We start from the raw sequence: 55,343 nt of genomic DNA on the forward strand, positions 1-55,343 counted from the left end.
CTGGCGTTGATTTTTGGCACGCTGTTGAGTTCTCAAGGAACGGTCGCTTCCTTTGTACTCACCCTCTCGGGCTTTCCTCCGGGCTTCCCTTCGGTATTTCCGACTCTATCAGACTGTTTCCGGTCCGATTTCCTCGGTGCTTTCCAGGTTCTCGCTCTCGCGTTTCCCTTTCCGGCGGTTCCGACTCTATCAGATCCTTTCGGCGTCTGATTCCCCGTCAGAGGGGGTTGTCTTCCCGGTCCTTTCGGCCGTTCCGACGAGTGAGACTTTAGCGGATTCCTCGCTCCCGAGCTAATCGGGGGCTGCGTCCTATCGAACGCGGATTCCTCATTTCGCAAATGCGCGCGCCGAAACAACACGACGAAGGATCGCCGAGTGATGGCTGGTACCTGCGGAATGGCTGTCCGGGGACCGACCGGAGTCGGCTCTCACGTCGGACAACTCGAAGAACCTTACGGATGGGGTCGGGGTGTGTCAACTCTCGGGCGGACGGCACCCTGGAGGCGTATTCTGGCTCTGTGACTACGACACGTACGTGCGACCAGTACTGGTGGGCCGCCTGACGGCGGCCGTTCGTACGTGTGCACTCAACGGCCGCCGCCTCGGCGGCCGTTCTCGTTTCCCCCTCCAGGGCTCCTGAGGGTCGGCCGCCGGGACGGCGGCCCCGACCAGGAGGTGGAGTGGGGATGACGCGGGTCTTCAGTGGGATCAAGCCGACCGGGCATCTGACGCTGGGGAACTATCTGGGAGCCATGCGCCGGTGGGCCGACGTGGACCAGCACCGGTCGGACGCGGTGTTCTGCATCGTCGATCTGCACGCGCTGACCGTGGACCACGATCCGGCGCGGGTGCGCAGGCTCAGTCGGCAAGGGGCGACGCTGCTGCTGGCGGCGGGACTGGATCCGGAGCTGTGCACCGTGTTCGTACAGAGTCATGTGGATGAGCACGCGCGGCTGTCGTACGTGCTCGAGTGCGTGGCGACCGACGGTGAGATGCGGCGGATGATCCAGTACAAGGAGAAGGCCGCACGGGAGCGGGCGCGGGGCGGGAGTGTGCGGCTGTCGCTGCTGACGTATCCGGTGCTGATGGCGGCGGACATCCTGGCGTACGGGACGGACGAGGTGCCGGTGGGTGATGACCAGGTGCAGCACGTGGAGCTGACCCGGGATCTGGCGGTGCGGTTCAACCAGCGGTACGGGCACACGTTCGTGGTGCCGAGGGCGACGCGTCCGCAGGTGGCGGCGCGGGTGATGAACCTTCAGGAGCCGACGTCGAAGATGGGGAAGTCGGACGACTCGGGGCCGGGGATCGTGTACCTGCTCGACGAGCCGGATGCGGTGCGCAAGAAGGTGATGCGGGCCGTGACCGACAGCGGGCGGGAGGTCGTGTACGACCGGGAGGAGCAGCCGGGGGTCGCGAACCTGCTGGAGATCCTCGCGGCGTGTACGGGTGGGAACCCGGAGGAACTGGGCGGCGTTTACGAGTCGTACGGCGCTTTGAAGAAGGACACGGCGGAGGCCGTGGTCGAGGTTCTCCGGCCTGTTCAGGCCAGGCACAAGGAGTTGTGCGCGGATCCGGCGTATGTGGAGGGGGTGCTGCGTGATGGTGCGGAGCGGGCACGGGCCATGGCGCGGCCGGTCGTCGACGCGGCTTACCGGGCGATCGGGCTGCTGCCGGCGGCTTCTGATACGGGTGCTGTGGTGAACGCGGCCCGGTAGGCGCGTGGGCTGGTGGCGAGGCGCGAGGCGAAGTGCTGGCGCATCGTGACCTCGCTGCCGAAGCCGGCGCGGCGGGCGACCTCCGGGATGGGGAGGTCGGTGCGTTCGAGGAGTTTCTGGGCCGCGGCGATGCGCTGGTCGAGGAGCCAGCGGAGCGGGGTGGCGCCGGTGGCTGCCGTGAAGTGGCGGGCGAAGCTGCGGGGGGACATGCCCGCCAGAGCCGCCAGGTCGGCGACCGTGAGCGGTTCGTGGAGGTGGCGCAGGGCGTGTTCGCGTACGGCGGCGAGGGTGTCGGCGTCGCGGTCCGCGCGGGGGGTGGGGTGCTCGATGAACTGTGCCTGGGTGCCGGTGCGGAAGGGCGCGGTGACCATGGAGCGGGCGATGGTCGCGGCTGTCTCGGCGCCGTGGGCGAGCCGGACGAGGTGGAGGCAGAGGTCGATGCCGGCGGCCGTGCCGGCGGCGGTCCAGATGTTGTGGTCCTCGATGAAGAGGGCGTCGGGGACGACGGTGACCTGGGGGTGCTGGGCGCGCAGGAGGTCGACGAGGTTCCAGTGGGTGATGGCGCGGCGGCCGTCGAGGAGGCCTGCCTGGGCGAGGGTGAAGGCGCCGCCGCAGAGGGCGGCGAGGGTGGTGCCGCGGGTGTGGGCGCGGCGGAGCGCGTCGAGGACGGGGGTGGGTGCGGGGGTCAGATGGTCGTCCAGGCCGGGGATCACGATCAGGTCGGCGCGGTCCAGCCAGGTGAGGGCGCGGTCGGGGAGGAGGGAGAGGCCGCCGCGCATGGAGATGGGGGTGGTGTCGGTGGCCACGCGGCGCAGGTCGAAGGCGGGGGTGCCGCGGTCGGTGCGGTCGGTGCCCCAGACCTCGGTGATGACGGAGACGTCGAAGGCGCGGATGCCGGGGAAGGCGACCAGGGCGACACGGTAAGCGTTGGCCATGGGTGGCAGTAAACCATCGATCGCTGACTTTTGTAGGTCTGGGACGGGGGTGTCCCCGGCGGCAGGATCGTGGGCATGGAGATCAGGGAGAACGCAGCGCTGGTGGTCGTGGACGTGCAGAAGGGCTTCGAGGAGCTCGACTTCTGGGGCCCGCGGAACAACCCGGAGGCGGATGACAACATCGCTTCGCTCATCGACGCGTGGCAGGCGACGGGTCGGCCCGTCGTCTTCGTACGGCACGACTCGCCGAAGCCGCACTCGCCGTTGCGGCTCGGGTACGAGGGCAACTCCTTCAAGGAGTACGTGGAGCGGCGGCGCGGAAAGGGGTCCGGGCCCGAGCTTCTCGTCACCAAGACCGTGAACTCGGCCTTCCTCGGGACCCCGGATCTGGGCGCCTGGCTGACGGAGGCGGGGATCTCGCAGGTGGTGGTGGCCGGGATCCAGACCAACATGTGCGCGGAGACGACGGCCCGTATGGGCGGGAACCTCGGGTACGACGTGCTGTTCGCGTACGACGCGACGTACACCTTCGACCTGGAGGGGCCGTTCGGCTGGCGGCGCAGTGCGGAGGAGATCGCGCAGGCGTCGGCCGTCTCCCTGCACGGGGGCGGGTTCGCGCGCGTGGTGACCACGAAGGAGATCGTGGACGCGGCGGGGTGACCGCCCCCCAGGGCGTCAGTCCTTCTTGCCGGAGGCCAGTTCGCGGCTGCGGTCGCGGGCGGCTTCGAGGGCGGCGATGAGCGCGGCTCGTACGCCGTGGTTCTCGAGTTCGCGGATGGCGTTGATCGTCGTGCCTGCGGGGGACGTGACGTTCTCGCGGAGCTTGACCGGGTGTTCGCCGCTGTCGCGGAGCATGGTGGCGGCGCCGATCGCGGACTGGACGATCAGGTCGTGGGCCTTGTCGCGGGGCAGGCCGAGCAGGATGCCGGCGTCGGTCATGGCTTCGACCAGGTAGAAGAAGTACGCCGGGCCGGAGCCGGAGAGGGCGGTGCAGGCGTCCTGCTGGGACTCGGGGACGCGGAGGGTCTTGCCGACGGCGCCGAAGATCTCCTCCGTGTGGGCGAGGTGGTCGGCGGTGGCGTGGGTGCCGGCGGAGATGACGGACATGGCCTCGTCGACGAGGGCGGGGGTGTTCGTCATGACGCGGACGACCGGGGTGCCGGTGGCCAGGCGGTCCTCGATGGAGGCGGTGGTGATGCCGGCGGCTCCGCTGATGACCAGGCGGTCGGCGGGGACGTGGGGGGCGAGTTCGTCGAGCAGGGTGCCCATGTCCTGCGGCTTGACCGTGAGGATCAGGGTGTCGGCGGTCTTGGCGGCCTCGGCGTTGGTGACCGGGACGACTCCGTAGCGGGTGCGGAGTTCTTCGGCGCGTTCGGGGCGGCGGGCGGTGACCAGGAGGTCGGCGGGGGCCCAGCCGCCGCGGATCATTCCGCTGAGCAGGGCTTCGCCGATCTTGCCGGTGCCGAGGACTGCGACTTTCTGGGTCATGTTGCGGTGCCCTCCGGGGGGTTTGTCGTCCGGGGTCATCCTCGCATCGGGGGTGGGTGTGCGGGGTCGGTTGTCCGGTGGGCGGACGGGGGTTTGGCTGCCGCGGTGCCTGGGGGCCGGGTTGCCGGGGTGCCGGGGTGCGGTTCGGCGTCTAGGGTTTCGCCCCCGCCGCCCCTACCCGTTCCCATCCCCAGGGGCTCTGCCCCTTCGACCCCGCCAGGGGGCTCCGCCCCCTGGACGCCCGTTCGGCCTGGACGGCCTCGTCCTCAAGCGCCGGACGGGCTGGAGATGCGGACCGGCATCGGCCGGTCACGGTGTCCGGCGGCGGAGGGTGGCCGCTCCCAGGCCCAGTACCAGCAGCGCGCAGCCGGCCACGATCAGTACGTCCCTCACGAAGGTCGCTGTCATGTCGGTGTGGTGGAGGACCTCGTTCATGCCGTCGACGGCGTAGGACATGGGGAGGGCGTCGGAGATGGTCTCCAGGGCGGGGTGCATGGCGGGGCGGGGGGTGAAGAGGCCGCAGAGGAGGAGCTGGGGGAAGATCACCGCGGGCATGAACTGGACCGCCTGGAATTCGGAGGCCGCGAAGGCCGAGACGAAGAGGCCCAGGGCGGTGCCGAGCAGGGCGTCGAGCAGGGCCACCAGGAGCAGGAGCCAGGGGGAGCCGGTGACGTCCAGGCCGAGGAACCAGACCGCGAGCGCTGTTGCCAGGGCCGACTGGATGATCGCCAGGACACCGAAGGCGAGGGCGTAGCCGGCGATGAGGTCGCCCTTGCCGAGGGGCATGGCGAGGAGGCGTTCGAGGGTGCCGGAGGTGCGTTCGCGCAGGGTGGCGATGGAGGTCACCAGGAACATGGTGATCAGGGGGAAGATGCCGAGGAGTGAGGCGCCGATGTCGTCGAAGGTGCGCGGGCTGCCGTCGAAGACGTAGCGCAGCAGGAGCAGCATCAGGCAGGGGATCAGGATCATCAGCGCGATGGTGCGCGGGTCGTGGCGGAGCTGGCGCAGGACGCGGGTGGCGGTGGCGGTGGTGCGGGAGACGTTGAGCGCGCCCGTGGGGGTCGTAGTGGTCATCGGATCGTCTCCTTGGTGCGGTCGGCGGCGACCGCTTCGTCCACCAGGTGCAGGAAGGCCGCTTCGACGGTGTCGGCGCCGGTGCGGGTGCGCAGGGCGTCCGGGGTGTCCTCGGCGAGGATCTCGCCCTCGCGCATGAGGAGGAGGCGGTGGCAGCGCTCGGCCTCGTCCATGACGTGGGAGGAGACGAGGAGGGTGACGCCGCGGGTGGCGGCGATGTCGTGGAAGAGGTTCCACAGGTCGCGGCGGAGGACCGGGTCGAGGCCGACGGTGGGTTCGTCGAGGACCAGGAGTTCGGGGGTGCCGAGGAGGGCCACGGCCAGGGAGACGCGGTTGCGTTGGCCGCCGGAGAGGTTGCCCGCGAGGGCGTCGGCGTGGGTGGTGAGGTCGACGTCGGCGATGGCCCGGGTGACGGCGTCGTGGCGGCGGTCGGCTGCCGCGCGGCCGGGGTCGAGGATCGCGGCGAAGTAGTCGAGGTTCTGGCGGACGGTCAGGTCGTCGTAGACGGAGGGGGCCTGGGTGACGTAGCCGATGCGGGTGCGGAGGGTGGGGTGGCCGGCGGGGTGGCCGAGGACCTGGAGGGTGCCGGTGACCTTGGCCTGGGTGCCGACGATGGCCCGCATGAGGGTCGACTTGCCGCAGCCGGAGGGGCCGAGCAGGCCGGTGATCCGGCCGCGCGGGACGGTGAAGTCGAGGCCGCGCAGGACGGTGCGGGGGCCTCGGACGGCGGTGAGGGCGGTGGCCTGTACGGCGGGGGGCGGGGGCTGCTCGGCGGGGGCCCCGGGAGGGCCGGCGGCACAATTCATCATGCGATGAATAATCCTCCCGGGGCACGGCGCCGTCAAGCGATGGCCACCAGCAGCTCCACGTCGTAGACCTCCTCCACCACACCGTCGGGGAAGGCGGCCAGCAGATGGGTGCGCTCCTCGGCGAGGAAGGCCCGGGTGCTGGTTTCGTCGTGGACCAGGAAGATCGAGTGGCTGCCGATGTTGGCGAGATGGGTGTCGACGGGGACGCGGCGGCTCCAGCGGACGGTGCGGTGGGCGAAGTGGAGGCGGCCACTGGGGTCGGCCTGTGCGAAGCGGTCGATGTCGCCCTTCGTGGCATCGGCGCGCACGCCGAGGTGGCGCTGGACGCGGTCCGTCTGGGCGGCGACCCACGGGACGTCGAGCGGGCGGATGTTCCACCACAGCGCGAGGGCTCCGCCGGGGCGCAGGACGCGCAGCGCCTCCGGGACCGAGTGGGCCGGGTCGGTCCAGTGCCAGGCCTGGGCGTAGGTGAGGAAGTCGGCGCAGGCGTCGGCCAGGGGCAGGGCGTTGCCGTTGCCGCGGACGAGCGGGACGTCGGGGAGGGCGCGGTGGAACTGGGCCGCCATGCCGTCACCGGGCTCCACCGCGAGCACGTCGGCGCCGCGGGCGTGGAGCAGCACGGTGGCGATGCCGGTGCCGGCGCCGACGTCGACGACCCGGGCGCCGGTGAGGGGGCGGGCGGCGAGTTCTTCGAGGGTGTCGAAGAGGGCGGGCGGGTAGGAGGGGCGGTTCGCGGCGTACTGGGCCGCGGCGGTGTTGAAGGAGTGGGCACGGGAGGGGGAGGGCGAGGGAGTCGTGGTCATACGCTCATGCTGGCCGCTGCGGCCCCGGGCCTGCCGTCAATTACGGTGAACGCCTTTCCTTGATCCTTGCTTTGAGGGTGGGCAGGCATGGCTGAGCAGAGCACGGAACCGGTGGTCGTCCGTCCGGTGGGCCGCGTGGTCGGCGGGCGGGCGGAGGTCCGGGACGACGACTGGGGTGCGGTGCGGGCGGTCATCCGGGTCGACGGGGAGCGGTACGCCCCGGAGGCGCTGGCCGGGCTGGACGGCTTCTCCCATCTGGAGGTCGTCTACCACTTCGACCGGGTGCCCGAGGAGCGGATCGAGACCGGCGCCCGGCATCCGCGCGGCAACACCGACTGGCCGAAGGTGGGCATCTTCGCCCAGCGCGGCAAGAACCGGCCCAACCGGATCGGGGTCTCGCGGTGCCGCGTGCTGCGGGTGGAGGGGCTGGACGTGCACGTCGAGGGGCTGGACGCGGTGGACGGGACGCCCGTGCTGGACATCAAGCCGTACATGGCGGAGTTCGGCCCGCAGGGTGTGGTGAGCCAGCCGGAGTGGGCGACCGCGATCATGCGCCGGTACTACTGACGGCGGCGCTTCTTCGAGGGGTTCCCGGTGCGGCGGGTGGAGCGGCGGACGTGCTGCTCGCGGGCCTGTTCGTATTCGGCGCGGTGCAGTTTCTCGCCGGGGGCCTCGGTGAGGGAGCGGAGGAAGTACGCGGCGAGGGAGCCGACGAAGCCGATGGCCAGCAGTCCGCGCAGGGAGGCCTGGCGTTCGGGGTCGGGGCGCTTGCCGAAGCCCTCCCAGGTGTTGCGGAAGGCGAGCGCGCTGCAGACCGCGAACATCGCGACGACCAGTACGGTCACGAAGCCTCCGCTGCCCGCGATCTGCACGCCCTGGTAGGCGAAGCGCAGGACGAGACAGGAGGCGACGGCCGCCGCCAGTGAGCCGACGGCGACGGCCGCGCGGCGGGCCGCGTAGCCGTTGTCGTGGTTCACCCAGGTCGTTCCGAAGAAACGCAGGGGTTCGGGGCGGGGGCCGTCACCGGGGGTGGCGCCCGTGGAGCCCGCCGGGGTGGCCGCGGTGCCGGTTTCGTCGCTCACGGGACGATTATGGCTGGCGGGCGGGGCGGGCTCCGTACGGGGTCAGCCGCAGCGGGAGGCCACGTAGCCGTCGGTGCCCGTGTGGATGTACGCGTCGGACACGTACTGGCCGTCGTCGATGTTGTCCCAGAGCTTGCTGGTGCCGTACGGCCCCGTGACCGTCTGGCCCGGCGTCTGGCAGAAGATCGGCACCTTGGCGCCCTCGGCCAGGGTGCGGACGAGGCTGTAGGTGGTGCCAGGGCCGCTGCGGACGTTGAGCCGGACGCCCGGGGCGACCGAGTAGTAGCGCACGGCCGCATCCACGGCGGTGACGACCGCCTGCCCCTCTCCGCTCTCGACGCCCTCGACGCCGTCGACCGCTCCGGTGTCGGTAACAGACATGTGAACTCCCCCCGTTCGACCCCATGACTGCCATGGGGTCCCGTTGATTCCCCTGAACCGCGCCTCGAAACACGCGAGTGCGACTCGCTCACGAACGCTAGCAAGCCGCCTCTGTCTCGTACGAGTCATCGACTAGGCTCCGTGCGTCGCGCGCGCGGTCGAACAGCACGGGGGTGTGTCCCATGGCGCCACAGCGAGACGCCGGAGCGGGCGCGGAAGCGGAACTTCCCGAGTACGCCGGTCACTACCGCCTTCAGTCGCGCCTGGGCTCCGGCGGCATGGGCGTCGTGCACCTGGCCCGCAGCACCTCCGGGATGAAGGTCGCGGTGAAGGTGGTGCACGCCGAGTTCGCCCGGGATCCCGAGTTCCGGGGCCGGTTCCGGCAGGAGGTGGCCGCCGCCCGGCGGGTGAGCGGCGCTTTCACCGCGCCCGTCGTGGACGCCGATCCGGAGGCCGAACGGCCCTGGATGGCGACGCTGTTCATCCCGGGACCGACGCTGGCCGAGCAAGTGAAGGAGCACGGGGCCATGGCCCCGGACCGGTTGCGCCGGCTGATGGCCGGGCTGGCCGAGGCACTGCGCGACATCCACCGGGTGGGGGTCGTGCACCGCGACCTCAAGCCGAGCAACGTGCTGCTCGCGGAGGACGGGCCCAAGGTCATCGACTTCGGGATCTCCCGCCCCAAGGACAGCGAACTGCGCACCGAGACCGGGAAGTTGATCGGAACGCCGCCGTTCATGGCGCCCGAGCAGTTCCGGCGCCCCCGCGAGGTGGGCCCGGCCGCCGACATCTTCGCCCTCGGGTCGGTCATGGTGCACGCGGCGACGGGGCGCGGGCCGTTCGACTCCGACAGCCCCTATGTCGTCGCCTACCAGGTCGTGCACGACGAGCCCGACCTGACCGACGTACCGGAGAACCTCGCACCGCTGGTGCTGCGCTGCCTCGCCAAGGAGCCGGAGCAGCGGCCCACGCCCGACGAACTGATGCGGGAACTGCGGTCGGTGGCGGCCTCGTACGACACGCAGGCGTTCATACCGGCGCAGCGGACGGGCGGGACACGGACCGGCCCGGACGAAGGGGTGCAAGAGAAAGAGGGAGCGGTAGCGGAACCGGTCGCGGAGCCTTCGGTCGCTGAGGCCGCAGGGCGGTCCGGGAGGCGCCGAGTCGTCCGGTGGGCGGCCGTGGCGGCCGGGGTGCTCGCTCTCGTGGTCGGCGGTGCGGTCGCCACGGTGCGGTTGCTGGACGACCCCTCCCCCGCGCCGACGGCGGGCGGCTCGCACTCGGAAGCCGTGTCGGCCGGGGCGTTCACGCCGTGGACGGCCAGGCCCGGGTCCGCTGCCGCCGGTGCGCCTCAGTGCTCGTCCACCGCCGATGCGCTGGTCTGCTCACAGCCGGGACGGCTCTACGCCCTCTCCCCCGCCGACGGCACTCTGCTCTGGCGGCACTCCGCCGACACGGCGGTCGGCAGCGGACCGCCCGTGCTGTCGGGTGGGCTGGTGCAGGTCGTGACGGACCAGGGGCAGCGGGTGGAGGCGCTCGATCCGGCGTCCGGCAAGCCCGGTCGACGGCAGGACATCGCCACGCACGGCGGGCTGCGGTTCGCCGGCGGCACCCTCCTGCTCACCGGGACCGACGGGACGGTCACGGGTGTGGACAGCGCCTCGGGCAAAACGAGGTGGCACCGGCGGATCCCGGGGCAGACGACGCCGTCGTTCGCGTGGTTCACCGGGGACCGGCCGGCGTACGCGACGAGTACGTCCGCCGACGGGTCGAGCACGCGGGTCACGGCGGTGGACCCGGACACCGGTGACGTGCTGTGGGAGGCCCGGCTCGACGGATCCCTGCAGCCCGTCGGGACCAGCGGCGGATCCGTCTACTTCCTCTCGGTCGACCGGGTCTACGGGGCCACGCGGGCGGTGGTCCGCTACACCCCGAAGTCCAAGGCGGTACGACGGGTGGCGCTGCCCGCGCCCCGGGAGGGCGTCCATGCCGCGGTGCGTGGAGGCGTGGTCTACCTGCTGGCCACCGGGGGCTCGCTGGAGGCCGTGGACACGAACGCGCGCCGGCAGCTGTGGGGGCTGGAGACCGCCGTGATCCGCGGCTCGACGCCGGTCGTGGACGGCGGGCATGTGTACGTCACGGCTCCCGACGGGCGGCTGCTCGCCGTCGACGCGCGGCACGGCAGGCTCCTGGGGCAGACCCGGGCACGGCTCGGCACGCACGCCGACCGGGTCGCGGCCACCCTGCCCGAGCCGGTGGTCATCGGCGGCCGTGTCTACGCCGGCGCCCCCGACGGCACCGTCTTCGCCGTCGACGGACGCACCCCCGCCGCCTGGTGACACACGAAGGGGCCGCCCCCGGTGGAGGCGGCCCCGAGGCGAGGCAGGGGACTCAGCCCAGCTTGGTCACGTCCCGCACGGCGCCCTTGTCCGCGCTGGTCGCCATCGCGGCGTAGGCGCGCAGGGCCGCCGAGACCTTGCGCTCGCGGTTCTTCGGGGCGTAGGCACCGCCCAGGGCCTGCTCGCGGCGGGACAGTTCCGCCTCGTCGACCAGGAGGTCGATGGTGCGGCCCGGGATGTCGATGCGGATGCGGTCGCCGTCCTCGACGAGGGCGATGGTGCCGCCGGAGGCCGCCTCCGGGGAGGCGTGGCCGATGGAGAGGCCCGAGGTGCCGCCGGAGAAGCGGCCGTCGGTGATCAGGGCGCAGGTCTTGCCCAGGCCCCGGCCCTTGAGGAAGGAGGTCGGGTAGAGCATCTCCTGCATACCGGGGCCGCCCTTGGGGCCCTCGTAGCGGATGACGACCACGTCGCCGTCGGTGACCTGCTTGTTGAGGATCTTCTCGACGGCCTCCTCCTGGGACTCGCAGACCACCGCCGGGCCCTCGAACGTCCAGATCGACTCGTCGACGCCGGCCGTCTTCACCACGCAGCCGTCGACGGCGAGGTTGCCCCTGAGGACCGCCAGGCCGCCGTCCTTCGAGTAGGCGTGCTCGACGGAGCGGATGCAGCCGCCCTCGGCATCGTCGTCCAGGGCCTCCCAGCGCTCGGACTGGGAGAAGGCCTCGGCCGAGCGGACGCAGCCGGGCGCCGCGTGCCACATTTCCACGGCCTCGGCGGAGGGCGAGCCGCCCCGCACGTCCCAGGTCTTCAGCCAGTCCGCCAGGGACGGGCTGTGGACCGCGTGCACGTCCTCGTTGAGCAGGCCCCCGCGGTGCAGTTCGCCGAGCAGGGCGGGGATGCCGCCGGCGCGGTGCACGTCCTCCATGTAGTACGTGCGGCTCTTCGCGACGTTCGGGGCCACCTTCGCCAGGCAGGGCACACGGCGCGAGACCGCGTCGATCTGCTCCAGGCCGAAGGGGACGCCCGCCTCCTGGGCGGCGGCCAGCAGGTGCAGGATCGTGTTGGTCGAGCCGCCCATCGCGATGTCCAGGGCCATGGCGTTCTCGAAGGCCGCGAAGGTGGCGATGTTGAGCGGCAGGACCGTGTCGTCGTCCTGCTCGTAGTAGCGGCGGGTGATGTCCATGACCGTGCGGGCCGCGTCCTCGTAGAGCCGGCGGCGGGCCGTGTGGGTGGCCAGGACCGAGCCGTTGCCGGGGAGGGAAAGGCCGATCGCCTCGGTCAGGCAGTTCATCGAGTTGGCGGTGAACATGCCGGAACAGGAGCCGCAGGTCGGACAGGCGTTCTCCTCGATACGGAGGATGTCCTCGTCCGAGATCTTGTCGTTCACGGCGTCGGAGATCGCGTCGACCAGGTCGAGGGTGCGGACCGTGCCGTCGACCAGGGTGGCGCGGCCGGCCTCCATCGGGCCGCCGGAGACGAAGACCGTCGGGATGTTCAGGCGCAGCGCGGCCATCAGCATGCCGGGGGTGATCTTGTCGCAGTTGGAGATGCAGACCAGGGCGTCGGCGCAGTGCGCCTCGACCATGTACTCCACGCTGTCCGCGATCAGGTCGCGGGAGGGCAGGGAGTAGAGCATGCCGCCGTGGCCCATCGCGATGCCGTCGTCGACGGCGATCGTGTTGAACTCGCGGGGGATGCCGCCCGCCTCCCGGATCGCCTCGCTGACGATCCGGCCGACCGGCTGGAGGTGGGTGTGGCCGGGCACGAACTCGGTGAAGCTGTTGGCGACCGCGATGATCGGCTTCCGGCCGATGTCCGCACCGGGTACACCGGAGGCGCGCATAAGGGCGCGGGCGCCCGCCATGTTGCGGCCGTGGGTGACTGTGCGGGACCTCAGCTCGGGCATCGTCACTCGCTCCTTCGAAGACCAACTGCGAGAGGGTTCTGACTCCCTACGAGCGTACGCCGCCGCTCCAAGGGATGGACACGCATGTCCGGAATGCGGGACGCGTGTTCCACGAACGCGGGGTGTCAGGGATTCGTCAGGTGCCCCTGGACCACCGGCGCCACCCGCGCCACGATCTGCTCCAGGTCCGCCGACGCCAGCGGCTCCACCTTGATCACGTACCGCAGCATCGCGCACCCCACCAGCTGCGCGGCCGCGAGCTCGGCGCGCAGCTCGGCGTCGGGGAGGTCGAGCTGGACGGCGATGCGGCGCAGCAGCTGGCTGGCGACCAGGCGGCGGAAGACGGCCGCCGCGGTCTCGTTGTTGACGGCCGAGCGCAGGATCGCCAGCAGGGGCGTACGGGTGGTGGGGTTCTCCCAGATGCCGAAGATGAAGCGGGTCAGCCGCTCCCCCACCCCGTCCAGGGGGCCGGCGGCCACCGCGTCGGGGGCGTTCAGGGCGGGCGCGAAGGCGACCTCGATGGCCGCCTCGAAGACCTGCTCCTTGGTGCCGAAGTAGTGGTGGACGAGCGCGGAGTCCACACCGGCTGCCTTGGCGATGCCGCGTACGGAGGTCTTCTCGTAGCCGCGCTCGGAGAACTCCTCGCGGGCGGCGGCCAGGATCCGGTCGCGGGTGTCGGCCGACTCCGTACGCGGGGGCCGGCCGCGGCGGCGCGCGCCGGCCTCGCCGGTGGCCCCGGTCACCGCCGGGGCACCTTCACGGCGGACGCCAGGTGCAGGCGTGTGAAGGCCAGGGCCTCGGCGAGGTCGGCCTCGCGCTCGGCGCTGGACATCGCGCGCCGGGTGTTGACCTCGATGACGACATGGCCGTCGAAGCCGGTCAGCGCGAGCCGCTCCAGCACCTCGGCGCAGGGCTGGGTGCCGCGGCCGGGGACCAGGTGCTCGTCCTTCGCCGACCCCCGGCCGTCGGCGAGGTGGACGTGGCCGAGGCGGTCGCCCATCCGGTCGAGCATGTCGAGGGCGTCCGTGCGGGCCGTCGCCGCGTGGCTGAGGTCGATCGTGAAGTGCCGGTAGTCGTCCTGGGTGACGTCCCAGTCGGGGGCGTACGCGAGCATCTCGCGGTCGCGGTAGCGCCAGGGGTACATGTTCTCCACCGCGAACCGGACGTCCGTCTCGTTCGCCATCCGCCAGATCCCGGTGACGAAGTCACGGGCGTACTGCCGCTGCCAGCGGAACGGCGGGTGCACGACGACCGTGCCGGCGCCGAGCTTCTCGGCGGCGGCCCGGGCGCGCTGCAGCTTGACCCAGGGGTCGGTGGACCACACGCGCTGGGTGATCAGCAGGCAGGGGGCGTGCACGGCCAGGATCGGGACCCCGTGGTAGTCGGACAGGCGCCGCAGCGCCTCGATGTCCTGGCTGACCGGGTCGGTCCACACCATGACCTCGACGCCGTCGTAGCCGAGGCGCGCGGCGATCTCGAAGGCCGTCGCCGTGGACTCCGGGTACACCGAGGCCGTGGAGAGGGCGACCTTCGCATCTGGGATGCGGACGGGATCTGCCATGGGGGACAGGTTACGGGGTGCGGTTCCTGGATTGCGGGGTTCCTGTTCGCCGTTGTGGTGTTTGCCACGGGGCGGACGCGGGATGGGCGCGGCCTCCTCCGTGGCTTGTCGCGTCCCTCGCGGGCGGCTACGCCGACCCCATGTGGTCCAGTCGCCGCAGGATCACGCCCTCCCTCAGCGCCCACGGGCAGATCTCCACGTTCTCCACGCCGAAGAGGTCCATCGTGGCCTCGGCCACCAGGGCGCCGGCGAGGAGCTGGCCGGCGCGGCCGTCGGAGACGCCGGGGAGTTCGCAGCGCTGGGCGGCGGTCATGCCGGCCAGGCGGGGCACCCAGGCCTCCAGGGACTCGCGCTTGAGCTCGCGCTGGACGTACGGGCCGTCGGCGGAGCGGGCCGCGCCGGCGATGCGGGCCAGCTGCCGGAAGGTCTTGGAGGTGGCGACCACGTGGTCGGGGGCGCCGAGGCGGGTGAATTCGCCGACCGTGCGGGCGATCTCGGTGCGCACATGGCGGCGCAGCGCCCTTATCGCCTCGGGGTCGGGCGGGTCACCGGGCAGCCATCCGGCGGTGAGCCGGCCCGCGCCGAGCGGCAGGGAGACGGCCGCGTCGGGCTCCTCGTCGATGCCGTAGGCGATCTCCAGGGAGCCGCCGCCGATGTCCAGGACCAGCAGTTTCCCGGCCGACCAGCCGAACCAGCGGCGGGCGGCGAGGAAGGTGAGGCGGGCCTCCTCCTCACCGGTGAGGACCTGGAGCTCGACGCCGGTGGTGTCCTTGACGCGGGCCAGCACCTCGTCGGCGTTGCTCGCCTCGCGCACCGCGGACGTGGCGAAGGGCAGCAGGTCCTCGACGCCCTTGTCCTCGGCGGCGCGGAGCGCGTCCTGGACGACGCCGAGCAGTTTGTCGACGCCCTCGGTGCCGATGGCACCACTGTCGTCGAGCAGTTGGGCGAGCCGCAGTTCGGCCTTGTGCGAATGCGCGGGCAGGGGGCACGCGCCGGGGTGTGCGTCCACCACCAGCAGGTGCACCGTGTTCGAACCCACGTCCAGGACACCGAGTCTCATGTACGGAACGCTACTGCCAGCGCGGCCGTCCGCAGGCCCCGGTGCGGTCTCCGGCCACTTACCCTGGATGCGTGCCAAAGACGAAAAAGGCGAAGCCCGACAAATCCTCCACGGGATCGAAGGATTCTTCGCAGGCGAAGGCGTCCAAGTCCAAGAAGGCCCCCAAGGTGAACGCGAAGGCGAGCGACGAGAAGGGGCTCGACTTCGCGCGCGCGTGGGTGGAGTTCCCCGATCCGGCGGACGACGAGCAGGTCTTCCGGTGTGATCTGACATGGCTGACCTCCCGGTGGAACTGCATCTTCGGCAGTGGCTGCCAGGGCATCCAGGCGGGCCGCGCGGACGACGGGTGCTGCTCGCTGGGCGCCCACTTCTCCGACGAGGACGACGAGAAGCGGGTCGCCGAGCATGTGGCGAGGCTCACGCCGGACATCTGGCAGAACCACGACGAGGGGCTGGCGCACGGCTGGGTCTCGGAGGACGAGGACGGCTCCCGCCAGACCCGTCCCTTCCAGGGCTCGTGCGTCTTCCAGAACCGGCCGGGCTTCGCGGGCGGCGCGGGCTGCTCGCTGCACATCCTGGCGCTGCGCGAGGGCCGCGAGCCGCTGGAGACCAAGCCGGACGTGTGCTGGCAGCTGCCGATCCGGCGGACGTACGACTGGATCGACCGGCCCGACGACACGCGCGTCCTGCAAGTGTCGATCGGTGAGTACGACCGCCGGGGCTGGGGTCCGGGCGGCCACGACCTGCACTGGTGGTGCACGTCGGCGACCTCCGCCCATGGCGCGGGCGATCCGGTCTACGTCTCCTACCGGGCCGAGCTGACCGAGCTGATGGGCAAGGCCGGTTACGACCGCCTGGTCGAGCTGTGCGAGCAGCGGCTGGCGTCCCGGCTGCCGCTGGTGGCTCCGCATCCGGCGGATCCGGCGACGGTGGAACCGGTTACGGCGGTGGATCCGGCGGACACGGTGACCGGCTGAGGACCGGTGACGCTGTGGGCCCGGGGACCGCTGCGGGCCCTGGGACCACTGCGAGCCTGGGGACCACTGTGTACCTGGTGACCGCTGTGGACCTGGTGACCGCTGTGGACCGAGGCGGCCCGGCACCGCTCTAGCCGCCCGATGGGCCCGGGGCGCCGTCGTCGGCCGGTGGGGGCGTGGGGTTTCCGGGGTCGCCGGTCGGGGTCGGCGGGTCGGTCGGTGTGGGGGTCGGGTCGCTCGACGGAGGCGTGGCGGTGGGCGTGGGCTCGGCGGGGGACGAGGGCGTGGGGGTCGGGTCCGGGGTGGCGGTCGGGGGCGGGTCGGCCGGTGCCGTGGGGCCGGTGGGGGCGGTGCCGTACCCGTCGATCGAGACGACGGCGCCGGCCGGGGAGATCGACAGCCGTGCGGCCCAGTGGCCGGAGGGCTCGCGCAGCTGGTCGACGTACACCTTGATCGTGAACGACTCGCCGGGCCGGAGGGTTCCCGAGGACCGGCTGAGGTAGAGCCAGTCGGCCGCGGTGACCGCCGACCAGCGGACCGGGGAGGGCCCGGAGGCCGTGAGCGTGACGAGCGTGGTGTCGCCGCGGGTGTGGGCCGTCACGGCGAGGCGTCCCGCCCCCTTCCGCCCGGCGCCGGGGACGCTGACGACCTCCACGGAGACGTCGGACAGGCCGTCCTGCGTGAGCCGGCCGCCGGGGGTGCTGGCGTTCCCGGCGTTCTGGTAGCCGCCGGCCGGGTCGCCGTCGAGGCTGTGCGCCCCGTGCGCGGTGGCGGCGCGGCCGTCCTGCTCGCCGATCGGGGTGCCCCGGTAGGCCGCCCACAGGGCCAGCACGGGGGCGGCGACGACGGTGGCGACGACGGTCGTGGTGACGGCACGCGCGCGGATGCGGTCCCGGCGGGCGGCGCGGTCCTTGGGGTCCATGGGAAAGCCGCGCCGGTCGAAGCGGGGCGCGGCACTGCCCCGCGCGCGCGGGTGGTACGTCAGGGCGACGTGCAGAGCCGCGCGGGGTGCCTCCAGGACGGGCAGTTCGGCGGGGGTGACCGTGGCGCCGGGCCAGTGGCCGGGGACCGCGCGCTCGGCCGTACGGCGGCAGCACGGGCAGTCGTCGACGTGCCGCACCAGCTCGCGCCGCAGCGCGCTGCTGAGCATCAGCTGGTGGTCGCCGGTGAGCCGGGCCACGCCGGGACAGCCGCTGGTCTCGACGACGGCGAGGGCCGCGCGGGTGCGTTCGACCTCGCAGGCGGCGGAGGCCAGCAGCTCGCGGGCGGCGGCGGGGGCCAGGCCGAGGACGGCGGCGACCTCCTGGGTGGAGAGGTGGTGGCGCACGGCGAGTTCGAGCGCCTCACGCTGCTCGGGGCTGGTCCCGGCGGCCTCCGGCCAGGCCAGCAGGGCGAGTTCGCTCCGCCGCTGCTCCTGGACCTCCTCGGAGACCGGCGGAGCGGCGGTCTGCTGCTGGTCGGCGCCGGGGCGGCCGGCCGCGTGTGTGGCCTGACGTTTCTGCTTGGCCTCGGCCAGCTTGCGCAGGCACGCCCAGCGGGCCAGCGCGTACAGCCAGGCCCTGCGGTCGTCCGCCGCCTGCGGCCCCCGCTGCCCGCGCCGCTCGGCGAGCGCGAGGACGTCGCCCAGCGCGGCGGTCGCGGCGTCGTGGTCGCACAGCACGGACAGGCAGTAGGTGAACAGGCCGTCCAGATAGGGCTCGTAGCGCGCGGGCGTGCGCTGCGCCAGCGTGCGCGCCGCGGCGCGGTCACGCGCCTCCCGGTGCGCTCGGTGTGCGCCGGTGGTGCGGGTCGAGGTCTCCGGAATGCTGCTCGTCACCTGTGCGACCGTAGGCGGCCGCGGATGGCACCTTCTAACGCCTTGAGCACATTTAATCCATACGGGTGAAACGATCCCTCATAAGGGGACAGGAACCCCGGATTCCGCGACTCGGCGGTGGCCGGGACGGCGGGACGGACCCGCGTCGGGCCGGTCCGGTGGTGCTCAGGGGCCCGCGTTGTCAGTGGCGGCGGTTACGGTTCGTCCATGGCTGCCCGTACCAAGACCACCAAGGACCGCCCGTCCTACCGCTGCACCGAATGCGGCTGGCAGACGGCCAAGTGGCTCGGCCGTTGCCCCGAGTGCCAGGCGTGGGGGACGGTCGAGGAGTACGGCGCGCCCGCGGTGCGTACGACGGCGCCCGGGCGGGTCACCAGCTCCGCGCTGCCCATCGGGCAGATCGACGGGCGGCAGGCGACCGCCCGTCCGACCGGTGTGCCGGAGCTGGACCGGGTGCTCGGGGGCGGGCTGGTGCCGGGCGCGGTGGTGCTGCTCGCGGGTGAGCCGGGGGTCGGCAAGTCCACGCTGCTGCTGGACGTGGCGGCCAAGTCGGCGAGCGAGGAGCACCGCACCCTGTATGTGACGGGTGAGGAGTCGGCGAGCCAGGTGCGGCTGCGCGCCGACCGGATCAACGCCATCGACGACCATCTGTATCTGGCCGCCGAGACCGATCTGGCCGCCGTGCTCGGGCACTTGGACGCGGTGAAGCCGTCCCTGCTGATCCTCGACTCCGTGCAGACGGTCGCCTCCCCCGAGATCGACGGCGCGCCGGGCGGCATGGCCCAGGTCCGGGAGGTGGCCGGCGCCCTCATCCGCGCCTCCAAGGAACGCGGCATGTCCACGCTGCTGGTGGGCCATGTCACCAAGGACGGGGCCATCGCCGGACCCCGGCTGCTGGAGCACCTCGTGGACGTGGTGCTCCACTTCGAGGGCGACCGGCATGCCCGGCTCCGCCTGGTACGGGGAGTCAAGAACCGGTACGGGGCCACGGACGAGGTCGGCTGCTTCGAGCTGCACGACGAGGGCATCACCGGACTTGCCGACCCAAGTGGACTTTTCCTTACCCGTCGTGCCGAACCGGTCCCGGGGACCTGCCTGACGGTGACCCTGGAGGGCCGCCGTCCGCTGGTGGCGGAGGTCCAGGCGCTGACCGTCGACTCGCAGATCCCCTCCCCCCGGCGGACCACCTCCGGCCTGGAGACCTCCCGCGTCTCGATGATGCTCGCGGTGCTGGAGCAGCGGGGCCGGATCAGCGCCCTCGGCAAGCGGGACATCTACTCCGCGACGGTCGGCGGTGTGAAGCTGTCCGAGCCGGCCGCCGACCTCGCCGTGGCCCTGGCCCTGGCGTCCGCGGCCAGTGACACCCCGCTGCCGAAGAACCTCGTCGCCATCGGCGAGGTCGGCCTCGCGGGCGAGGTCAGACGGGTCACGGGGGTGCAGCGCAGGCTGGCCGAGGCGCACCGGCTGGGCTTCACCCACGCGCTCGTACCGGGTGATCCCGGCAAGGTCCCGCCGGGGATGAAGGTGCTGGAAGTCGCCGACATAGGGGACGCGCTGCGGGTCCTTCCCCGGTCCCGTCGTCGAGAGGCCCCACGGGACGCGGAGGAGCGCCGGTAGACTTTGCCCTGGTCTCGCCCGTCCGTACGAACCGAGTGCGCGAAACGGGAGCGCCCCAGAACCTGCGACCGGAGGAGTGCAGTGGCAGCCAACGACCGGGCGGCAGCTCCCGGAAAGTCCGGTGGGAGCTCCGGTGCCGATGGCCTGATGCGCGCCTCGCTGAGCGCCGTGGCGCCCGGCACGGCCCTGCGCGACGGCCTCGAGCGGGTCCTGCGCGGCAACACCGGCGGACTCATCGTGCTCGGCTCCGACAAGACGGTCGAGGCCATGTGCACGGGCGGTTTCGTCCTGAACGTCGAGTTCGCCGCCACCCGCCTGCGCGAGCTGTGCAAGCTCGACGGCGGCATCGTGCTCTCCTCCGACCTGTCCAAGATCCTGCGCGCGGGCGTGCAGCTGGTGCCGGACCCGACGATCCCCACGGAGGAGACGGGCACCCGGCACCGTACGGCGGACCGGGTCAGCAAGCAGGTCGGCTTCCCCGTGGTCTCCGTCTCCCAGTCGATGCGGCTGATCGCCCTGTACGTCGACGGTCACCGCCGTGTCCTGGAGGACTCCGCGGCGATCCTGTCCCGCGCCAACCAGGCCCTGGCCACGCTGGAGCGGTACAAGCTCCGTCTGGACGAGGTCGCGGGGACGCTGTCGGCGCTGGAGATCGAGGACCTGGTGACGGTCCGGGACGTCTCGGCCGTCGCGCAGCGCCTGGAGATGGTGCGCCGCATCGCCACCGAAATCGCCGAATACGTGGTCGAACTGGGCACCGACGGGCGTCTCCTCGCCCTCCAGCTCGACGAGTTGATCGCGGGCGTGGAGCCGGAGCGCGAGCTGGTCGTCCGGGACTACGTGCCGGAACCCACCGCCAAGCGCTCCCGCACGGTCGACGAGGCGCTCTCCGAACTCGACGCCCTCAGTCACGCCGAGCTCCTCGAAATGCCCACGGTCGCCCGCGCCCTCGGCTACACCGGTTCCCCCGAGAACCTGGACACCGCGGTGTCCCCGCGCGGCTTCCGTCTGCTGGCCAAGGTGCCCCGTCTGCCCGGGGCGATCATCGACCGTCTGGTGGAGCACTTCGGCGGTCTGCAGAAGCTCCTCGCCGCCAGCGTCGACGACCTCCAGACGGTGGACGGTGTGGGCGAGGCACGGGCGCGGAGCGTGCGGGAGGGCCTGTCGCGGCTGGCCGAGTCGTCGATCCTGGAGCGCTACGTCTGAGGCGTGCGGGTACCGGCGGGCCCGCCGTGTCTAGGGCCTGTCCGGCGGATCATGCCGCAGACGCGGGGCTTGGCACGCCCACCTGCGGCGTTGTCGTCAGTCGCCGACTCCCCCACGCTCGAATGCGCTCGCGCGGGGGGACCCCCATCGCCCCGCTCACCAGCGCCGATGAGGCGCCGCCCGTTTCCTGCGACCTGATCCGCCGGACAGGCCCTAGTCCGCCGACAGCACGAACGACGTCTTCGCCGTGGCGAAGCCCTTCGTCTTGGCCTCCACCAGATAGGTCCCGGCCTTGGCCGACCCCGCCGGAGGCGTCGCGCACTCCGGTGCGCTCGGCTTGCGGTCCCACTTCACGGTGTAGGTGATGGCGCTCCCGGCCGGCACCCGGAAGATCAGGCTCGCCGCGCCCTTGGGGCAGTCGGCCGAGGACCAGTAGTCGTCGTCGCCGTCGGCCCGCGTGATCGTCAACACCGCGTTCTTCGGCCCGAGATCGATCTTGCAGTCGCCCCCGGACGAGTTCTTCGCGGTGAGTTCGAAGGCCGGCGTCTGGTCCGGCGAGTACGAGTTGTGCACACTGCGCAGGCCCAAGGTGAGCGCGCCGGAGGTGCAGTTGGGCAGCGTGGAGGATGCCGGAAGCGCGTCGCCCGAACCGACGCTGCCGCCGCCGGAGCCGGATCCCGAGCCCGCGGAACCGCCGCCGCCCGCCCCGTCGGATCCCCCGGACCCCGCACCGTCCCCCGAGCCGGACGACCCGGACGACCCGCCCGATCCGGACGATCCGCTGCCGGAGTCCCCGCTCCCCGACTCGTCCCGGCCGCCCGGGTGTTGGCTTATCGCGGGCCCGGAGTCGGACGGGCCGGGTGTGATGGAGGGCGCGGGATTCTTGCCGTCGGATCCGTCGGCACCGTTCTTGCCGCCCCCGCCCCCCGAGGTGGCTATCCAGGCGATCAGCAGCGCCAACACGGCGACCACCGACAGCAGTACGACCCTCCGTCGCCAGTAGATGGAGGAGGGAAGCGGCCCGACCGGATTGCGCAGAGATCCCACGGCGCAAACTGTACGAGAGATCGCGGCGCTTGCTCGCGTCACCCGCCGCCCGGAACAGAACTTTTCCGGATCATCATTCCGGTAACCGCCTCCACTCGGGCCGCCGTTACGCCCGCGGCGGGCCACGCCGCAAACCGGACCCGCCCCACCCGTGGCAGGATCGGAGGTGCCATGACTGAGAAGCTTCACGCCCCCGTGATCGCCTGGTTCGACACCCACGCCCGCGACCTCCCCTGGCGCCGCCCGGAGGCGGGCCCCTGGGGCGTGATGGTCAGCGAGTTCATGCTCCAGCAGACACCGGTCAGCCGTGTGCTGCCGGTGTACGAGGAGTGGCTGTCCCGCTGGCCCCGCCCCGCCGACCTCGCCGAGGAGGCCCCGGGTGAGGCCGTGCGCGCCTGGGGCCGGCTCGGCTACCCGCGCCGCGCCCTGCGCCTGCACGGCGCCGCGGTCGCCATAACGGAACGGCACGGCGGGGACGTACCGACGGACCACGCGCAGCTGCTCGCACTGCCCGGCATCGGCGAGTACACGGCGGCGGCGGTGGCCTCCTTCGCGTACGGGCAGCGGCACGCGGTGCTGGACACCAATGTCCGCCGGGTGTTCGCCCGGGCGGTCACGGGTGTGCGGTACCCGCCGAACGCCACGACGGCGGCCGAGCGCAAGCTCGCCCGCTCCCTGCTGCCCGAGGACGAGGGGACCGCCGCCCGCTGGGCCGCGGCTTCCATGGAGCTGGGCGCGCTGGTGTGCACGGCGAAGAACGAGGGCTGCCACCGCTGCCCGATCACCGACCGGTGCGCCTGGCGGCTGGCGGGCAAGCCGGAGCACGAGGGGCCGCCGCGCCGCGGCCAGACCTACGCCGGCACCGACCGCCAGGTGCGCGGCAAGCTGCTGGCCGTACTGCGCGAGGCGCACGCCGCCGTGCCGCAGGCGGCCCTGGACCGGGTGTGGCACGAGCCGGTGCAGCGGGCCCGCGCCCTGGACGGGCTCGTCGCGGACGGTCTGGTGGAGCCGCTGCCGGGCGGGCTCTACCGACTGCCGTTGGGCTGACACACAGACACATCACAGCGGTGGAGGGCCGGTAACGGCCCCCTCCACTCGCCAAATCGCCTCATACGCGGGTGATTTACCGCACCCCTTTACCCCGGTCCTACGTCCGTTACACAACCGACGGACAGCCGAGTGCTACCCGCAGGCTGCTTCGGACAGCGCCGTGACAACAGCTCCGTAGCTTCATTGCTGTGCCCGAGACGACCGACGGGCGCACGGAACGACAGGCACGAGCCGGAGAAAAAACGGGGAACGGGAGGCGGTTGATCATGGCGCAGGGCGAGGTGCTCGAGTTCGAGGAGTACGTCCGCACCCGGCAGGACGCGCTGCTGCGCAGCGCCCGCCGGCTGGTGCCGGACCCGGTCGACGCCCAGGACCTGCTCCAGACGGCGCTGGTGCGGACGTACGGCCGCTGGGAGGGCATCGCGGACAAGCGGCTCGCGGACGCCTATCTGCGCCGGGTGATGATCAACACGCGGACCGAGTGGTGGCGGGCCCGCAAGCTGGAGGAGGTCCCCACCGAGCAGCTGCCGGACGCCTGCGTCGACGACTCCACCGAGCAGCACGCGGACCGGGCGCTGCTGATGGACATCATGAAGGTGCTCGCTCCGAAACAGCGCAGCGTCGTCGTGCTGCGACACTGGGAGCAGATGTCCACGGAGGAGACGGCCGCGGCCCTGGGCATGTCGGCCGGAACGGTCAAGAGCACGCTGCACCGGGCGCTCGCCCGGCTCCGCGAGGAGCTGGAGGCCCGCGATCTGGACGCACGCGCGCTGGAGCGTGAGGAGCGGGAGCGTTGCGCGGCCTGACCGGGGCCGGGCCCAGCCGGGCCCGACTGAGCTTGCAGGCGGTGATCACGGCGTCGGCCGTGCTCGCCGCCCTCGGCCTTTTCGCCGCCGCCTGCGCCACGGGCGGCACCGGCGCCCGGGACGAGGGCCCGGCGCACACCGACTCGGTGGCGGGTGTCGGGGCCTCCCCCGCGCCGAGCCCCTCGGACACCTTCCGTCGGGTGGACGCGGTCAATCTCGTCAAGGACGACCCGAAGGTCTCCACCGCGGTCAAGCGGGACCTCAAGCCGTGCTCCGGTGACAAGTACCCGATCGACGTGACCTACGGCGACCTGACCGGCGACAACGTCGACGACATCGTCGTGAACGTGCTGACGTGCGAGGACGCGGTGGGTGTGGGGTCGTATGTGTACCGCGCGCAGAGCGGCAGGTACCAGAATGTGTTCAAGGCCGAGGAGTCCCCGGTCTACGCGGAGATCGACCGGGGCGACCTGATGGTGACCCAGCAGGTGTACGAAAAGGGCGACCCGGTGTCGAACCCGTCCGGCGAGAGCGTGATCACGTACAGCTGGAGCGCGGGACGCTTCGTCCAGGAGGACTACCACCACACCGACTTCGGCAATGCGGTCGGGGGCGACGCGGCTCCGGTTCCGGGCACCTGAGTGAACCGGTCCGCCCTGCCATGCGTCACCTGTTCGAGAGCACGACACGCACACGAGGACTGAGAGCACCCGGATGGCAGACCACACCCACGTCCTGTTCGTCGAGGACGACGACGTCATCCGCGAGGCCACGCAGCTCGCCCTGGAGCGGGACGGCTTCGCGGTGACCGCCATGCCCGACGGGCTGTCGGGCCTGGAGGCGTTCCGGGCGAACCGGCCCGACATCGCGCTGCTGGACGTCATGGTGCCGGGCCTGGACGGGGTCAGCCTGTGCCGCCGTATCCGCGACGAGTCGACCGTGCCGGTGATCATGCTGTCGGCGCGCGCCGACTCCATCGACGTCGTCCTGGGCCTGGAGGCGGGCGCCGACGACTATGTGACCAAGCCGTTCGACGGCGCCGTGCTGGTCGCCCGGATCCGCGCGGTGCTGCGCCGCTTCGGGCATGCGAGCGGCGGGGACCGGGCGGAGGACTCCGGCTCCTCGGTGGACGGCGGCCTGCTGACCTTCGGTGAGCTGGAGGTCGACACCGGGGGCATGGAGGTGCGCCGGGCCGGGCAGCCGGTGGCGCTCACCCCGACCGAGATGCGGCTGCTCCTCGAGTTCTCCTCCGCGCCGGGCACCGTGCTCTCGCGCGACAAGCTGCTCGAACGCGTCTGGGACTACGGCTGGGGCGGGGACACCCGGGTCGTCGACGTCCATGTGCAGCGGCTGCGCACGAAGATCGGCCAGGACCGGATCGAGACGGTCCGCGGCTTCGGCTACAAGCTGAAGGCCTGAGCGGAGCAGGGGCATGCGGGGGTTCATTCAGCGCCGGATCAGGGGGCGCGTAGGACGTGCGGGTCTGCGTACGGGGCTCAGATGGAAGCTCAGTGCGGCGATCGCGCTGGTCGGCGCGCTGGTGGCGATCGCGCTCAGCCTGGTCGTGCACAACGCGGCGCGGGTGTCGATGCTGGACAACGCGCGTGATCTCGCCCTCGAGCGCCTGCAGATCCCCGAGCGGAACTACGTCCTGAACCGGCACACCAACTTCCCCGGCTCCGAGATCGACGACCCGAAGCTGCCGTCGGCGCTGCGGGAGAAGGTCGAGGACGGCCGCCGGGCCACCTTCGTGACGGACCACGGCCGCGACGCGCCGGACATCTGGGCGGCCGTGCCGATGAAGGACGGGCACGTGCTCTCCCTGCACACCCGCTTCACCGGCCGCAGCACCGACGTGATGAAGGACCTCGACCAGGCCCTGGTCATCGGCTCCATCGCGGTCGTCCTCGGCGGCAGCGCGCTCGGCGTGCTGATCGGCGGGCAGCTGTCGGGCCGGCTGCGCAAGGCGGCGGCCGCGGCGAACCGGGTCGCGCAGGGCGAGCCGGACGTACGGGTGCGGGACGCCATCGGCGGGGTCGTACGCGACGAGACCGACGACCTGGCGCGCGCGGTGGACGCCATGGCGGACGCCCTCCAGCAGCGGCTGGACGCCGAGCGCCGGGTCACCGCCGACATCGCGCACGAGCTGCGCACCCCGGTGACCGGGCTGCTGACGGCGGCCGAGCTGCTGCCGCCGGGCCGGCCGACCGAGCTGGTACTGGACCGGGCCAAGGCCATGCGGACCCTGGTCGAGGACGTCCTGGAGGTCGCCCGGCTGGACGGCGCCTCCGAGCGGGCCGAGCTGCAGGACATCATGCTGGGCGAGTTCGTCGCCCGGCGGGTGGCCGCCAAGGACCCGAGCGTCACCGTGCACGTGGTGCACGAGTCGGAGGTGACGACCGACCCGCGGCGCCTGGAGCGGGTGCTGTTCAACCTGCTCGCCAACGCCGCACGGCACGGCAGACCGCCGATCGAGGTCAGCGTCGAGGGCCGGGTCATCCGGGTCCGCGACCACGGGCCGGGCTTCCCCGAGGAGCTGCTCGCCGAAGGCCCCAGCCGCTTCCGCACCGGCAGCAAGGACCGCGCCGGTCAGGGCCACGGACTGGGCCTGACCATCGCGGCCGGGCAGGCCCGGGTCCTCGGCGCCCGGCTGACCTTCCGCAACGTCCGCCCCGCGGGCGCCGCGGAACACGTCCCGGCGGAGGGGGCGGTGGCGGTGCTGTGGCTCCCGGAGCACGCACCGACCGCCACCGGAAGCTACCCGATGCTGCCGTAACCCTCCGGCACGTGTCAGGGGCCCGCACTGCGACCACGCCGGTGTTGTTCCGGCGGTCCCGCCCGGCGTCGTCGACACGCCCTGGGGGACGCCGTACCGGCCGAGCAGCGCCAGGCGCTCTTCGACGGGTTCGCCGCCGTGACCCCCGTGGGCCGGGGCGGCCGCCCCGAGGACGTCGCCCGGGGCATCCACATGCCGGCCGCGAACACCTTCGTGACCGGTGTGGTCCTGGACGTCACGGGGGGCGAACCTGGCGAGGGGGCGCCGAGCCCCCGGACCGGGCTCAGCCCGCCCATTCCTTGGACAGGTCGAGGTCGCCCTCGTGGGGCTGGGTGAACGAGAACCAGTTCCCGGAGTCGTCGCGCAGCAGCGCCTCCGTGCCGTACGGACGCTCCTGCGGCTCCTGAAGGAACTCCACACCGCGCTCCTTGAGCGTCTTGTAGTCGCCGTGGATGTCGTCGGTGGTCAGCACACCGGCGCCGAGCACCCCCTTGGCCACCAGCTTCTTCACCATCTCGGCGGACTCCGGGTCCATCGCGGGCGGCCCCGGCACCATCAGGGTGAGCTCGACTTCGGGCTGGCTCCGCGCGCCCACGGTCAGCCAGCGCATGCCGCCCCCGCCCATCGTCATGTCGGTGCGGACCTCCAGGCCCAGCTTCTCGGTGTAGAACTCCTTGGCCCGGTCCTGGTCCAGTACCCAGACGGTCGAGATCTTGAGTCCCTTGATCATGGCGCGCTCCTGTCACGGCGATCGGCTCCTGCCCGGCCACCGTAGGCAGCCGCGGGCTCAGTCCGCTTCTCCGGAATTGCGCTCCGCGCCGCCGGGGCCCTTCGGAACCCTCCCGCCCACAGCATGGCGTAGCAGCCGGGTATGAGAGCGGCTCCGCGCCCCACGTGCTTCAGCCGGTACTCGCTGGGTGTCAGCCCGGTCCACGCCTTGAACCGGGCCGAGAAGGTGCCCAGGCTGCTGAAGCCCACCAGGTGGCAGATCTCGGTCACCGACAGGTCGGCGGTGCGCAGCAGGTCCTCCGCCCGCTCGATGCGGCGGTGCGTGAGGTACTGGCCGGGCGTCTCGCCGTACGCCTCCTTGAAGGCCCGTATGAAGTGGTAGCGCGAGTACCCGGCGTGCGCGGCCACCGCGTCCAGGGCGAGCCCGGGGTCGGCCCAGTCGCGGTCCATGGCGTCCTTGGCCAGGCGCAACTGGCGCAGCTTGTCCATACGGCGATGGTGGCACGGGGCACTGACAACGGCCCCGAGACCGCCGGGCGGCAAGGCGCAGGCCCCCGGGGCGGACACTCCGGGGGCCTGCGTCTTGCTTGCGCTTTACGGCTTACGGCTGGGTCAGACGGCCTCGATGACCTGGGCCGGCGCCGCGTCGGTGCTGTCCGCCGAGCCGTCCTCCGGCTTCTGCGGACCGCCCTTGAGCGGAACCTCCTTGACGAACACGGACGCCACCAGCACGACCAGCGCGACGACCGCGCCGAGCAGGAACGCCGAGTGCGTACCGGCGGACACCGCGTGCTGGTACGCCTCCCGGGCCGCCACCGGCAGCCGCTTCAGGCTGGCCGCGTCCAGCTGGGCGGACTGCTCGGTGACCTTGGAGCCCAGCGTGCCGGCCCGCTCGGACATGACGTCCTGGACCCGGTTGTTGAACAGCGCGCCCATGATGGCGACACCGAAGGAAGAGCCGAGCGTACGGAAGAGGGTGGTGGACGAGGACGCCACGCCCATGTCCTTCATCTGCACGCTGTTCTGCGCCACCAGCATGGTGATCTGCATCAGGCAGCCCATGCCGAGGCCTACGACGGCCATGTAGACGCCGGAGGTGAGCCGGGTGGTTTCCGTGTCCATCGTCGACAGCAGGTACAGGCCGACGACCATCAGGACGCCGCCGACGACGGGGAAGACCTTGTAGCGCCCGCTGTTGGTGGTGACCCGTCCGGCGACCATCGAGGTCACCAGCATCGCGCCGAGCATCGGCAGGAGCAGCAGCCCGGAGTTGGTGGCGGACGCGCCCTGCACGGACTGCTGGTACAGCGGCAGGAAGAGGGTGGCGCCGAACATCACGAAGCCGGTGATGAAGCCGATGATGGACATCAGCGTGAAGTTGCGGCTGCGGAAGATGTGCAGCGGCACGACCGGTTCGGCGGCCCGGGTCTGCCAGAACACGAACCCGACCAGCGCGACGACACCGATGGCGATCAGTTCCATGATCCGCGCGGACGTCCAGGCGTACTCCGTGCCGCCCCAGGTGGTGACCAGCACGATCGAGGTGATGCCGATGGTCAGCAGCGCGGCGCCCAGGTAGTCGATCCGGGCCTTGGAGCGCTTCTTCGGCAGGTGCAGCACGGCGGTGACGAGGGCGAGCGCGACGGCGCCGAGCGGCAGGTTGATGTAGAAGGCCCAGCGCCAGCCCCAGTTGTCGGTGATGGTGCCGCCGACCAGCGGGCCGCCGATCATCGCGAGCGCCATGACGCCGGCCATCATGCCCTGGTACTTGCCGCGCTCGCGCGGCGGAATGAGGTCACCGATGATCGCCATCACACCGACCATCAGACCGCCGGCACCGAGACCCTGCACGGCCCGGAAGCCGATCAGCTGGCCCATGTTCTGGGCCATGCCGCTCAGCGCGGACCCGACCAGGAAGATCACGATCGAGGTGAGGAAGGCGCCCTTGCGCCCGTACATGTCGCCGAGCTTGCCCCAGATCGGGGTGGAGGCGGCGGTCGCGAGGGTGTAGCCGGTGACCACCCAGGACAGGTGCTTCAGGCCGCCCAGCTCGCCCACGATCGTCGGCATCGCCGTACCCACGATCATGTTGTCGAGCATCGCGAGCATCATCGCGATCATCAGAGCGAGCAGGACGACCCGCACACTTCTGGGCGGTTTGCCCTCTACGTCGTTATTCACTGTCTTGTTTTCGCTCTGCGTGTCCGCCATCGTTCCCACTCCCCCAGGCCCACTACTTACTTGCCGCCCGGCTAGTTCACTACACTGGGAAGGTAGCGATGTCACTAGCCGGGCGTCAAGTAAGTTTCCGTGGGAGCGCGAGGAGTACGAGGATGGGCGACACCATGGACGGCACCAAGCAACAGCGCCGCGGCAAAACCCGCCAGCGCATCCAGGACGTGGCCCTCGAACTCTTCGCCGAGCAGGGCTACGAGAAGACGTCACTGCGCGAGATCGCCGAGCGCCTCGACGTCACGAAGGCGGCGCTCTACTACCACTTCAAGACGAAGGAAGAGATCCTCGTCAGCCTCTTCGAGGACCTGACGCGGCCGATCCGGGACCTGATCGACTGGGGCGCGCTGCAACCGCACACGCTGGAGACCAAGCAGGAGATCGTGCGGCGCTACAGCCAGGCCCTGGCCGACGCCGAGCCGCTCTTCCGCTTCATGCAGGAGAACCAGGCGACGGTACGGGATCTGCGCATCGGCGACACCTTCAAGGACCGCATGCGCAACCTGCGCGACATCATCATCGACCCCGACGCCGCCCTCGTCGACCAGGTCCGCTGCGTCAGCGCCCTGTTCACGCTGCACGCCGGCATGTTCGTCATGCAGGACGTCCAGGGCGACCCCGAGAAGAAGCGCGAGGCCGTTCTCGAGGTCGCCGTGGATCTGGTCACGCAGGCCCACCGGGCCGCCCGCGAGTCCTGAGGGGACTCAGACGGTGACGCCCTTGGCGCGCAGGAAGGCGACGGGGTCGATCGCCGAGCCGTAGTTCGGGGTCGTGCGGATCTCGAAGTGCAGGTGCGGGCCGGTGGAGTTACCGGTGTTGCCGGACTTGGCTATGTGCTGACCGGTGGCGACGATCTGGCCGACCCTGACGTCGACCCGCGAGAGGTGGGCGTACTGCGAGTACTGCCCGCCCGCGTGCTTGATGACGATGGCGTTGCCGTAGGCGGGCCCGTCACCGGCGCCGTTGCCGCCGGCCTTGACCACGGTGCCGCCGTGCGCGGCGACCACGTCGGTGCCGATCGGCACGGCGAAGTCCTGCCCGCTGTGCTTGGCCTTCCAGTGGGACCCGGCCTGGTTGAAGCCCGCGGACAGCGTGTACTTCTTCACCGGGTCGACCCAGGCGGCGGACTTGGCGGTGACGGTCGTCGAGGCGGTGGTGGCGGCGGCCTGCGGAGCGGCGGCGCTCGCGACCCCGGCCCCCAGTACGGCCGTCGCGCCCACACCGGCGGCCAGGGCGGCGACGCGGGTGCGGAGAAGGGACGTACGGCGGGGCATGCGGGACGTGACGCGCTGGGACATCGAAACCTCGGGGGGTCGGGGACAGATGAGCCACCCGACGCGATCGACGTCCGCCGGATGGGCCACACCTTGGTACCCCTTGGGTGCATTCGCGCCAAAACCGGACATCTACGGCCTTTGCTCGTACTCGGCCGACAAATGTCCGACCCCTTGACAGGGCATTTACCGGAAGGGTGCGTCGCTTTCCGCAAAGAACAGGTCCGACTATCTCCGCTAGTAACGGACATTTCGCCTGTGCGGCATATCACCGAATTGCAAGATCGACGATGCCGGAATGTGACCGGCGCTACGTCGATGGGCGCTCCCCAAGCCCCCTCGAAAGTCGCCCTGTTGATGTGACGCACACCTCTGTACGCCTACCCATCGGTAACCCTACGGTTCCCCTCGCGCCACCCTCACCGACGATCATGCCCCTGACACAGGCACCGTACGGCCGCGTACGGACGTGAGAGGACCCCACCGATGACCAGACGCCCCTGGGCGCGCCGCATATCCGTCACCGCCGTCTCCGTCGCCGCCCTCGCGGCGATGGCCACGCCGGCCGACGCCGCGACCACGAGCGGCACCGCCGCCAAGGTCGACTACGCCACCTGGCAGAAGGACTGCCAGACGGTCATGGACCAGGCCCTGCCCTATCTGAAGCAGCGCATCGCCGCCGCCAAGCCGGGCGAGAAGCAGGCCATCGTCTTCGACATCGACAACACCACGTTGGAGACCGACTTCGGCTTCAGCTACCCGCAGCCGGCCAACCAGCCCGTCCTGGACGTCGCCGAGTACGCCCAGGGGCACGGCGTCTCCCTCTTCTTCGTCACCGCCCGCCCGGGCATCATCGCCGCGCCCACCGAGTGGAACCTCGAACACGACGGCTACGAAGTCTCCGGCCTCTACGTCCGCGGCCTGCTCGACCTGTTCAAGGACGTCGCCACCTACAAGACCGCCCAGCGCGTCGGCATCGAGAACAACGGCTACACGATCATCGCGAACATCGGCAACAGCGCCACCGACCTGTCGGGCGGCCACGCCGAGAAGACGTTCAAGCTGCCGGACTACGACGGGCAGCTCTCCTGACCCCTCGCTCCGGTCAACTACGGGTAGTCTCACCTCCGTTCGCACGCGTTCGGGGGTGAGGCGGATGGATCCGGCGGTCATCGGCGGCAAACTGGCAGGGGCCTTGGTCGGTCCGCTGGCGAAGAAAGTGGTCCCGTCCCAGCAGCCGGGCGCCGGGCTGGTCGACAAACCCGTACGGCTCGCGGAGCTCGTCTCCCTCCGGGGCGAGAAGCGCGTCCTGCGGGAGAAGGAGATGCGCCGGCTCGCCGAGCACCTGGTCGGGGAGGCGGTGGAACGGCTCGGAGGGCCGCCCTTCCCCCCCGACGAACAGACCGCCGTCGCCGACGCCCTGGCCCGTCGCCTCCTCGCCCTCGGGGACCTGGACATGGACGCCGTCCACGCCGTCCGCCTGGGCGAGCGCGAGCTGGCCGTACGGCTGCGGCGCGCAGCCCCCGCGGCCGACGGGCTGTCCACGGACTCCCGCTTCTTCCTCGACTCCGCGACGGAGTCGGCGTGCCTGCACATCCTGGAGTTCTTCACCCGGCGCTCCACCTTCGTACCCCGCGCCCTCGTCGAACAGAGCCGGGGCCAGGCCGAAGTGCACCGCAAGGTCGACGAACTCATCGCCCGGACCCCGCGCCCCTCCGACCGGGACACCGCCTTCGAGCACCGCTACCTGCCGTATGTAGCCGAACACCACAACCACATCACCATCTACGGCATCGACCTGCGCGACTCCCCCGACCGCTGGCCGCTCCAGGTCGCCTACCTCAGCCTGGAGGCGACCACCGCGGAGGAGGTCCCGCGCGACACGGCCCCGGACGAGCGGCCACCCACCGCCGCGGGCCGGCTGCCCGCCGAGGAGGCGCTGCTCACCGACTCCCGGGTCCTGCTGCGCGGTGACGCCGGCTCCGGCAAGACGACCCTCGTGCAGTGGCTGGCGGTCACCGCGGCCCGGACCGGCGACCGCATCCCCTACGTCCTCCCCCTGCGCACCCTGATCCGCACGGGCCCGCTCCCGTCCCCGGCCGACTTCCTCAAGGTGGTGAGCTGCCCGCTCACCCCGCCGGAGGGCTGGGCGGAACGCGTCCTGACGGCGGGCCGCGCCCTGGTCCTGGTGGACGGCCTGGACGAGATCCCGGCCGCCGACCGCCACCGCACCCGCGACTGGCTCCGCTCCCTGCTCCAGGCCTACCCCGGCAACCACTGGCTCCTGACCTCCCGCCCGTCGGCCGTACGCCCCGACTGGCTGGCCCAGGAGGGCTTCCGGGAGCTGGCACTGGCCCCGATGCGCCGCTTGGAGGTCACCACGTTCGTCCGCCGCTGGCACGAGGCGGCCCAGGCGCCGGAGTACGAGGGGCCGCTCCTGGACGCCCTGCGCACGAAGCGGGACTTGGCCCGGCTGGCCACCAACCCGCTGATGTGCGGCCTGATCTGCGCGCTGCACCGGGAACGGCGGGGCTATCTCCCCACCGGCCGCAAGGAGTTGTACGACGCCGCCCTCGCGATGCTCCTCGCCCGCCGCGACCGGGAGCGGGGCATGGGCGCGGTGGACGGCGTGGAACTGGGCGAGGAGGCCCAGCTGGAGCTGTTGCAGCGCCTGGCCTACGCGCTGGTGCTGAGCGGCCGCCCGGAGATGGACCTCGACACGGCCGAGGGGATCGTGGAACGCTGCCTGCCGACGGTGGCCTCCGCGGCGGGCCAGGGCGACGCGGCGACGGTACTGCGCACCCTCCTGCTGCGCAGCGGGCTGCTGCGCCAGCCTGCCGAGGGGGTCGTGGACTTCGTCCACCGCACCTTCCAGGACTACCTGGGAGCGCGTTACGCCGTGGAGGAGGGCCACCTCGACGTCCTCACCAGCCACGCCGACGACACCCAGTGGGAGGACGTCATCCGCATGGCGGTGGCCCACGCCCGCCCCCGCGAACGCGCCTCGGTCCTACGCCGGCTGCTGGCCCGGGACACTCCCCGGCTCACCTTGCTGGCACTGGCCTGCCTGGAGCATGCGGCGGCCCTGGATCCGGGGGTGCGGGCGGAGGTGGAGACGCGGGCGGCCGCGCTGATTCCGCCCTGGACGCCGGAGGGCGCGAAGGCACTGGCGGAGGCCGGGCCCTTGGTGCTGGAACTGCTGCCGGGGCCGGAGAAGCTGACGCGGGAGGAGGCACGCGGTGTGACGGTCGCCGCCTCGCTCCTCGGAGCGGAGGAACCGGAGGGAGCGCTGGCCGTGCTGCGGCGGTTCCGGGAACACCGGGATCTCGATGTGCGGCGCCAGCTGGTGGGGACCTGGGGCCGGTTCGACGCCGATGTCTACGCGGCCGAGGTCCTGGACCACCTGCACCGGACGGACCTCCTCCTGACCTGCGAGTCGGACGAACAGCGTGCAGCCGTGGCCCGGATGCGCCCCTGGCACCGCCTCTCCTTCGAGGGCCCGCACAGGGTCGAAGACATCCTGGCCGCAGTACAGGCACCCGAAGTGGTGACAACGCTCGACCTGTGGGACAACCCGCTCGTGGGCGATCTGGCGATCCTCCTGCCGTTCACCTCGCTCGAGGAGCTCTGGCTCGATGTCTGTCTGGCAGCCACGGGACTCGAATGCCTGTCCAGCTTGCCACTCCTCGATCTCAACCTCGCCCGCATCGCCGACGTGAGGGGGCTGCGGTCCTTGTGCTCCCTTACCCGCCTCACCTTGAGTCAGGAACTGCCGGGCTCCGACCTCACCCACACCCTGCCGGTCGACGCACCGCTGGATTACCTCTCTCTGGGTGAGAACAGCACGGACAGCACGGGGCTGCGTGGCCTGCAGCACTGGACCGGCCTGCGGTCGCTCAGCCTCGGGCGGCTGAGCACGGAACTCACGGCCGCCGACTGGCAGGCGGTCACCGCACTGCCCGAACTGTCTCAGCTGTCCATACACGCGACGATCATTCGAGACTTTCCGGACTCCATCGGCCTCATGCCGGAACTTCCGGGCGTCGAGGAACTGCGGGTCGGTGCGCTGGACGGCTCCGAGGATCTCTCCGCTCTGGTGCCGCGATTGCCAGGACTCCGCAGGGTGGTCCTGCGGAACCAGCCCAGCCGCCCCCTCCCTGCCTCTCGTTTCGCCCACCTCTTCTCAGAAGTGGACCTCGTGCTCAACGAGCACTGAAAACGCCGAAAGGGACCGGTGCTAAAAGCACCGGCCCCTTTCACTTGGCCACCAGCCGTGAGGCTCAGGCGTCCTTGCTCAGGTTAGGCCCAGCCCCACCAGCCGCCTGCTCGATCGGCGGGACGTCCGGCAGTGCCGACTTCTCCTCACCCCGGAAGGTGAAGGTCTTGGCCTCGCCCTCGCCCTCGGTGTCCACGACCACGATGTGACCGGGGCGCAGCTCGCCGAAGAGGATCTTCTCCGACAGCGAGTCCTCGATCTCGCGCTGGATCGTGCGGCGCAGCGGCCGGGCGCCCAGCACGGGGTCGTAGCCCTTCTTGGACAGCAGCTCCTTGGCGGACTGGGAGAGCTCGATGCCCATGTCCCGGTCCTTGAGGCGCTCGTCCACCTTGCCGATCATCAGGTCGACGATCCGGAGGATGTCGGCCTGGGTCAGCTGCGGGAAGACGACCACGTCGTCGACGCGGTTGAGGAACTCGGGGCGGAAGTGCTGCTTGAGCTCGTCCGACACCTTGTTCTTCATGCGCTCGTAGTTGGTCTTCGTGTCACCCGAGGCCGCGAAGCCCAGGTTGAAGCCCTTGGAGATGTCCCGGGTGCCGAGGTTGGTCGTCATGATGATGACCGTGTTCTTGAAGTCCACGACCCGGCCCTGGGAGTCGGTCAGGCGACCGTCCTCCAGGATCTGCAGCAGCGAGTTGAAGATGTCCGGGTGGGCCTTCTCGACCTCGTCGAAGAGGACGACGGAGAACGGCTTGCGGCGAACCTTCTCGGTCAGCTGGCCGCCCTCTTCGTAGCCCACGTAGCCGGGGGGCGAACCGAAGAGACGCGACACCGTGTGCTTCTCGCTGAACTCCGACATGTCGAGGGAGATCAGCGCGTCCTCGTCGCCGAAGAGGAACTCGGCGAGCGCCTTGGACAGCTCGGTCTTACCGACACCGGAGGGGCCGGCGAAGATGAACGAGCCACCCGGACGCTTCGGGTCCTTCAGACCGGCACGGGTACGGCGGATCGCCTTGGACAGCGCCTTGACGGCGTCGTCCTGGCCGATGACCCGCTTGTGGAGCTCGTCCTCCATGCGCAGCAGGCGGGAGGACTCCTCCTCCGTGAGCTTGAAGACCGGGATGCCGGTGGCCGTGGCGAGGACCTCGGCGATCAGCTCGCCGTCGACCTCGGCGACGACGTCCATGTCGCCGGCCTTCCACTCCTTCTCCCGCTTGGCCTTGGCGGCCAGGAGCTGCTTCTCCTTGTCGCGGAGGGAGGCGGCCTTCTCGAAGTCCTGCGAGTCGATCGCGGACTCCTTGTCGCGACGCACGCCCGCGATCTTCTCGTCGAACTCGCGCAGGTCCGGCGGCGCCGTCATACGACGGATGCGCATCCGGGAGCCCGCCTCGTCGATCAGGTCGATCGCCTTGTCGGGGAGGAAGCGGTCCGAGATGTAGCGGTCGGCCAGGGTGGCGGCCTGGACCAGCGCCTCGTCCGTGATGGAGACGCGGTGGTGCGCCTCGTACCGGTCGCGCAGGCCCTTGAGGATCTCGATCGTGTGCGGCAGGGACGGCTCCGCGACCTGGATGGGCTGGAAGCGGCGCTCCAGGGCCGCGTCCTTCTCCAGGTGCTTGCGGTACTCGTCCAGGGTGGTCGCACCGATGGTCTGCAGCTCACCGCGGGCCAGCATCGGCTTCAGGATCGAAGCGGCGTCGATGGCGCCCTCGGCGGCACCCGCACCGACCAGCGTGTGGAGCTCGTCGATGAACAGGATGATGTCGCCGCGGGTGCGGATCTCCTTGAGCACCTTCTTCAGGCGCTCCTCGAAGTCACCGCGGTAGCGGGAGCCGGCGACCAGCGCGCCGAGGTCCAGGGTGTAGAGGTGCTTGTCCTTGAGGGTCTCGGGCACCTCGCCCTTGACGATGGCCTGGGCGAGGCCCTCGACGACGGCGGTCTTGCCGACGCCGGGCTCACCGATCAGGACCGGGTTGTTCTTGGTACGGCGGGACAGCACCTGCATGACCCGCTCGATCTCCTTCTCGCGCCCGATGACCGGGTCGAGCTTGGACTCACGAGCGGCCTGGGTGAGGTTCCGGCCGAACTGGTCGAGGACCAGGGACGTCGAGGGGGTGCCCTCGGCAGGCCCGCCGGCGGTGGCGGTCTCCTTGCCCTGGTAGCCGGAGAGCAGCTGGATGACCTGCTGCCGCACCCGGTTGAGATCTGCGCCCAGCTTGACCAGGACCTGGGCGGCGACGCCCTCGCCCTCGCGGATCAGGCCGAGCAGGATGTGCTCCGTGCCGATGTAGTTGTGGCCCAGCTGAAGGGCCTCGCGGAGCGACAGCTCCAGGACCTTCTTGGCACGGGGGGTGAAGGGGATGTGCCCGGACGGGGCCTGCTGCCCCTGCCCGATGATCTCCTCCACCTGCTGGCGGACCGCCTCGAGCGAAATCCCGAGGCTCTCAAGGGCCTTGGCGGCGACACCCTCACCCTCGTGGATCAGGCCCAGGAGGATGTGCTCGGTGCCGATGTAGTTGTGGTTGAGCATCCGGGCTTCTTCCTGAGCCAGGACGACAACCCGCCGCGCGCGGTCGGTGAACCTCTCGAACATCGTTAATCGCTCCTCAGAGCGGTCAGGCAGTGGGGGGAACTTCCCCTCCCTGTCCTTCCGCAGCTTAGTCCCGCAAGCGGGGACCGCTCATTCCAACTGCCGACACCGTCGATGGCCTCCTGACCCCGAACGCCGACATCTGCTCCAACCCGATGGTGCGAGACGATGTTCCCGCAGGCCAGGCAGTTACCCCTCTTGCCAGTACGCCGATGGCGAACGTGAGACGGCCCGTCCTGCGTGTCGCCCCCTCCCACTAGGGATGTCTTACCCGCGCGCACGGACAGTCCATGCCGCGCGCACCCTTTCCCTCCGCTATGGGCGAACAACCTTGCGCCTCCCCGCACCCCCGAGCGCCCCCTTGACGGGGCACCCGGCGCGGCCATCCGGCCACCCAGCGTAACTTGAGGGCCGTTTCGACGGTTGCGCTGTGCATGGTTGGCACAGTCCCCATGGTCCCCCTCCCTCGTCGCCCGCTCGACCCGGACGATCGAATCGCCCGGAAGACGCGGGATGCTCGGAATTCCGGAAATTCCCCGAGCTCTCGGGGTTCGCAGAGTTCTCGGAGATCCCGGAATGCCGAGACAACTCCGGTCCGGGACTGGTACGAGAACGAACTGGGCTGGGAAACAGTGCCCGGGGAGCCGGTACGGCTCGTCACCGGCCTGCGCTTCGACGTCCTGGACGTCCCGGCCGAGGCGGGGGCGGCGGCGCTCAGGCGGCTGGGGCCGGGCTCTCCGGTGGCGGTGCGGGGCGACCGGATGCGGCTGCTGGTGGCCGCGGGCAGCACGGAGGAACTGCCGGGACTGCTGGACTGGCTGGAGTGGGGCTCGCTGGCGCTGGACCTCGTGGCGCTGGGCGCGGGCGGGCACATGGAGGCTCCGGCGCCTCCCGAGCCGGCCTCGACCGAGGTCCGACCGCTTCCCCCGGCCCGTTCCGGTGCCGTGACCGTCCCGGGCGCCTTCCAGGGGGCCGCCGTATGGCTGCGGCCCCCCGAGCCGGGGTGCGAGGTCGAGGCCTCGCTGCCGACGCTGTCGGCCATGGGGGGCGATGCGGGCGCCCCGGATCTCGTGCGACTGGTGGACACGGTGGCAACGCACTGTCACCGAGTCCGGCTGCGGCGCGCGTGCGCTCAGCCGTTGGCCTTCTCGTAGGCCTCGCGGATGGACGCGGGAACACGGCCGCGGTCGTTGACCTCGTAACCGTTCTCCTTGGCCCAGGCGCGGATCTGCGCGGTGTCCTGGCTGCCGCCGGAAGCGGCACGGGCCTTTCCGCGCCCGCCCGCGGAACGGCCTCCGGTACGACGACCGCCCTTCACATAGGGGTCGAGAAGGCCGCGCAGCTTGTCCGCATTGGCGGTCGTGAGATCGATCTCGTACGTCTTGCCGTCCAGCGCGAACGTCACGGTCTCGTCCGCCTCGCCGCCGTCGAGGTCGTCGACAAGAAGGACCTGAACCTTCTGTGCCACCGGATTTCCTTTCATCGAAAGCGTTTGGGCCGGGGGTGTGCGGCGTCCGCCGTTTCGCCGCCCCCTGTTATATGCAGTACTGCAGTACGTCGGAAAGCAAACCGCTTTTGCCGGAAAAACACAAACCCCTGGGAGAGACTCAGGGGCCACCGCACGATCGGAAACGTGCGCGTTTCGGACATAGGGCGCGTGGGCAATGCCGGGTGATCACAGATGCAGAAGCATCCGGCTGTTGCCCAAGGTGTTCGGTTTCACTCGTTCGAGACCGAGGAACTCCGCGACGCCCTCGTCATAGGAACGCAACAGCTCCGTGTAGACATCGGTGTCGACGGGTGTCTCACCGATCTCCACGAAGCCGTGCTTCCCGAAGAAGTCCACTTCGAAGGTCAGACAGAAAACGCGGCGAACGCCGAGCCAGCGGGCGGTCTCCAGCAACTTCTCCAGCACCCGGTGGCCCACGCCGGCGCCCTTCAGGCCGGGCTTCACCGCGAGAGTGCGCACTTCCGCGAGGTCTTCCCACATCACGTGCAGTGCGCCGCAGCCGACCACCTCGGCGTTGTCGTCGCGTTCCGCGATCCAGAACTCCTGGATGTCCTCGTAAAGCGTGACCGTCGCTTTGTCGAGCAGGATGCGGTCTCGGACGTACACGTCGAGGAGGCGGCGCACGGCCGGGACATCGCTGGTCCTCGCCCGCCGGACGGTGATGGCTTTCGCGGTGACTTCGGGGCGCTCTGCTGACATGAGCGGACGCTATCGCCCGCCGCCCTCCTGTGCCGAGCCGGGGTTCTCCCCGCCGGTATCCGGGCCGGTATCCGCCGGGGCGCTATCCCTGGGGCCCTGGACGATGCGTACGGCGTCACTGAGGGCCTGGCGCTGTTCGTCGCTCATCATCCCGAAGAAGGCGACGAGAGCGGCGGCCGGGTTGTCGCTCTGCGACCAGGCATCGTTCATGAGAGCGGCCGCGTAGGCGGCCCGTGTGGAGACCGCCTCATATCGATAGGCCCGGCCTTCCGCCTCACGGCGCACCCAGCCCTTCTGATGGAGATTGTCCAAAACGGTCATCACCGTGGTGTACGCGATGGACCGTTCCCGCTGAAGGTCTTCCAGGACTTCTCGAACGGTCACCGGGCGGTTCCACTTCCACACCCGCGTCATGACCGCGTCTTCGAGTTCTCCCAATGGGCGAGGCACAGCTCAGAACAATAGTGGGAGATCCAGGCAATGGCGTGGCGGACGTGCGTTTTCAACAACAAACATGAACAAAAAGGGCGTACGGCTCACGCGCGGTGTGCGTGTGAGAGCCGTACGCCACGTACGAGGCCCGGTGGGCCTCAGGCGTCGGTGCCCGCGGAGGCCTGCCGGGCACCCTCCGTGCGCGCGAGCGCGGCGTCGACGGCCGCGTCCTCCTTGGCCTTGGCGGCCCCGCCCTGGGTCTTCACGATGACCCGGATCACACCGATGAAGAACACGGCCATGACGACCGGGGGCACGAGCGCGGAGACGTAGTCCATGTCTCCAGAGTAGCCAGGGCTCAGACGGCGGCGAGCCGCTGGGCCCGGTCCGCGGGCGGCGGAGTCGGTTTGCGGCGCGGGAAGACCTCGCCCGGGGTCGGGATGGGGCGGGACGGCCGGGGCGGGGCGGGCTCGGTGGCCGGACGCTCGGCGGGCTTGCGCACGGGCTTCTCGGCGGGCTTCTCCGCGGGCCGCTCACCGGCGTCCGCCACCGGGGCGGCGGTCCGGCAGCCCGGCAGGACCGACAGCCGCGTACGGCGGGCCGGGACGGCCGCGGCCCGCGGCGGCTGGGCCTGGCACCTCTTCAGGAGGGCCGCCGCGGCCGGATTCCCGCGCAGGGCCCCCAGCGCGGCCAGGTCGTCCGGCGTCGGGCCGTGTCCGGCGCTCAGCGCCTCCTCCAGGAGCGCGAGGTAACCGACGGCCGTACCGGGCAGCGCGGCCCGGTACCGGGCGACGTCCGCCACCAGGAAGGCGCGCAGCCGGGCACCCTCGCGCATCGCCTCGTCGAGCCACTCGGCGAGCCGGAGACAGTCCTGGACGTCCTCGGCCGAGACCGGGCCGGGGTGAAGGGCGAGGGCGAGAGCGCGGCGGAGCACACGCAGCTCCTCCACGCCGAACGCCATGCCGCCGCGGGATCCGTAGGGCGTGGGCATGCGCCGACGATACGCGCTAATCAGACAAACCCGACACATGAGGCGGGTGTGGCGCGGGGGATTCGCCCTCCCGGGCCGTCCGGCGTTCCAGGACGGGCCGGCGCCCGCGCCGCGCCCTCCCTCACATCCGGGACACGTTCCGCTCGTACACCAGGCGCAGCCCGACCAGCGTCAGCCACGGCTCGTGTTCGTCGATGACCGAGGACTCGCCCAGCACCATCGGCGCGAGCCCGCCGGTGGCGATCACGGTGACCTCCTCCGGGTCGGTGGCCAGTTCCCGCGCCATGCGGCTCACCACACCGTCGACCTGCCCGGCGAACCCGTACACGATGCCCGCCTGCATCGCCTCGACCGTGTTCTTGCCGATCACGCTCCGCGGCCGGGCCACCTCGATCTTCCGCAGCTGCGCGCCCTTGACGCCCAGCGCCTCGACCGAGATCTCGATACCGGGGGCGATGACCCCGCCCACGTACTCCCCGCGCGCGGACACCGCGTCGAAGGTCGTGGCCGTACCGAAGTCCACGACGATCGCGGGGCCCCCGTACAGCTCGACGGCGGCCACCGCGTTGATGATCCGGTCCGCCCCGACCTCCTTGGGGTTGTCGGTGAGGATCGGCACACCCGTCTTCACACCGGGCTCGACCAGCACCGCCGGCACGTCGCCGTAGTAGCGCCGCGTCACCTCGCGCAGCTCGTGCAGCACCGACGGCACGGTCGCGCAGATCGCGATGCCGTCGATCCCGTCCCCGAGCTCCTCGCCGAGCAGCGGGTGCATGCCCATCAGGCCCTGCAGCAGCACCGCCAGCTCGTCCGCCGTACGGCGCGCGTCCGTGGAGATCCGCCAGTGCTCGACGATGTCCTCACCGTCGAACAGGCCCAGAACGGTGTGCGTGTTGCCCACGTCGATCGTGAGGAGCATGGCCGTTACTCCGCCTCGCGCAGGTCCAGGCCGATGTCCAGGATCGGCGAGGAGTGGGTCAGGGCCCCCACGGCGAGGAAGTCGACGCCGGTGTCGGCGTACGCCCGGGCGTTGTCCAGGGTGAGCCGCCCGGACGCCTCCAGCAGCGCCCGGCCCCCGACGATCGCCACGGCCTCCTCGCACTCCATCGGCGTGAAGTTGTCCAGAAGGATCAGGTCGGCGCCCGCGTCCACGACCTCGCGCAGCTGGTGCAGGGTGTCGACCTCGACCTCGATCGGCACCTCGGGGAAGGCCTCCCGTACGGCCTTGAAGGCCTGCCCGACCCCGCCCGCGGCGACCACGTGGTTGTCCTTCACCAGGGCCGCGTCCGAGAGCGACATGCGGTGGTTGACGCCCCCGCCGCAGCGCACCGCGAACTTCTCCAGCGCCCTGAGGCCCGGGGTGGTCTTGCGGGTGTCCCGCACCTTCGCCTTGGTGCCCTCCAGCGCGTCCGCCCACGCGCGCGTGGCGGTGGCGATGCCCGACAGGCGGCACAGCAGGTTCAGCGCGCTGCGCTCGGCCGTCAGCAGGTCGCGGGTACGCGTGGTGACCGACAGCAGCTTCTGCCCGGCCGCGACCCGGTCACCGTCCTCGACGTGCCGCTCGACCTCGAACTCGTCGGAGCAGACCACCGAGACCACGGCCTCGGCGACCCTGAGACCGGCCACCACGCCCGCCTCACGGGCGGTGAAGTCGGCGGTGGCGACCGCGTCCTCGGGGATGGTCGCGACCGTCGTCACGTCCACGCCGTGGGCGAGGTCCTCCTGGATCGCGACGGTGGCGATGTCCTCGACCTCCACCGGGTCGAGTCCGGCGTCGGTCAGGAGCTGCGCGAGGGCGGGGTCGAGCCCGCACTCCACGTACTCGTCGTATCCCTCGTCGCCGCCGGCGCCGCAGGCGCAGCCGTCGCCGCAGCCGCCGGACGAGGCGAGGGGAAGGTCGGGGGTGCTCACGTGACTCACTGCTCCTGGGGACGCTGGTGCTGCCGGGTAGGGGGGAAGTCTGCGGTGTCCGTGGTGCTTACGGCCAGCGTCCGGTCCGGATTCAGCCGTACGACGATGTGGCGGCGCCAGTTCGCGTCGTCGCGGTCGGCCCGGTCCTCGCGCCAGTGGCAGCCGCGGGTCTCCTCGCGCAGCCGGGCGGCGGCGACCAGGACACGGGCCACGCAGGAGAGGTTGGTGGCCTCCCAGGTGTCGACGCCGGGCTCGGCGGTCTTGCCGTTCTCGGCGAGGGCGTCGCGGGCCTCGGCGTGCAGCCGCTGGAGCTGGTCGGCGGCCTTGGCCAGCGAGTCCCCCGAGCGCAGCACGCCCGCGCCCTCGGTCATGATCCGCTGGATGGCGAAACGGGCCTCGGCGGCGAGCAGGGGGTGGGCCGGCTTCTCCGGGTCCGGGACGGGCGCGGGCACGCGCGCGTGGAGGCCGTCGTCCGCGTGGCTCGCCGCGATGTCGGCGGCGATGCGCTCGGCGTAGACCAGACCCTCCAGGAGGGAGTTGGAGGCGAGCCGGTTGGCGCCGTGCACCCCGGTGCAGGCGACCTCGCCGCACGCGTACAGGCCCGGGACGGTCGTCCGGCCGTGGGAGTCGGTGCGCACGCCGCCGGAGGCGTAGTGGGCGGCCGGGGCGACCGGCACGGGCTCGGTGACCGGGTCGATGCCGTTCGCGCGGCAGGCGGCCAGGATGGTCGGGAAGCGGTGCTCCCACATCCGGGCGCCGAAGTGCCGGGCGTCGAGGAACATGTGCTCGGCGTCCTGCTCCTGCATCCGCCGCATGATGCCCTTGGCGACGATGTCCCGGGGTGCCAGCTCGGCCAGCTCGTGCTGCCCGACCATGAAGCGCACGCCGTCGCCGTCGACCAGGTGGGCGCCCTCGCCCCGTACCGCCTCGGAGACCAGGGGCTGCTGGCCCTCGGCGTCGGCGCCGAGGAACAGCACGGTGGGGTGGAACTGCACGAACTCGAGGTCGGAGACCTCCGCGCCGGCGCGCAGCGCGAGGGCCACGCCGTCGCCCGTCGACACGGACGGGTTGGTGGTCGCGGAGAAGACCTGGCCCATGCCGCCGGTCGCGAGGACCACGGCGGGCGCGTGCACGGCGCCGACGCCGTCGTGCTGGCCCTCGCCCATCACGTGCAGGGTGACGCCCGCGGTGCGGCCGTCGGCGTCCGTGAGCAGGTCCAGGACCAGCGCGTTCTCGATGGTGCGCAGGCCACGCGCGCGTACCGCCTCGACGAGCGCCCGGGAGATCTCCGCGCCGGTCGCGTCGCCGCCGGCGTGCGCGATGCGGCGGCGGTGGTGGCCGCCCTCGCGGGTGAGCTGGATGTCGCCCTCGTCGTCGGTGTCGAAGTGGGCGCCGGTGGAGATCAGCCGCCGTACCGCGTCGGGGCCCTCGGTGACGAGGATCCGTACGGCCTCCTCGTCGCACAGGCCCGCGCCCGCCACCAGGGTGTCGTCCAGGTGCTGTTCGGGGGTGTCGCCCTCGCCCAGGGCCGCGGCGATGCCGCCCTGCGCCCAGCGGGTGGAACCGTCGTCGAGGCGGGCCTTGGTGACGACGACGGTCGTCAGGCCGGCCGCCTCGCAGCGCAGGGCCGCGGTGAGGCCGGCCACTCCGGAGCCGACGACCACCACGTCCGCGGCGATGGACCACCCGGGGGCGGGCGCGTGCAGTCGTATGCCTGTGCTGGTCACGAGGCGGCTCCGAGCGTTCCGAAGGTGAGGGGGAGGTTGTCGATCAGCCGGGTCGTCCCGACCCGGGCGGCGACGGCGAGGACGGCCTCGCCGGTGAAGTCGGCGCCGATCTCGGTGAAGTCGGACGGGTCGACCAGCGCGAGGTAGTCCAGTTCGAGCGGCGGGTCGAGGCGGGCGCCCTCGTCGAGGACCTGGCGGGCCGCCGCGCGGACGGCTGCCGGGCCACCGGGGGCGGCCTTGGCGACGGCGTGCGCGTCGGCCGCCGCGCGGGACTCCCCTATGGCGCTGAGCGCCTCGGCACGCGCGTGCGTGGCGGGCACCTCGCGGGCCCGTGCGAGCAGCGCCTCCTGGGCGACGTGCCGGTCGCGGCCCGCGAACAGGGCCTGCGAGAGGGCCAGGGCCGTGCGCCGTTCCTGGGGCGAGAGGTAGCGGTTGCGGCTGGAGAGGGCCAGGCCGTCGTCCTCGCGCACGGTCGGTACGCCGACGATCTCGACGCCGAAGTTCAGGTCCCGCACCATGCGCCGGATCAGGGCCAGCTGCTGGGCGTCCTTCTGGCCGTACAGGGCCACGTCGGGGCGGGTGAGGTGCAGCAGCTTGGCGACGACCGTGAGCATGCCGTCGAAGTGCCCGGGGCGGGAGGCGCCCTCCAGGCGTTCGCCCATGGGGCCCGCGCTGATACGCACCTGGGGTTCGCCGCCCGGGTAGACCTCGTCCACGGCGGGGGCGAAGACGGCGTCCGCGCCGGACTGCTCGGCGAGCTTGAGGTCGGCGTCGAGGGTGCGCGGGTAGCGGTCGAGGTCCTCGCCGGCGCCGAACTGCAGCGGGTTGACGAAGACGGTGACCACGACCTCGCCGTCCCGCCCGGCGATCTCGCGCGCGGTGCGGATCAGCGTGGCGTGGCCCTCGTGCAGGGCGCCCATGGTCATCACGACGGCGCGGCGACCGTGGCGCACGCGCGCGTGCAGCTCGTCGGCGGTGCTCAGCAGGGCGGCGGTCATCGCAGGTCTCCGTTCCCGGGCGCGCACGTCGTCGGGCGGCCCTCCTTCGCGGTCTTCGGCCCGGCCCGGTTCATCGGGCGTCCCCGTCGGCGCCGTCCGCGCCGCCGGCCGGGGCGGCCCCGTCGGCGAGTACCCCGAGGAGGTCCTCCGCGAGCTCCGGCTTCAGCAGGCCCTGGGCGAGCGCGCGGTCGGCGGTGGCGCGGGCCATCGCCAGATAGCCGGCGACGGTCTGCGGGGCGTGCGCGCGCAGTTCGGCGACGTGCGCGGCGACGGTGCCCGCGTCCCCCCGCGCGACGGGGCCGGTCAGTGCCGCGTCACCGGAGCGCAGGGCGTTGTCCAGGGCGGCGCCGAGCAGCGGGCCGAGCATCCGGTCGGGGGCCTCGACGCCGGCCGTGCGCAGCAGCTCCATGGACTGGGCGACCAGGGTGACCAGGTGGTTCGCGCCCAGGGCGAGGGCGGTGTGGTACAGCGCGCGGTTCTCCTCGGCGATCCACTCGGGCTCGCCGCCCATCTCGATCACGAGGGCCTCGGCGGCCAGCCGCAGTTCCTCGGGCGCGGTGACCCCGAAGGAGCAGCCGGCCAGCCGCTGGACGTCGACGGGGGTGCCGGTGAAGGTCATCGCGGGGTGCAGGGCCAGCGGCAGCGCGCCCGCGCGCAGGGCGGGGTCCAGCACCCTCGCGCCGTACCGCCCGGAGGTGTGCACGAGCAGCTGTCCCGGGCGTACCGCCCCGGTCTCGGCGAGGCCTGTGACGAGGCCGGGCAGGGTGTCGTCCGGGACGGTCAGCAGCACCAGGTCGGCGCGCTGGAGGACCTCGGCGGGCGGTACGACCGGCACGTCCGGCAGCAGCAGCGCGGCCCGCCGCCGGGAGGTGTCGGAGACCGCGGAGACGGCCACCGGACGGTGTCCGGCGAGCTGGAGGGACGCGGCGAGCGCGGGGCCCACGCGGCCGGCTCCGACGACGCCGACGGTGAGCCGCGCGGGGCGGTCCTTGGAGTCTTGCTGGTGGACTGTAGTCACGCGACGGAGGCCTTCCCGTTCCAGTCCGCTCTGGGTACCGGACGATTTCTCGTCATGTTAACGCGATCGGGTCGGGGGCCGGTCGGTTGTCCACAGGCTGTGGGTGGCCGTTCGGCCTTCCCGCAGCGCCCGCGGGCTGGAAATCCGGTGCCGTCCCAAGGCGGGGCACGGCATGATCCGGGGCATGAGCGATACGGCGGAACAGGGCAGCGGACAGTCCGCGCGGGAGCGGTTGCGGGAGCGGCGCTCGGCCGCCTTCCGGCAGGCCACGCGTGTGCTGTCGCGCGGGGGCTTCCGGACCTCGATCGGGGAGCGTCTGGCGAGTCTGCAGGAGGCGGCGCCCCAGGTGTACGACCTGGACGAGCCGGCGGACATGTACGGCGACGGGGTCGTGGCCGCCCTGGAGGACCGGGTCGCCGCGCTGCTGGGCACCGAGGCCGCCGCGTTCTTCCCGACCGGCACGATGGCCCAGCAGGTGGGCTTGCGCTGCTGGGCGGGCCGCACCGGCAACCCCACCGTCGCCCTGCACGCGCTGGCGCACCCCGAGTTGTACGAGCGGAACGCGTTCAGCGAGGTCAGCGGGTTGCGCCCGGTCCGGGTGACCGATGAGCCCCGGCTGCCCACGGCCGAGGAGATACGCGGCTTCGACGAGCCGTTCGGGGCGCTGATGCTGGAGCTGCCCCTCAGGGACGCCGGTTTCGTGCTGCCCACCTGGGAGGAGCTCACCGAGGTCGTCGCGGCGGCCCGGGACCGCGACGCGGTGGTGCACTTCGACGGCGCGCGCCTGTGGGAGACCACCGTGCACTTCGGGCGGCCCCTGGAGGAGATCGCGGGCCTGGCGGACAGCGTCTACGTGTCGTTCTACAAGTCCCTCGACGGCTTCGGCGGCGCCGCCCTGGCCGGCCCGAGGACGCTGGTGGAGGAGGCGAAGACCTGGCGGCACCGGTACGGCGGCATGGTCTTCCAGCAGTTCCCCACCGCGCTGTCGGCGCTCGTCGGACTGGACCGGGAACTGCCCCGGCTGCCGGAGTACGTGCGGCACGCGCGCGTGGTGGCCGCCGCGCTGCGCGAGGGGTTCGCCGCGGCCGGGCTGCCCTGGGCGCGGGTCCACCCGGAGGAGCCGCACACGCACGAGTTCCAGGTGTGGCTGCCGTACGACCCCGACGTGCTGTCGGAGGCGGCGGTCCGCCAGGCCGAGGAGACGGGCACCCTACTGTTCCCCGTCGGCTGGCTGCGCGGCGGGCCGGGTCTGGCCTTCACCGAGGTCGTCGTCCGCGCCGCGGGTCTTCGGTGGACGGCCGCCGACGTGAAGGCGGCGGTCGCGGACTTCGTGGCCCGGCTGCCGAAGCGGGCGTAGCCGCGGGGCCCGCTCAGTCGAACCGGATGTGCCGCAGCCCCACGCCCGTCTGCCGCAGCCGGGTCCGCAGGGCGCCCTCGTGGTTGGGGCGCAGGGTGAGCCCGGCCAGTACGGCGACGCGGTCCGCCGTCTTCGGCACGGTGGAGTGGTCCGTCCACAGGTGCTCGGCGAACTCCGGCTCGCGCAGCCGCTCCAGGCAGTGGTCCAGCCGGCTCACCGCCCAGGTCTCCCGGCCCAGCCCGGCGTTCTTCCCGCCCATGAACTGCAGGAGGTGCCCGAAGCCGCGCTCGCGCAGCCGCTTCAGCACGGTCTCGCGTTCGGCGAGCAGGGTGAAGTGCCGTACGTCGTGGCCGAGTTCGCGCAGGCGGCCGACGGTCTCGGCGAAGTAGCCGGAGTCGGTGACCGTCATGGGGGCGATGACCACGCCGTGGTGCTTGGTGAGGGCGAGGTCGAGGACTTCGACGACGCCCTGCCGCCAGGAGACCAAGTCCTGGAAGTCTCCGCGCAGTTCGGGCGGGAGCGTGCGGCGCAGGCCGAAACCGGCGTGCTCAGGGTCGCAGATGACGCTGCCGGGCAGGCGGCGCTGTATCTCGTGTGCGGTCTGTGTCTTGCCGCCCCCGAAGGGGCCGTTGATCCACAGGAGCATGCGCCGACCCTATCGACGCCCGCCCGGCCGCCGGGGCGGGTCAGCCGAGTCCGCCGGCCCGGACGAGCCCGGTCTCGTACGCCAGGACCACCACCTGCACCCGGTCCCTGAGGCCCAGTTTGGTCAGGATGCGGCCCACATGGGTCTTCACGGTCGCCTCGGACAGCACCAGCCGGGCGGCGATCTCGCCGTTCGACAGGCCCTGGGCGACCAGCACCATCACCTCGCGCTCGCGGTCGGTGAGCCGCTGAAGCTCCTTGTGCCGGGGCTCCTTGCCGGCGGAGGGCAGCATCGGCGCGAAGCGGTCCAGCAGGCGGCGGGTGGTGGAGGGGGCGACGACGGCGTCGCCGCTGTGCACGGAGCGGATGGCGGTGAGCAGGTCGCCGGGCGGCACGTCCTTGAGCATGAAGCCGGAGGCGCCCGCCTTCAGCCCGGAGAACGCGTACTCGTCGAGGTCGAAGGTGGTCAGGATCAGCACCTTCGGCGGATCGGGCTCGGCGCAGACGCGGCGGGTGGTCTCCACGCCGTCCAGTTTGGGCATGCGCACGTCCATCAGGATCACGTCGACCGCGGTCGAGCGCAGCACCTGGAGGGCCTCGACGCCGTCGCCCGCCTCGGCGACGACCTCCATGTCCGGCTGGGCGGCGAGCACCATCCGGAACCCGGTGCGCAGCAGCACCTGGTCGTCGACGAGCATCACGCGGATCGTCATCGGGGTCCTCTTCCGTTCGTTCAGCAAGGGGGCGTGCGGTCGTGCGCGGGCGTGACAGGTGTCAACAGGGGCGTACTTCGGCGTCAGTGCGCCGGTTTGAGCGGCAGCAGGGCGCTGATGCGGAAGCCTCCACCGGGGCGGGGGCCCGCGTCCAGAGTGCCGCCGACCATGCCGACCCGCTCGCGCATGCCGATCAGCCCGTGGCCCTGGCCGTCGGCGCCGCCCTCCTCGTACAGCTCGTGCGGGGCGCCCTTGCCGTCGTCCTCGACGAGCAGGCCGAGCCCGTCGTCGAAGTAGACCAGCCGCACGCTCGCGCCCGCGTTCGGACCGCCGTGCTTACGGGTGTTGGTCAGCGCCTCCTGCACGATGCGGTACGCGGTGAGCTCGACGCCGCTGGGCAGCGGACGCGGGGTGCCCTCGACCCTGAAGTCGACGGGCAGGCCGGAGCTGCGGCACTTCTCGACCAGGTCGTCGATCTGCTCCACATCGGGCTGCGGGACGTACTCGCCGCTCTCCTGGTGCTCGCCGGTGCGCAGCACGCCCAGCAGGCGGCGCATCTCGGCGAGGGCCTGGCGGCCGGTGGAGGAGATCGTCTCCAGGGCCTTCTTCGCCTGGTCGGGCGCGGCGTCCAGGACGTAGGCGGCGCCGTCGGCCTGCACCACCATCACCGACACGTTGTGCGCGACCACGTCGTGCAGCTCGCGCGCGATCCGGGCGCGTTCGGCGGCGACGGCGACCTTGGCCTGTGCCTCGCGCTCCTTCTCCAGGCGCGAGGCGCGCTCCTCCAGCTGCGCGAAGTAGGCGCGGCGGGTGCGCATGGAGTCGCCGAGCACCCAGGCGAGGGCGAACGGCACCGTCTGGAACACCGTGATCGCGACCTTGCCGATGAAGCTCGCGTCCTGCTCCGGCCAGCGGATCTGCGCCAAGGGCGCCGCGCACAGGCCGATGACCAGGGCGAAGCGGGAGACCCAGCGCTCACCGACGGCGGCGACCGTGTAGGTGATCACCAGCATGGCGAAGTCGGCGACCGTCGTCTCGACGTCCAGGATCAGCTGCGCCAGTCCGGTCGCGGCGGTCACCAGCAGCATCGGCTCCGGAAAGCGGCGGCGCAGCGCGACGACAACGCACAGCACGGCGGAGACGGCCAGTCCGGCGGCGACCGATCCGTGGTGGTGGGGCGCCCCGTTGACGCTGGTCACGCTCACGCCGGAAATCCCGAACAGGACGACGGCCCAGAAGGTGTCGACCCACATCGGGTGCCTGCGGAGGAAGTCATAGAGGCGCTGCACGTAACCCAGAGTAGGGAAACGCGCAGGGTGCGGGAGTCAACCGGAGGGCCGATCCGTTCCCGGCGCGCGTACTCCGCAAGGTGGAGGACGTGATCATCTGTGCGTGCGGGGCCGCCCTAGTCTGTCCCGGTGACGGACGAGAACAGCGGCGAGAACAGCGGCGACAGCACCGGCGAGTGGCAGGGCTGGCGGGCGGCCACCGAGGGGGCCCTGTACGGTCCGGGCGGCTTCTACCGGCGGCCCGAGGGACCGGCGGGTCACTTCCGTACGTCCGTCCACGCGTCGCCGCTGTTCGCGCGGGCCGTGGCGCGGCTGCTGTGCCGGGTGGACGAGGCGCTGGGGCGGCCCGGGACGCTGGACTTCGTGGACATGGGGGCCGGGCGGGGCGAGCTGGTCACGGGTGTGCTCGCCGCGCTGCCCGCCGAGGTGGCCGCCCGCGCGCGCGGGTACGGCGTCGAGCTGGCCGGCCGTCCGGCGGGGCTCGACGGCCGGATCACCTGGCTGAGCGAGCCGCCCGAGCGGATCCGGGGGCTGCTGTTCGCCAACGAGTGGCTGGACAACGTACCCGTGGAGCTCGCGGAGGTGGACTCGGCGGGCGTGCCCCGGCGGGTGCTGGTGCGGGCGGACGGGCGCGAGCGGCTCGGGGAGCCCGTGTCGGGGGCGGAGGCCGAGTGGCTCGCGCGGTGGTGGCCGCTGCCGGCCGAGGAGGGGCTGCGCGCGGAGATCGGGCTGCCCAGGGACACCGCGTGGGCGTCCGCCGTGGCGCGCGTCGAGCGGGGGCTCGCGGTCGCCGTGGACTACGCGCACACAGCGGACACCCGGCCCCCGTTCGGGACGCTCACCGGCTTCCGGGAGGGGCGCGAGACGGCGCCCGTGCCGGACGGGTCGTGCGACATCACGGCACATGTGGCACTGGACGCGTGCGCGGCGCTCCCCCAGCCCCACACGCTCCCCGGCGCACGCCTGATCTCCCAACGGGATGCCCTGCGCGCCCTAGGTCTCGCAGGTACGCGCCCCCCGCTCGCGCTCGCCTCGACGAACCCCTCGGAGTACGTACGCGCCCTCACAAGCGCCGGTGAGGCCGCCGAGCTGATCGCGCCGGGCGGCCTCGGGGACTTCGGGTGGCTGCTCCAGCCGGTCGGGCTCCCGAACGCACTCGGCCTATTTGTCGATGTCCCCGACCACGAAGAACATTGAGCCCAGGATCGCCACCATGTCCGCCACCAGCGTCCCGGGCAGCAGCTCGGTCAGCGCCTGGATGTTGTTGTACGAGGCCGAGCGCAGCTTCAGCCGGTACGGGGTCTTCTCGCCCTTGCTGACCAGGTAGTAGCCGTTGATGCCGAGGGGGTTCTCGGTCCACGCGTAGGTGTGGCCCTCCGGCGCCTTCAGCACCTTCGGGAGCCGCTGGTTGATCGGCCCGGGCGGTAGCTCGGCGAGCCGGTCGAGGCAGGCGTCGGCCAGGTCCAGCGCGTTGTGGGTCTGGGCCAGGAGGCACTCGAAGCGGGCGAGGCAGTCGCCCTCGGTCCGGGTCACCACCTCCAGGGTGTCCTGCAGTTCCCCGTACGCCAGGTACGGCTCGTCGCGCCGCAGGTCGAAGTCGACGCCGGAGGCGCGCGCGATGGGGCCGCTCACGCCGTAGGCGTGCACGTGCTCCGGCGCGAGCACCCCCACGTCCCGGGTGCGGCCCCGGAAGATCTCGTTGCCGAGGACCAGGTCGTCGAAGACGTCCATGCGCGAGCGCACGGCGGCGACGGCGCCGCGCGCGCGTGCGGCCCAGCCGGCCGGCAGGTCCTCCTTCAGGCCGCCGACGCGGTTGAACATGTAGTGCATGCGCCCGCCGGAGACCTCCTCCATGACGTTCTGGAGCACCTCGCGCTCCCGGAACGCGTAGAAGACCGGGGTGATGCCGCCCAGCTCCAGCGGATAGGAGCCGAGGAACATCAGATGGTTCAGCACCCGGTTCAGCTCGGCCAGCAGGGTGCGCGTCCACACCGCGCGCGCGGGGACCTCCATGCCCAGCATCCGCTCCACGGCGAGCACCACGCCCAGCTCGTTGGAGAAGGCCGACAGCCAGTCGTGGCGGTTGGCGAGCATGATGATCTGGCGGTAGTCGCGCGCCTCGAAGAGCTTCTCCGCGCCCCGGTGCATATAGCCGATCACCGGTTCCGCGCGCAGGATGCGCTCGCCGTCCAGCACGAGCTTGAGCCGCAGCACGCCGTGCGTGGACGGGTGCTGGGGGCCGATGTTCAGCACCATGTCGGTGCTTTCCGCGGCACCGCCGATCCCGACCGTGGTCTCCGTCGCGGGGGTCATGGACGTCATGGACCCAGTCTCCCCTACGTAGGCTGGCGGCATGGAGACGGGGAGCGGGGAGAACGGGGAGTGCGGCGCGGTGACGGCCGCCGAGCCGGAGTGGCGGGGGCTGCCCGCGGGCCTGCTGCGGATGCGGCGGCTGTTGCTGGTGGTGTGGCTGGGCGTGGTGGCCCTCGCCGTGGGGCTGCCGCTCGGACTGCTCGCCGGGCCCGCCTGGGCCGCGTTCGCGCTGCTGCCGCTGGCCCTGATGGCGTGGGGCTGGGTGCTGCTCGGCCGCAACTGGCGGTCCTGGCGCTATGCCGAGCGCGCCGACGACCTGCTGATCAGCCGCGGAGTGCTGTGGCGTGAGGAGACCGTCGTACCGTACGGGCGGATGCAGCTGGTCGAGGTGACCTCCGGGCCGGTGGGACGGCGCTTCGGGCTGGCCGGTGTGCAGCTGCACACCGCCGCCGCCGCGACCGACGCGGCCATCCCCGGCCTCGACCCGGCCGAGGCGGAGCGGCTGCGCGACCGGCTCACCGAGCTGGGCGAAGCCCGGTCGGCGGGGCTGTGACGGCGCCGGACGCCGCCGACGGCATACGGCCGGGGCGGGCCGTGGCCGAGCGGCGGCTGCACCCGGTGACGCCGTTCCGGCGGGCGTGGGCGCCGGTCGCCGTGCTCGCCGGGTGGGCCGTGCACGACCCGAACCAGGCGCAGGAACAGCTGACGAGGCTGACCACGACCATGCTCTGGATCGGACTCGCCGTCCTGGTCCCGGCCGCCTCCCTCTACGGGTTCCTGTCCTGGTGGTTCACCCACTTCGCGGTGACCGACACCGAACTGCGCATACGCACCGGTCTCGTCTTCCGGCGCACCGCGCACATCCGGCTGGAACGGATCCAGGCCGTCGACGTCACCCAGCCGCTCCTCGCGCGCGTGGCGGGCGTCGCCAAGCTGCGGATCGACGTCGTCGGCGCCGACAAGAAGGACGAACTGGCCTTCCTGGGCGAGGCCGAGGCACGCGCGCTGCGCGCCGAACTGCTCGCGCGCGCGGCCGGTTTCGCGCCGGAGACGGCACACGAGGTCGGTGAGGCGCCGGCCCGCGAACTGCTGCGCGTGCCCCCGCGCGAGCTGGCGATCTCGCTGCTGCTGACCGGCGCCACCTGGGGCACCCTGGCCGCCGCGCTCGTCGTACCGCCCGTGCTGTGGCTGGCCACCCACAGCGTGTGGACGGTCCTCGCCACCGGCCTGCCGCTGCTCGGCGCGGCGGGCGCGAGCAGCGCGGGGCGGTTCGTCGGGGAGTACGACTGGACGGTCGCCGAGTCCCCGGACGGCCTGCGCATCGACCACGGGCTGCTGGACCGCACCCACGAGACGGTGCCGCCGGGGCGGGTGCAGACGGTGCGGATCGTCCAGCCCCTGCTGTGGCGGCGGCGCGGGTGGGTGCGGGTGGAGCTGGACGTCGCCGGATCGTCCAACTCCGTTCTGGTACCGGTCGCTCCGCGCCCGGTCGCGGAGTCCGTCGTCGCGCGTGTGCTGCCCGGGGTGACCGTGCCCTCGGTGCCGGACCGGCCGCCACGGCGGGCCGGGTGGTGCGTGCCGGTGTGGTGGCGCGGCTACGGGCTCGCGGTCACCGACACCGTCTTCGCCGCCCGCCACGGGCTCCTGCGCCGCACCCTCGCCCTCGTCCCGCACGCCAAGGTCCAGAGCACCCGGCTCACCCAGGGCCCCTGGGAACGCCTGTGGCGGGTCGCCGACATCCATGTGGACACCGGAGCCGACAAGACCGTGACCGCCCGGCTGCGGGACGCTCAGGAGGCGGCCGAGCTGCTCCACGCCCAGGCGGAACGGTCCCGCACGGGTCGGCGGGACGCGGGGCCGGAGCGGTGGATGACCTGACCCCCGGGCCTGTGCCCGCCCCGAACGGGAGTCCAGGGGGCGCAGCCCCCCAGGGCGCGTCGCGCCCAGGACAGACTTCAGGAAGCCGCGCTGCGCAGGCCCTGGAGGTCGATCTGCTCCGTCTCGTCGTGGGCCGTCAGGTCGATGACCTGGCCGATGCGCCGGGACTCGGGGTCGGCGGGCTTGAACTCGGCCTCGGACTCGGCCTTGTGGAGGGCGAGGGCCTCCTGGCCGACCACGTCGGCGAGGTCCTCGTTCTGCACGGCGTCCAGCGCGTCGGACGGCGAGTCCTTCTGCGTGCCGAAGAAATCGAAGCCGCCCTCGACCGCCGGGCGCCGCACGGGCGTCGCCGGTACGACGGCCACCGCGGTCG

General features: G+C 71.9%; 54 protein-coding genes (1 of these 54 running past the window's edge). 21 read left to right on the top strand and 33 right to left on the bottom strand.

What is annotated here, in order from left to right; genetic code table 11:
* Together ACZ7L0_RS34935 and trpS are read left to right on the top strand one after the other, a co-directional pair.
* The coding region (locus ACZ7L0_RS34935) for a hypothetical protein (RefSeq protein WP_471246570.1) at positions 1–210 on the top strand (210 nt) is incomplete at its 5' end.
* A gap of 476 nt (positions 211–686) precedes the next feature.
* Positions 687–1,718 (top strand): tryptophan--tRNA ligase, encoded by a 1,032-nt coding sequence (gene trpS, locus ACZ7L0_RS34940; RefSeq protein ID WP_471246571.1) that lies wholly within the window; start codon positions 687–689, stop codon positions 1,716–1,718.
* Here trpS and ACZ7L0_RS34945 read toward each other — a convergent pair.
* The gene (locus ACZ7L0_RS34945) at positions 1,652–2,653 is read right to left on the bottom strand and encodes a GlxA family transcriptional regulator (RefSeq protein ID WP_471246572.1); all 1,002 of its coding nucleotides are present in this window, start codon (positions 2,651–2,653) and stop codon (positions 1,652–1,654) included. The two genes, trpS and ACZ7L0_RS34945, sit on opposite strands and share 67 nt — an antisense overlap.
* A 75-nt stretch (positions 2,654–2,728) precedes the next feature.
* Here ACZ7L0_RS34945 and ACZ7L0_RS34950 point away from each other — a divergent pair, with 75 nt between their 5' ends.
* Entirely contained in the window at positions 2,729–3,313 is a 585-nt protein-coding gene (locus ACZ7L0_RS34950) for a cysteine hydrolase family protein (RefSeq protein ID WP_471246573.1), read from the top strand.
* A 15-nt stretch (positions 3,314–3,328) separates the two neighbouring features.
* Here the strand turns inward: ACZ7L0_RS34950 and proC are convergent, their stop codons facing one another.
* The 4 genes from proC to ACZ7L0_RS34970 form a co-directional block, all read right to left on the bottom strand.
* Positions 3,329–4,141, bottom strand: coding sequence for a pyrroline-5-carboxylate reductase (proC, locus tag ACZ7L0_RS34955; protein WP_471246574.1), 813 nt, complete (start codon positions 4,139–4,141; stop codon positions 3,329–3,331).
* A gap of 309 nt (positions 4,142–4,450) precedes the next feature.
* Positions 4,451–5,215 carry an ABC transporter permease gene (locus ACZ7L0_RS34960; RefSeq protein ID WP_471246575.1) on the bottom strand — a complete coding sequence of 255 codons (765 nt, stop codon included), beginning with the start codon at positions 5,213–5,215 and terminating at the stop codon, positions 4,451–4,453.
* On the bottom strand, positions 5,212–6,024 hold the full coding sequence (locus tag ACZ7L0_RS34965) for an ABC transporter ATP-binding protein (RefSeq protein WP_471246576.1): 813 nt from the start codon (positions 6,022–6,024) through the stop codon (positions 5,212–5,214). The genes ACZ7L0_RS34960 and ACZ7L0_RS34965 overlap by 4 nt, the downstream gene beginning before the upstream one ends.
* Before the next feature lie 32 nt (positions 6,025–6,056).
* Positions 6,057–6,827, bottom strand: coding sequence for a class I SAM-dependent methyltransferase (locus tag ACZ7L0_RS34970; protein WP_471246577.1), 771 nt, complete (start codon positions 6,825–6,827; stop codon positions 6,057–6,059).
* 87 nt (positions 6,828–6,914) lie between these two features.
* Between ACZ7L0_RS34970 and ACZ7L0_RS34975 the strand changes: the two genes are divergently transcribed.
* Entirely contained in the window at positions 6,915–7,394 is a 480-nt protein-coding gene (locus tag ACZ7L0_RS34975; protein WP_471246578.1) for an SAM-dependent methyltransferase, read from the top strand.
* Here the strand turns inward: ACZ7L0_RS34975 and ACZ7L0_RS34980 are convergent.
* Both ACZ7L0_RS34980 and ACZ7L0_RS34985 read right to left on the bottom strand, forming a co-directional pair.
* On the bottom strand, positions 7,388–7,909 hold the full coding sequence (locus ACZ7L0_RS34980) for an EamA/RhaT family transporter (RefSeq protein WP_471246579.1): 522 nt from the start codon (positions 7,907–7,909) through the stop codon (positions 7,388–7,390). The genes ACZ7L0_RS34975 and ACZ7L0_RS34980 overlap by 7 nt on opposite strands.
* 42 nt (positions 7,910–7,951) lie before the next feature.
* Positions 7,952–8,290: an SH3 domain-containing protein gene (locus ACZ7L0_RS34985; protein ID WP_471246580.1), complete on the bottom strand. Its 339-nt coding sequence runs from the start codon at positions 8,288–8,290 to the stop codon at positions 7,952–7,954.
* Positions 8,291–8,472: 182 nt separating this feature from the next.
* Here ACZ7L0_RS34985 and ACZ7L0_RS34990 point away from each other — a divergent pair, with 182 nt between their 5' ends.
* Positions 8,473–10,629, top strand: coding sequence for a serine/threonine-protein kinase (locus ACZ7L0_RS34990; RefSeq protein ID WP_471246581.1), 2,157 nt, complete (start codon positions 8,473–8,475; stop codon positions 10,627–10,629).
* Between the two features lie 52 nt (positions 10,630–10,681).
* On the opposite strand, the gene ilvD is transcribed toward ACZ7L0_RS34990, so the two are convergent.
* The 4 genes from ilvD to ACZ7L0_RS35010 all read right to left on the bottom strand — a co-directional run bounded on the left by ilvD (position 10,682) and on the right by ACZ7L0_RS35010 (position 15,156).
* Complete coding sequence (gene ilvD, locus ACZ7L0_RS34995) at positions 10,682–12,535, bottom strand: dihydroxy-acid dehydratase (protein ID WP_471246582.1); 1,854 nt, start codon at positions 12,533–12,535, stop codon at positions 10,682–10,684.
* A gap of 125 nt (positions 12,536–12,660) precedes the next feature.
* Entirely contained in the window at positions 12,661–13,278 is a 618-nt protein-coding gene (locus ACZ7L0_RS35000; protein ID WP_471246583.1) for a TetR/AcrR family transcriptional regulator, read from the bottom strand.
* Positions 13,275–14,096 (bottom strand): sugar phosphate isomerase/epimerase family protein, encoded by an 822-nt coding sequence (locus ACZ7L0_RS35005; protein WP_471246584.1) that lies wholly within the window; start codon positions 14,094–14,096, stop codon positions 13,275–13,277. Before ACZ7L0_RS35005 ends, ACZ7L0_RS35000 begins: the two co-directional genes overlap by 4 nt.
* A gap of 127 nt (positions 14,097–14,223) precedes the next feature.
* Positions 14,224–15,156, bottom strand: coding sequence for a Ppx/GppA family phosphatase (locus tag ACZ7L0_RS35010; RefSeq protein WP_471246585.1), 933 nt, complete (start codon positions 15,154–15,156; stop codon positions 14,224–14,226).
* A 71-nt stretch (positions 15,157–15,227) separates the two neighbouring features.
* Here ACZ7L0_RS35010 and ACZ7L0_RS35015 point away from each other — a divergent pair, with 71 nt between their 5' ends.
* Positions 15,228–16,133 carry a DUF3109 family protein gene (locus ACZ7L0_RS35015; RefSeq protein ID WP_471246586.1) on the top strand — a complete coding sequence of 302 codons (906 nt, stop codon included), beginning with the start codon at positions 15,228–15,230 and terminating at the stop codon, positions 16,131–16,133.
* 130 nt (positions 16,134–16,263) lie between these two features.
* Here the strand turns inward: ACZ7L0_RS35015 and ACZ7L0_RS35020 are convergent, their stop codons facing one another.
* Positions 16,264–17,949: a BACON domain-containing protein gene (locus ACZ7L0_RS35020; protein WP_471246587.1), complete on the bottom strand. Its 1,686-nt coding sequence runs from the start codon at positions 17,947–17,949 to the stop codon at positions 16,264–16,266.
* 207 nt (positions 17,950–18,156) lie between these two features.
* Here ACZ7L0_RS35020 and radA point away from each other — a divergent pair, with 207 nt between their 5' ends.
* Both radA and disA read left to right on the top strand, forming a co-directional pair.
* Positions 18,157–19,566 (top strand): DNA repair protein RadA, encoded by a 1,410-nt coding sequence (radA, locus tag ACZ7L0_RS35025; RefSeq protein ID WP_471246588.1) that lies wholly within the window; start codon positions 18,157–18,159, stop codon positions 19,564–19,566.
* Positions 19,567–19,647: 81 nt separating this feature from the next.
* Positions 19,648–20,772 (top strand): DNA integrity scanning diadenylate cyclase DisA, encoded by a 1,125-nt coding sequence (gene disA, locus ACZ7L0_RS35030; RefSeq protein WP_471246589.1) that lies wholly within the window; start codon positions 19,648–19,650, stop codon positions 20,770–20,772.
* A gap of 213 nt (positions 20,773–20,985) precedes the next feature.
* Here the strand turns inward: disA and ACZ7L0_RS35035 are convergent, their stop codons facing one another.
* Positions 20,986–21,819 (bottom strand): hypothetical protein, encoded by an 834-nt coding sequence (locus tag ACZ7L0_RS35035; protein ID WP_471246590.1) that lies wholly within the window; start codon positions 21,817–21,819, stop codon positions 20,986–20,988.
* Positions 21,820–21,990: 171 nt separating this feature from the next.
* Here ACZ7L0_RS35035 and ACZ7L0_RS35040 point away from each other — a divergent pair, with 171 nt between their 5' ends.
* From ACZ7L0_RS35040 to cseC, 5 genes are all read left to right on the top strand, one after another.
* Positions 21,991–22,866: an HhH-GPD family protein gene (locus ACZ7L0_RS35040; RefSeq protein ID WP_471246591.1), complete on the top strand. Its 876-nt coding sequence runs from the start codon at positions 21,991–21,993 to the stop codon at positions 22,864–22,866.
* A gap of 269 nt (positions 22,867–23,135) precedes the next feature.
* Positions 23,136–23,675: a SigE family RNA polymerase sigma factor gene (locus ACZ7L0_RS35045; RefSeq protein ID WP_132856486.1), complete on the top strand. Its 540-nt coding sequence runs from the start codon at positions 23,136–23,138 to the stop codon at positions 23,673–23,675.
* On the top strand, positions 23,663–24,316 hold the full coding sequence (locus ACZ7L0_RS35050) for a hypothetical protein (RefSeq protein ID WP_471246592.1): 654 nt from the start codon (positions 23,663–23,665) through the stop codon (positions 24,314–24,316). Before ACZ7L0_RS35045 ends, ACZ7L0_RS35050 begins: the two co-directional genes overlap by 13 nt.
* Positions 24,317–24,389: 73 nt before the next feature.
* Positions 24,390–25,094 (top strand): two-component system response regulator CseB, encoded by a 705-nt coding sequence (cseB, locus tag ACZ7L0_RS35055; RefSeq protein WP_471246593.1) that lies wholly within the window; start codon positions 24,390–24,392, stop codon positions 25,092–25,094.
* 13 nt (positions 25,095–25,107) lie between these two features.
* Positions 25,108–26,451, top strand: coding sequence for a two-component system sensor histidine kinase CseC (cseC, locus tag ACZ7L0_RS35060; protein ID WP_471246594.1), 1,344 nt, complete (start codon positions 25,108–25,110; stop codon positions 26,449–26,451).
* Positions 26,452–26,734: 283 nt separating this feature from the next.
* Here cseC and ACZ7L0_RS35065 read toward each other — a convergent pair whose 3' ends face one another.
* The 3 genes from ACZ7L0_RS35065 to ACZ7L0_RS35075 all read right to left on the bottom strand — a co-directional run bounded on the left by ACZ7L0_RS35065 (position 26,735) and on the right by ACZ7L0_RS35075 (position 29,391).
* On the bottom strand, positions 26,735–27,181 hold the full coding sequence (locus ACZ7L0_RS35065; protein ID WP_471246595.1) for a VOC family protein: 447 nt from the start codon (positions 27,179–27,181) through the stop codon (positions 26,735–26,737).
* On the bottom strand, positions 27,178–27,669 hold the full coding sequence (locus ACZ7L0_RS35070) for a helix-turn-helix transcriptional regulator (RefSeq protein WP_471246596.1): 492 nt from the start codon (positions 27,667–27,669) through the stop codon (positions 27,178–27,180). The genes ACZ7L0_RS35065 and ACZ7L0_RS35070 overlap by 4 nt, the downstream gene beginning before the upstream one ends.
* 123 nt (positions 27,670–27,792) lie before the next feature.
* Positions 27,793–29,391, bottom strand: a complete 1,599-nt coding sequence (locus tag ACZ7L0_RS35075) for an MDR family MFS transporter (RefSeq protein ID WP_471246597.1) — start codon at positions 29,389–29,391, stop codon at positions 27,793–27,795.
* A gap of 122 nt (positions 29,392–29,513) precedes the next feature.
* Here ACZ7L0_RS35075 and ACZ7L0_RS35080 point away from each other — a divergent pair, with 122 nt between their 5' ends.
* On the top strand, positions 29,514–30,110 hold the full coding sequence (locus tag ACZ7L0_RS35080) for a TetR/AcrR family transcriptional regulator (protein WP_471246598.1): 597 nt from the start codon (positions 29,514–29,516) through the stop codon (positions 30,108–30,110).
* A 6-nt stretch (positions 30,111–30,116) separates the two neighbouring features.
* Here ACZ7L0_RS35080 and ACZ7L0_RS35085 read toward each other — a convergent pair whose 3' ends face one another.
* Positions 30,117–30,710 (bottom strand): M23 family metallopeptidase, encoded by a 594-nt coding sequence (locus ACZ7L0_RS35085; protein WP_471246599.1) that lies wholly within the window; start codon positions 30,708–30,710, stop codon positions 30,117–30,119.
* A 462-nt stretch (positions 30,711–31,172) separates the two neighbouring features.
* On the opposite strand from ACZ7L0_RS35085, the gene ACZ7L0_RS35090 reads away from it, so the two are divergent.
* Both ACZ7L0_RS35090 and ACZ7L0_RS35095 read left to right on the top strand, forming a co-directional pair.
* Positions 31,173–31,778, top strand: a complete 606-nt coding sequence (locus tag ACZ7L0_RS35090) for an HAD family acid phosphatase (RefSeq protein WP_471246600.1) — start codon at positions 31,173–31,175, stop codon at positions 31,776–31,778.
* A 64-nt stretch (positions 31,779–31,842) separates the two neighbouring features.
* Entirely contained in the window at positions 31,843–34,902 is a 3,060-nt protein-coding gene (locus ACZ7L0_RS35095) for an NACHT domain-containing protein (RefSeq protein ID WP_471246601.1), read from the top strand.
* 64 nt (positions 34,903–34,966) lie between these two features.
* On the opposite strand, the gene ACZ7L0_RS35100 is transcribed toward ACZ7L0_RS35095, so the two are convergent.
* On the bottom strand, positions 34,967–37,492 hold the full coding sequence (locus ACZ7L0_RS35100; RefSeq protein WP_471246602.1) for an ATP-dependent Clp protease ATP-binding subunit: 2,526 nt from the start codon (positions 37,490–37,492) through the stop codon (positions 34,967–34,969).
* A gap of 431 nt (positions 37,493–37,923) precedes the next feature.
* Between ACZ7L0_RS35100 and ACZ7L0_RS35105 the strand changes: the two genes are divergently transcribed.
* Entirely contained in the window at positions 37,924–38,643 is a 720-nt protein-coding gene (locus ACZ7L0_RS35105; RefSeq protein WP_471246603.1) for an SCO3374 family protein, read from the top strand.
* Here ACZ7L0_RS35105 and ACZ7L0_RS35110 read toward each other — a convergent pair.
* From ACZ7L0_RS35110 to ACZ7L0_RS35155, 10 genes are all read right to left on the bottom strand, one after another.
* Entirely contained in the window at positions 38,622–38,957 is a 336-nt protein-coding gene (locus tag ACZ7L0_RS35110) for a histone-like nucleoid-structuring protein Lsr2 (RefSeq protein ID WP_471246604.1), read from the bottom strand. The genes ACZ7L0_RS35105 and ACZ7L0_RS35110 overlap by 22 nt on opposite strands.
* Positions 38,958–39,164: 207 nt before the next feature.
* The gene (locus ACZ7L0_RS35115; protein ID WP_471246605.1) at positions 39,165–39,698 is read right to left on the bottom strand and encodes an amino-acid N-acetyltransferase; all 534 of its coding nucleotides are present in this window, start codon (positions 39,696–39,698) and stop codon (positions 39,165–39,167) included.
* Positions 39,699–39,707: 9 nt separating this feature from the next.
* Positions 39,708–40,136, bottom strand: a complete 429-nt coding sequence (locus tag ACZ7L0_RS35120) for a BlaI/MecI/CopY family transcriptional regulator (protein ID WP_471246700.1) — start codon at positions 40,134–40,136, stop codon at positions 39,708–39,710.
* Between the two features lie 152 nt (positions 40,137–40,288).
* A complete protein-coding gene (locus ACZ7L0_RS35125; protein WP_471246606.1) occupies positions 40,289–40,468 on the bottom strand; it encodes a hypothetical protein in 180 nt (59 codons plus the stop codon).
* A 20-nt stretch (positions 40,469–40,488) separates the two neighbouring features.
* Entirely contained in the window at positions 40,489–41,091 is a 603-nt protein-coding gene (locus ACZ7L0_RS35130; RefSeq protein WP_471246701.1) for a hypothetical protein, read from the bottom strand.
* Positions 41,092–41,242: 151 nt separating this feature from the next.
* The gene (locus tag ACZ7L0_RS35135; protein WP_471246607.1) at positions 41,243–42,040 is read right to left on the bottom strand and encodes a type III pantothenate kinase; all 798 of its coding nucleotides are present in this window, start codon (positions 42,038–42,040) and stop codon (positions 41,243–41,245) included.
* Positions 42,041–42,045: 5 nt separating this feature from the next.
* Positions 42,046–43,032, bottom strand: a complete 987-nt coding sequence (gene nadC / locus ACZ7L0_RS35140; RefSeq protein ID WP_471246608.1) for a carboxylating nicotinate-nucleotide diphosphorylase — start codon at positions 43,030–43,032, stop codon at positions 42,046–42,048.
* A 5-nt stretch (positions 43,033–43,037) separates the two neighbouring features.
* Positions 43,038–44,759 (bottom strand): L-aspartate oxidase, encoded by a 1,722-nt coding sequence (locus tag ACZ7L0_RS35145; protein WP_471246609.1) that lies wholly within the window; start codon positions 44,757–44,759, stop codon positions 43,038–43,040.
* Entirely contained in the window at positions 44,756–45,757 is a 1,002-nt protein-coding gene (gene panC / locus ACZ7L0_RS35150; RefSeq protein ID WP_471246610.1) for a pantoate--beta-alanine ligase, read from the bottom strand. The genes ACZ7L0_RS35145 and panC overlap by 4 nt, the downstream gene beginning before the upstream one ends.
* A gap of 70 nt (positions 45,758–45,827) precedes the next feature.
* Entirely contained in the window at positions 45,828–46,775 is a 948-nt protein-coding gene (locus ACZ7L0_RS35155; protein WP_471246611.1) for a Rossmann-like and DUF2520 domain-containing protein, read from the bottom strand.
* A gap of 184 nt (positions 46,776–46,959) precedes the next feature.
* Between ACZ7L0_RS35155 and ACZ7L0_RS35160 the strand changes: the two genes are divergently transcribed.
* Positions 46,960–48,132, top strand: a complete 1,173-nt coding sequence (locus ACZ7L0_RS35160; RefSeq protein WP_471246612.1) for a threonine aldolase family protein — start codon at positions 46,960–46,962, stop codon at positions 48,130–48,132.
* Positions 48,133–48,145: 13 nt separating this feature from the next.
* Here ACZ7L0_RS35160 and ACZ7L0_RS35165 read toward each other — a convergent pair whose 3' ends face one another.
* The 3 genes from ACZ7L0_RS35165 to ACZ7L0_RS35175 form a co-directional block, all read right to left on the bottom strand.
* Positions 48,146–48,778, bottom strand: a complete 633-nt coding sequence (locus ACZ7L0_RS35165; RefSeq protein ID WP_471246613.1) for an AAA family ATPase — start codon at positions 48,776–48,778, stop codon at positions 48,146–48,148.
* 40 nt (positions 48,779–48,818) lie between these two features.
* Positions 48,819–49,490 (bottom strand): response regulator, encoded by a 672-nt coding sequence (locus ACZ7L0_RS35170; protein WP_471246614.1) that lies wholly within the window; start codon positions 49,488–49,490, stop codon positions 48,819–48,821.
* Between the two features lie 83 nt (positions 49,491–49,573).
* The gene (locus ACZ7L0_RS35175; protein ID WP_471246615.1) at positions 49,574–50,779 is read right to left on the bottom strand and encodes a sensor histidine kinase; all 1,206 of its coding nucleotides are present in this window, start codon (positions 50,777–50,779) and stop codon (positions 49,574–49,576) included.
* A 129-nt stretch (positions 50,780–50,908) separates the two neighbouring features.
* Here ACZ7L0_RS35175 and ACZ7L0_RS35180 point away from each other — a divergent pair, with 129 nt between their 5' ends.
* Entirely contained in the window at positions 50,909–51,976 is a 1,068-nt protein-coding gene (locus tag ACZ7L0_RS35180; protein WP_471246616.1) for an SAM-dependent methyltransferase, read from the top strand.
* Here ACZ7L0_RS35180 and ACZ7L0_RS35185 read toward each other — a convergent pair.
* Positions 51,941–53,092: an NADH-quinone oxidoreductase subunit D gene (locus ACZ7L0_RS35185; RefSeq protein ID WP_471246702.1), complete on the bottom strand. Its 1,152-nt coding sequence runs from the start codon at positions 53,090–53,092 to the stop codon at positions 51,941–51,943. The genes ACZ7L0_RS35180 and ACZ7L0_RS35185 overlap by 36 nt on opposite strands.
* Positions 53,093–53,132: 40 nt before the next feature.
* On the opposite strand from ACZ7L0_RS35185, the gene ACZ7L0_RS35190 reads away from it, so the two are divergent.
* Positions 53,133–53,645: a PH domain-containing protein gene (locus tag ACZ7L0_RS35190; RefSeq protein WP_471246617.1), complete on the top strand. Its 513-nt coding sequence runs from the start codon at positions 53,133–53,135 to the stop codon at positions 53,643–53,645.
* Positions 53,642–54,970, top strand: coding sequence for a PH domain-containing protein (locus ACZ7L0_RS35195; protein WP_471246618.1), 1,329 nt, complete (start codon positions 53,642–53,644; stop codon positions 54,968–54,970). Before ACZ7L0_RS35190 ends, ACZ7L0_RS35195 begins: the two co-directional genes overlap by 4 nt.
* Before the next feature lie 77 nt (positions 54,971–55,047).
* Here ACZ7L0_RS35195 and ACZ7L0_RS35200 read toward each other — a convergent pair whose 3' ends face one another.
* Positions 55,048–55,343, bottom strand: the 3' portion of a protein-coding gene (locus ACZ7L0_RS35200) for a hypothetical protein (RefSeq protein WP_471246619.1). It continues 904 nt past the right edge of the window; the window shows 296 of its 1,200 coding nt (coding positions 905–1,200); its start codon lies beyond the right edge, outside the window; its stop codon occupies positions 55,048–55,050.

The organism is Streptomyces sp. NPDC039424 (assembly GCF_055639495.1).

Excerpts from the sequence above, each read along its gene's own strand:
- trpS (WP_471246571.1), top strand. The coding sequence starts at position 687 with ATGACGCGGGTCTTCAGTGGGATCAAGCCGACCGGGCATCTGACGCTG.
- ACZ7L0_RS34945 (WP_471246572.1), bottom strand. The coding sequence starts at position 2,653 with ATGGCCAACGCTTACCGTGTCGCCCTGGTCGCCTTCCCCGGCATCCGC.
- ACZ7L0_RS34950 (WP_471246573.1), top strand. The coding sequence starts at position 2,729 with ATGGAGATCAGGGAGAACGCAGCGCTGGTGGTCGTGGACGTGCAGAAG.
- proC (WP_471246574.1), bottom strand. The coding sequence starts at position 4,141 with ATGACCCAGAAAGTCGCAGTCCTCGGCACCGGCAAGATCGGCGAAGCC.
- ACZ7L0_RS34960 (WP_471246575.1), bottom strand. The coding sequence starts at position 5,215 with ATGACCACTACGACCCCCACGGGCGCGCTCAACGTCTCCCGCACCACC.
- ACZ7L0_RS34965 (WP_471246576.1), bottom strand. The coding sequence starts at position 6,024 with ATGATGAATTGTGCCGCCGGCCCTCCCGGGGCCCCCGCCGAGCAGCCC.
- ACZ7L0_RS34970 (WP_471246577.1), bottom strand. The coding sequence starts at position 6,827 with ATGACCACGACTCCCTCGCCCTCCCCCTCCCGTGCCCACTCCTTCAAC.
- ACZ7L0_RS34975 (WP_471246578.1), top strand. The coding sequence starts at position 6,915 with ATGGCTGAGCAGAGCACGGAACCGGTGGTCGTCCGTCCGGTGGGCCGC.
- ACZ7L0_RS34985 (WP_471246580.1), bottom strand. The coding sequence starts at position 8,290 with ATGTCTGTTACCGACACCGGAGCGGTCGACGGCGTCGAGGGCGTCGAG.
- ACZ7L0_RS34990 (WP_471246581.1), top strand. The coding sequence starts at position 8,473 with ATGGCGCCACAGCGAGACGCCGGAGCGGGCGCGGAAGCGGAACTTCCC.
- ilvD (WP_471246582.1), bottom strand. The coding sequence starts at position 12,535 with ATGCCCGAGCTGAGGTCCCGCACAGTCACCCACGGCCGCAACATGGCG.
- ACZ7L0_RS35005 (WP_471246584.1), bottom strand. The coding sequence starts at position 14,096 with ATGGCAGATCCCGTCCGCATCCCAGATGCGAAGGTCGCCCTCTCCACG.
- ACZ7L0_RS35010 (WP_471246585.1), bottom strand. The coding sequence starts at position 15,156 with ATGAGACTCGGTGTCCTGGACGTGGGTTCGAACACGGTGCACCTGCTG.
- radA (WP_471246588.1), top strand. The coding sequence starts at position 18,157 with ATGGCTGCCCGTACCAAGACCACCAAGGACCGCCCGTCCTACCGCTGC.
- ACZ7L0_RS35040 (WP_471246591.1), top strand. The coding sequence starts at position 21,991 with ATGACTGAGAAGCTTCACGCCCCCGTGATCGCCTGGTTCGACACCCAC.
- ACZ7L0_RS35045 (WP_132856486.1), top strand. The coding sequence starts at position 23,136 with ATGGCGCAGGGCGAGGTGCTCGAGTTCGAGGAGTACGTCCGCACCCGG.
- cseB (WP_471246593.1), top strand. The coding sequence starts at position 24,390 with ATGGCAGACCACACCCACGTCCTGTTCGTCGAGGACGACGACGTCATC.
- cseC (WP_471246594.1), top strand. The coding sequence starts at position 25,108 with ATGCGGGGGTTCATTCAGCGCCGGATCAGGGGGCGCGTAGGACGTGCG.
- ACZ7L0_RS35065 (WP_471246595.1), bottom strand. The coding sequence starts at position 27,181 with ATGATCAAGGGACTCAAGATCTCGACCGTCTGGGTACTGGACCAGGAC.
- ACZ7L0_RS35070 (WP_471246596.1), bottom strand. The coding sequence starts at position 27,669 with ATGGACAAGCTGCGCCAGTTGCGCCTGGCCAAGGACGCCATGGACCGC.
- ACZ7L0_RS35075 (WP_471246597.1), bottom strand. The coding sequence starts at position 29,391 with ATGGCGGACACGCAGAGCGAAAACAAGACAGTGAATAACGACGTAGAG.
- ACZ7L0_RS35080 (WP_471246598.1), top strand. The coding sequence starts at position 29,514 with ATGGGCGACACCATGGACGGCACCAAGCAACAGCGCCGCGGCAAAACC.
- ACZ7L0_RS35085 (WP_471246599.1), bottom strand. The coding sequence starts at position 30,710 with ATGTCCCAGCGCGTCACGTCCCGCATGCCCCGCCGTACGTCCCTTCTC.
- ACZ7L0_RS35090 (WP_471246600.1), top strand. The coding sequence starts at position 31,173 with ATGACCAGACGCCCCTGGGCGCGCCGCATATCCGTCACCGCCGTCTCC.
- ACZ7L0_RS35095 (WP_471246601.1), top strand. The coding sequence starts at position 31,843 with ATGGATCCGGCGGTCATCGGCGGCAAACTGGCAGGGGCCTTGGTCGGT.
- ACZ7L0_RS35100 (WP_471246602.1), bottom strand. The coding sequence starts at position 37,492 with ATGTTCGAGAGGTTCACCGACCGCGCGCGGCGGGTTGTCGTCCTGGCT.
- ACZ7L0_RS35105 (WP_471246603.1), top strand. The coding sequence starts at position 37,924 with ATGGTTGGCACAGTCCCCATGGTCCCCCTCCCTCGTCGCCCGCTCGAC.
- ACZ7L0_RS35115 (WP_471246605.1), bottom strand. The coding sequence starts at position 39,698 with ATGTCAGCAGAGCGCCCCGAAGTCACCGCGAAAGCCATCACCGTCCGG.
- ACZ7L0_RS35125 (WP_471246606.1), bottom strand. The coding sequence starts at position 40,468 with ATGGACTACGTCTCCGCGCTCGTGCCCCCGGTCGTCATGGCCGTGTTC.
- ACZ7L0_RS35130 (WP_471246701.1), bottom strand. The coding sequence starts at position 41,091 with ATGGCGTTCGGCGTGGAGGAGCTGCGTGTGCTCCGCCGCGCTCTCGCC.
- ACZ7L0_RS35135 (WP_471246607.1), bottom strand. The coding sequence starts at position 42,040 with ATGCTCCTCACGATCGACGTGGGCAACACGCACACCGTTCTGGGCCTG.
- panC (WP_471246610.1), bottom strand. The coding sequence starts at position 45,757 with ATGACCGCCGCCCTGCTGAGCACCGCCGACGAGCTGCACGCGCGCGTG.
- ACZ7L0_RS35160 (WP_471246612.1), top strand. The coding sequence starts at position 46,960 with ATGAGCGATACGGCGGAACAGGGCAGCGGACAGTCCGCGCGGGAGCGG.
- ACZ7L0_RS35165 (WP_471246613.1), bottom strand. The coding sequence starts at position 48,778 with ATGCTCCTGTGGATCAACGGCCCCTTCGGGGGCGGCAAGACACAGACC.
- ACZ7L0_RS35170 (WP_471246614.1), bottom strand. The coding sequence starts at position 49,490 with ATGACGATCCGCGTGATGCTCGTCGACGACCAGGTGCTGCTGCGCACC.
- ACZ7L0_RS35185 (WP_471246702.1), bottom strand. The coding sequence starts at position 53,092 with ATGACCCCCGCGACGGAGACCACGGTCGGGATCGGCGGTGCCGCGGAA.
- ACZ7L0_RS35190 (WP_471246617.1), top strand. The coding sequence starts at position 53,133 with ATGGAGACGGGGAGCGGGGAGAACGGGGAGTGCGGCGCGGTGACGGCC.